Origin of the sequence: Enterobacter sp. V89_11 (genome assembly GCF_029967775.1) — a bacterium.
Lineage (GTDB): Bacteria > Pseudomonadota > Gammaproteobacteria > Enterobacterales > Enterobacteriaceae > Enterobacter > Enterobacter ludwigii.
In genome coordinates, this window is record NZ_JASCAN010000019.1 from 1 (window position 1) to 57,671 (window position 57,671).

The 57,671-nt window shown below is 55.8% G+C and carries 53 protein-coding genes and 1 riboswitch (1 of these 54 running past the window's edge); of the genes, 27 read left to right on the forward strand and 26 right to left on the reverse strand.

Annotation, left to right across the window (positions count from 1 at the left end; translation table 11 throughout):
• Positions 1 to 259: 259 nt before the first annotated feature.
• Positions 260 to 1,111 (reverse strand): glutamate racemase, encoded by an 852-nt coding sequence (gene murI / locus QLG09_RS15115; RefSeq protein WP_049022989.1) that lies wholly within the window; start codon positions 1,109 to 1,111, stop codon positions 260 to 262.
• A complete protein-coding gene (btuB, locus tag QLG09_RS15120; RefSeq protein ID WP_049022990.1) occupies positions 1,056 to 2,906 on the reverse strand; it encodes a TonB-dependent vitamin B12 receptor BtuB in 1,851 nt (616 codons plus the stop codon). The genes murI and btuB overlap by 56 nt, the downstream gene beginning before the upstream one ends.
• Before the next feature lie 65 nt (positions 2,907 to 2,971).
• A riboswitch (cobalamin riboswitch) is annotated at positions 2,972 to 3,148 on the reverse strand.
• Between the two features lie 104 nt (positions 3,149 to 3,252).
• Between btuB and trmA the strand changes: the two genes are divergently transcribed.
• Positions 3,253 to 4,353, forward strand: a complete 1,101-nt coding sequence (gene trmA, locus QLG09_RS15125; protein ID WP_049022991.1) for a tRNA (uridine(54)-C5)-methyltransferase TrmA — start codon at positions 3,253 to 3,255, stop codon at positions 4,351 to 4,353.
• 41 nt (positions 4,354 to 4,394) lie between these two features.
• Here the strand turns inward: trmA and QLG09_RS15130 are convergent, their stop codons facing one another.
• Together QLG09_RS15130 and fabR are read right to left on the reverse strand one after the other, a co-directional pair.
• Positions 4,395 to 4,754: a YijD family membrane protein gene (locus tag QLG09_RS15130; protein WP_020883939.1), complete on the reverse strand. Its 360-nt coding sequence runs from the start codon at positions 4,752 to 4,754 to the stop codon at positions 4,395 to 4,397.
• A gap of 9 nt (positions 4,755 to 4,763) precedes the next feature.
• Complete coding sequence (fabR, locus tag QLG09_RS15135) at positions 4,764 to 5,402, reverse strand: HTH-type transcriptional repressor FabR (RefSeq protein WP_008501784.1); 639 nt, start codon at positions 5,400 to 5,402, stop codon at positions 4,764 to 4,766.
• Positions 5,403 to 5,598: 196 nt separating this feature from the next.
• On the opposite strand from fabR, the gene sthA reads away from it, so the two are divergent.
• Complete coding sequence (gene sthA, locus QLG09_RS15140) at positions 5,599 to 6,999, forward strand: Si-specific NAD(P)(+) transhydrogenase (protein ID WP_014172175.1); 1,401 nt, start codon at positions 5,599 to 5,601, stop codon at positions 6,997 to 6,999.
• On the opposite strand, the gene oxyR is transcribed toward sthA, so the two are convergent.
• The 4 genes from oxyR to argC form a co-directional block, all read right to left on the reverse strand.
• Positions 6,982 to 7,899: a DNA-binding transcriptional regulator OxyR gene (gene oxyR, locus QLG09_RS15145; RefSeq protein ID WP_014172176.1), complete on the reverse strand. Its 918-nt coding sequence runs from the start codon at positions 7,897 to 7,899 to the stop codon at positions 6,982 to 6,984. The two genes, sthA and oxyR, sit on opposite strands and share 18 nt — an antisense overlap.
• Before the next feature lie 325 nt (positions 7,900 to 8,224).
• On the reverse strand, positions 8,225 to 9,598 hold the full coding sequence (argH, locus tag QLG09_RS15150) for an argininosuccinate lyase (RefSeq protein ID WP_049022992.1): 1,374 nt from the start codon (positions 9,596 to 9,598) through the stop codon (positions 8,225 to 8,227).
• 78 nt (positions 9,599 to 9,676) lie between these two features.
• Complete coding sequence (gene argB / locus QLG09_RS15155; RefSeq protein ID WP_086462987.1) at positions 9,677 to 10,453, reverse strand: acetylglutamate kinase; 777 nt, start codon at positions 10,451 to 10,453, stop codon at positions 9,677 to 9,679.
• A 6-nt stretch (positions 10,454 to 10,459) separates the two neighbouring features.
• Positions 10,460 to 11,464, reverse strand: coding sequence for an N-acetyl-gamma-glutamyl-phosphate reductase (gene argC, locus QLG09_RS15160; RefSeq protein WP_032680080.1), 1,005 nt, complete (start codon positions 11,462 to 11,464; stop codon positions 10,460 to 10,462).
• 88 nt (positions 11,465 to 11,552) lie between these two features.
• Between argC and argE the strand changes: the two genes are divergently transcribed.
• The 5 genes from argE to QLG09_RS15185 all read left to right on the forward strand — a co-directional run bounded on the left by argE (position 11,553) and on the right by QLG09_RS15185 (position 18,361).
• Positions 11,553 to 12,704, forward strand: a complete 1,152-nt coding sequence (argE, locus tag QLG09_RS15165) for an acetylornithine deacetylase (protein ID WP_020883942.1) — start codon at positions 11,553 to 11,555, stop codon at positions 12,702 to 12,704.
• A 270-nt stretch (positions 12,705 to 12,974) separates the two neighbouring features.
• Positions 12,975 to 15,626 carry a phosphoenolpyruvate carboxylase gene (gene ppc / locus QLG09_RS15170; RefSeq protein WP_047954821.1) on the forward strand — a complete coding sequence of 884 codons (2,652 nt, stop codon included), beginning with the start codon at positions 12,975 to 12,977 and terminating at the stop codon, positions 15,624 to 15,626.
• A 63-nt stretch (positions 15,627 to 15,689) separates the two neighbouring features.
• Positions 15,690 to 16,454: an AraC family transcriptional regulator gene (locus tag QLG09_RS15175; protein ID WP_049022993.1), complete on the forward strand. Its 765-nt coding sequence runs from the start codon at positions 15,690 to 15,692 to the stop codon at positions 16,452 to 16,454.
• A 128-nt stretch (positions 16,455 to 16,582) separates the two neighbouring features.
• Positions 16,583 to 17,245 (forward strand): fructose-6-phosphate aldolase, encoded by a 663-nt coding sequence (gene fsa, locus QLG09_RS15180; RefSeq protein WP_049022994.1) that lies wholly within the window; start codon positions 16,583 to 16,585, stop codon positions 17,243 to 17,245.
• Between the two features lie 12 nt (positions 17,246 to 17,257).
• Complete coding sequence (locus tag QLG09_RS15185; protein WP_049022995.1) at positions 17,258 to 18,361, forward strand: glycerol dehydrogenase; 1,104 nt, start codon at positions 17,258 to 17,260, stop codon at positions 18,359 to 18,361.
• A gap of 48 nt (positions 18,362 to 18,409) precedes the next feature.
• Here the strand turns inward: QLG09_RS15185 and katG are convergent, their stop codons facing one another.
• From katG to metB, 4 genes are all read right to left on the reverse strand, one after another.
• Positions 18,410 to 20,590, reverse strand: coding sequence for a catalase/peroxidase HPI (gene katG, locus QLG09_RS15190; RefSeq protein ID WP_282489033.1), 2,181 nt, complete (start codon positions 20,588 to 20,590; stop codon positions 18,410 to 18,412).
• Positions 20,591 to 20,799: 209 nt separating this feature from the next.
• A complete protein-coding gene (metF, locus tag QLG09_RS15195; RefSeq protein WP_014172187.1) occupies positions 20,800 to 21,690 on the reverse strand; it encodes a methylenetetrahydrofolate reductase in 891 nt (296 codons plus the stop codon).
• Between the two features lie 226 nt (positions 21,691 to 21,916).
• On the reverse strand, positions 21,917 to 24,349 hold the full coding sequence (locus QLG09_RS15200; protein WP_020883947.1) for a bifunctional aspartate kinase/homoserine dehydrogenase II: 2,433 nt from the start codon (positions 24,347 to 24,349) through the stop codon (positions 21,917 to 21,919).
• Positions 24,350 to 24,351: 2 nt separating this feature from the next.
• Complete coding sequence (gene metB / locus QLG09_RS15205; RefSeq protein WP_014172189.1) at positions 24,352 to 25,512, reverse strand: cystathionine gamma-synthase; 1,161 nt, start codon at positions 25,510 to 25,512, stop codon at positions 24,352 to 24,354.
• 276 nt (positions 25,513 to 25,788) lie between these two features.
• Between metB and metJ the strand changes: the two genes are divergently transcribed.
• Complete coding sequence (gene metJ, locus QLG09_RS15210; RefSeq protein WP_007369220.1) at positions 25,789 to 26,106, forward strand: met regulon transcriptional regulator MetJ; 318 nt, start codon at positions 25,789 to 25,791, stop codon at positions 26,104 to 26,106.
• A gap of 48 nt (positions 26,107 to 26,154) precedes the next feature.
• Here the strand turns inward: metJ and rpmE are convergent, their stop codons facing one another.
• A complete protein-coding gene (rpmE, locus tag QLG09_RS15215) occupies positions 26,155 to 26,367 on the reverse strand; it encodes a 50S ribosomal protein L31 (protein ID WP_003862040.1) in 213 nt (70 codons plus the stop codon).
• A 200-nt stretch (positions 26,368 to 26,567) separates the two neighbouring features.
• Between rpmE and priA the strand changes: the two genes are divergently transcribed.
• The 7 genes from priA to rraA all read left to right on the forward strand — a co-directional run bounded on the left by priA (position 26,568) and on the right by rraA (position 34,536).
• Complete coding sequence (priA, locus tag QLG09_RS15220; protein WP_049022996.1) at positions 26,568 to 28,763, forward strand: primosomal protein N'; 2,196 nt, start codon at positions 26,568 to 26,570, stop codon at positions 28,761 to 28,763.
• 119 nt (positions 28,764 to 28,882) lie between these two features.
• Complete coding sequence (gene cytR / locus QLG09_RS15225) at positions 28,883 to 29,908, forward strand: DNA-binding transcriptional regulator CytR (RefSeq protein ID WP_020883949.1); 1,026 nt, start codon at positions 28,883 to 28,885, stop codon at positions 29,906 to 29,908.
• A gap of 93 nt (positions 29,909 to 30,001) precedes the next feature.
• A complete protein-coding gene (ftsN, locus tag QLG09_RS15230) occupies positions 30,002 to 31,003 on the forward strand; it encodes a cell division protein FtsN (RefSeq protein WP_014172193.1) in 1,002 nt (333 codons plus the stop codon).
• A 94-nt stretch (positions 31,004 to 31,097) separates the two neighbouring features.
• On the forward strand, positions 31,098 to 31,628 hold the full coding sequence (gene hslV / locus QLG09_RS15235) for an ATP-dependent protease subunit HslV (protein WP_014172194.1): 531 nt from the start codon (positions 31,098 to 31,100) through the stop codon (positions 31,626 to 31,628).
• Between the two features lie 9 nt (positions 31,629 to 31,637).
• Positions 31,638 to 32,969, forward strand: a complete 1,332-nt coding sequence (gene hslU / locus QLG09_RS15240; RefSeq protein WP_014172195.1) for an HslU--HslV peptidase ATPase subunit — start codon at positions 31,638 to 31,640, stop codon at positions 32,967 to 32,969.
• A gap of 68 nt (positions 32,970 to 33,037) precedes the next feature.
• The gene (menA, locus tag QLG09_RS15245; RefSeq protein ID WP_014172196.1) at positions 33,038 to 33,958 is read left to right on the forward strand and encodes a 1,4-dihydroxy-2-naphthoate polyprenyltransferase; all 921 of its coding nucleotides are present in this window, start codon (positions 33,038 to 33,040) and stop codon (positions 33,956 to 33,958) included.
• A 92-nt stretch (positions 33,959 to 34,050) separates the two neighbouring features.
• Positions 34,051 to 34,536 (forward strand): ribonuclease E activity regulator RraA, encoded by a 486-nt coding sequence (gene rraA / locus QLG09_RS15250; RefSeq protein ID WP_014172197.1) that lies wholly within the window; start codon positions 34,051 to 34,053, stop codon positions 34,534 to 34,536.
• Positions 34,537 to 34,596: 60 nt separating this feature from the next.
• Here the strand turns inward: rraA and zapB are convergent, their stop codons facing one another.
• A complete protein-coding gene (gene zapB / locus QLG09_RS15255; protein WP_008501806.1) occupies positions 34,597 to 34,836 on the reverse strand; it encodes a septal ring assembly protein ZapB in 240 nt (79 codons plus the stop codon).
• A 398-nt stretch (positions 34,837 to 35,234) separates the two neighbouring features.
• Here zapB and QLG09_RS15260 point away from each other — a divergent pair, with 398 nt between their 5' ends.
• From QLG09_RS15260 to fpr, 4 genes are all read left to right on the forward strand, one after another.
• Positions 35,235 to 36,080: an MIP/aquaporin family protein gene (locus tag QLG09_RS15260; protein WP_014885705.1), complete on the forward strand. Its 846-nt coding sequence runs from the start codon at positions 35,235 to 35,237 to the stop codon at positions 36,078 to 36,080.
• A gap of 21 nt (positions 36,081 to 36,101) precedes the next feature.
• On the forward strand, positions 36,102 to 37,610 hold the full coding sequence (glpK, locus tag QLG09_RS15265) for a glycerol kinase GlpK (RefSeq protein ID WP_014172201.1): 1,509 nt from the start codon (positions 36,102 to 36,104) through the stop codon (positions 37,608 to 37,610).
• 109 nt (positions 37,611 to 37,719) lie between these two features.
• Positions 37,720 to 38,730 (forward strand): class II fructose-bisphosphatase, encoded by a 1,011-nt coding sequence (glpX, locus tag QLG09_RS15270; protein ID WP_049022998.1) that lies wholly within the window; start codon positions 37,720 to 37,722, stop codon positions 38,728 to 38,730.
• Positions 38,731 to 38,826: 96 nt separating this feature from the next.
• Positions 38,827 to 39,573 (forward strand): ferredoxin--NADP(+) reductase, encoded by a 747-nt coding sequence (gene fpr, locus QLG09_RS15275; RefSeq protein ID WP_014172203.1) that lies wholly within the window; start codon positions 38,827 to 38,829, stop codon positions 39,571 to 39,573.
• Here fpr and QLG09_RS15280 read toward each other — a convergent pair whose 3' ends face one another.
• Positions 39,574 to 39,993 carry a DUF805 domain-containing protein gene (locus QLG09_RS15280; RefSeq protein WP_025202755.1) on the reverse strand — a complete coding sequence of 140 codons (420 nt, stop codon included), beginning with the start codon at positions 39,991 to 39,993 and terminating at the stop codon, positions 39,574 to 39,576.
• Between the two features lie 112 nt (positions 39,994 to 40,105).
• Between QLG09_RS15280 and QLG09_RS15285 the strand changes: the two genes are divergently transcribed.
• Both QLG09_RS15285 and tpiA read left to right on the forward strand, forming a co-directional pair.
• On the forward strand, positions 40,106 to 40,702 hold the full coding sequence (locus tag QLG09_RS15285) for a DUF1454 family protein (protein ID WP_020883954.1): 597 nt from the start codon (positions 40,106 to 40,108) through the stop codon (positions 40,700 to 40,702).
• 111 nt (positions 40,703 to 40,813) lie between these two features.
• On the forward strand, positions 40,814 to 41,581 hold the full coding sequence (gene tpiA / locus QLG09_RS15290; protein WP_014172206.1) for a triose-phosphate isomerase: 768 nt from the start codon (positions 40,814 to 40,816) through the stop codon (positions 41,579 to 41,581).
• 33 nt (positions 41,582 to 41,614) lie between these two features.
• Here tpiA and QLG09_RS15295 read toward each other — a convergent pair whose 3' ends face one another.
• The 6 genes from QLG09_RS15295 to cpxP form a co-directional block, all read right to left on the reverse strand.
• The gene (locus QLG09_RS15295; protein ID WP_049022999.1) at positions 41,615 to 42,919 is read right to left on the reverse strand and encodes an SLC13 family permease; all 1,305 of its coding nucleotides are present in this window, start codon (positions 42,917 to 42,919) and stop codon (positions 41,615 to 41,617) included.
• Positions 42,920 to 42,992: 73 nt separating this feature from the next.
• Positions 42,993 to 43,736, reverse strand: a complete 744-nt coding sequence (locus tag QLG09_RS15300) for a CDP-diacylglycerol diphosphatase (protein ID WP_025202751.1) — start codon at positions 43,734 to 43,736, stop codon at positions 42,993 to 42,995.
• A 109-nt stretch (positions 43,737 to 43,845) separates the two neighbouring features.
• Complete coding sequence (locus QLG09_RS15305) at positions 43,846 to 44,835, reverse strand: sulfate ABC transporter substrate-binding protein (protein ID WP_032679243.1); 990 nt, start codon at positions 44,833 to 44,835, stop codon at positions 43,846 to 43,848.
• Positions 44,836 to 45,044: 209 nt separating this feature from the next.
• The gene (gene pfkA, locus QLG09_RS15310; protein WP_014172210.1) at positions 45,045 to 46,007 is read right to left on the reverse strand and encodes a 6-phosphofructokinase; all 963 of its coding nucleotides are present in this window, start codon (positions 46,005 to 46,007) and stop codon (positions 45,045 to 45,047) included.
• A 173-nt stretch (positions 46,008 to 46,180) separates the two neighbouring features.
• Positions 46,181 to 47,074 carry a CDF family cation-efflux transporter FieF gene (gene fieF / locus QLG09_RS15315; protein ID WP_020883958.1) on the reverse strand — a complete coding sequence of 298 codons (894 nt, stop codon included), beginning with the start codon at positions 47,072 to 47,074 and terminating at the stop codon, positions 46,181 to 46,183.
• Between the two features lie 153 nt (positions 47,075 to 47,227).
• Positions 47,228 to 47,734: a cell-envelope stress modulator CpxP gene (gene cpxP, locus QLG09_RS15320; RefSeq protein WP_020883960.1), complete on the reverse strand. Its 507-nt coding sequence runs from the start codon at positions 47,732 to 47,734 to the stop codon at positions 47,228 to 47,230.
• Positions 47,735 to 47,884: 150 nt separating this feature from the next.
• Between cpxP and cpxR the strand changes: the two genes are divergently transcribed.
• On the forward strand, positions 47,885 to 48,583 hold the full coding sequence (gene cpxR, locus QLG09_RS15325; RefSeq protein WP_014172213.1) for an envelope stress response regulator transcription factor CpxR: 699 nt from the start codon (positions 47,885 to 47,887) through the stop codon (positions 48,581 to 48,583).
• On the forward strand, positions 48,580 to 49,953 hold the full coding sequence (gene cpxA / locus QLG09_RS15330; RefSeq protein ID WP_010436910.1) for an envelope stress sensor histidine kinase CpxA: 1,374 nt from the start codon (positions 48,580 to 48,582) through the stop codon (positions 49,951 to 49,953). The genes cpxR and cpxA overlap by 4 nt, the downstream gene beginning before the upstream one ends.
• 54 nt (positions 49,954 to 50,007) lie before the next feature.
• Here cpxA and yiiM read toward each other — a convergent pair whose 3' ends face one another.
• The gene (gene yiiM / locus QLG09_RS15335) at positions 50,008 to 50,745 is read right to left on the reverse strand and encodes a 6-hydroxyaminopurine reductase (protein ID WP_014172214.1); all 738 of its coding nucleotides are present in this window, start codon (positions 50,743 to 50,745) and stop codon (positions 50,008 to 50,010) included.
• A 7-nt stretch (positions 50,746 to 50,752) separates the two neighbouring features.
• Positions 50,753 to 51,373, reverse strand: a complete 621-nt coding sequence (gene sodA / locus QLG09_RS15340) for a superoxide dismutase [Mn] (RefSeq protein ID WP_014833772.1) — start codon at positions 51,371 to 51,373, stop codon at positions 50,753 to 50,755.
• Positions 51,374 to 51,662: 289 nt separating this feature from the next.
• Between sodA and rhaT the strand changes: the two genes are divergently transcribed.
• Positions 51,663 to 52,697, forward strand: a complete 1,035-nt coding sequence (gene rhaT, locus QLG09_RS15345; RefSeq protein ID WP_020883962.1) for an L-rhamnose/proton symporter RhaT — start codon at positions 51,663 to 51,665, stop codon at positions 52,695 to 52,697.
• Here the strand turns inward: rhaT and rhaR are convergent, their stop codons facing one another.
• The 3 genes from rhaR to QLG09_RS22390 all read right to left on the reverse strand — a co-directional run bounded on the left by rhaR (position 52,698) and on the right by QLG09_RS22390 (position 54,621).
• Positions 52,698 to 53,546 (reverse strand): HTH-type transcriptional activator RhaR, encoded by an 849-nt coding sequence (rhaR, locus tag QLG09_RS15350; RefSeq protein ID WP_074164838.1) that lies wholly within the window; start codon positions 53,544 to 53,546, stop codon positions 52,698 to 52,700.
• A 73-nt stretch (positions 53,547 to 53,619) separates the two neighbouring features.
• Complete coding sequence (gene rhaS, locus QLG09_RS15355; RefSeq protein WP_041162912.1) at positions 53,620 to 54,456, reverse strand: HTH-type transcriptional activator RhaS; 837 nt, start codon at positions 54,454 to 54,456, stop codon at positions 53,620 to 53,622.
• A gap of 60 nt (positions 54,457 to 54,516) precedes the next feature.
• A complete protein-coding gene (locus QLG09_RS22390) occupies positions 54,517 to 54,621 on the reverse strand; it encodes an ABC transporter ATP-binding protein (protein WP_104440762.1) in 105 nt (34 codons plus the stop codon).
• A 136-nt stretch (positions 54,622 to 54,757) separates the two neighbouring features.
• Between QLG09_RS22390 and rhaB the strand changes: the two genes are divergently transcribed.
• The 3 genes from rhaB to rhaD form a co-directional block, all read left to right on the forward strand.
• A complete protein-coding gene (gene rhaB / locus QLG09_RS15360; RefSeq protein ID WP_049023000.1) occupies positions 54,758 to 56,227 on the forward strand; it encodes a rhamnulokinase in 1,470 nt (489 codons plus the stop codon).
• On the forward strand, positions 56,224 to 57,483 hold the full coding sequence (gene rhaA / locus QLG09_RS15365) for an L-rhamnose isomerase (RefSeq protein ID WP_049023001.1): 1,260 nt from the start codon (positions 56,224 to 56,226) through the stop codon (positions 57,481 to 57,483). The genes rhaB and rhaA overlap by 4 nt, the downstream gene beginning before the upstream one ends.
• 109 nt (positions 57,484 to 57,592) lie before the next feature.
• Positions 57,593 to 57,671: the 5' portion of a rhamnulose-1-phosphate aldolase gene (rhaD, locus tag QLG09_RS15370; RefSeq protein ID WP_014172220.1), read on the forward strand. Its footprint extends 752 nt past the window's final position; 79 of the gene's 831 nt are visible here — the first part of the coding sequence; its start codon is at positions 57,593 to 57,595; the stop codon falls past the right edge of the window.

Below are 57,671 nucleotides of genomic sequence, written 5' to 3' on the forward strand. Positions count from 1 at the left end.
TGATAAATTGTTAAAGAGCAGTTGCGACGCGGCTTACAGCTCACCGTCGCGAGGTCACGTATATTACGTTTTCCTCATTCAGAGTCAAGCATTTATTTTTGCTTTTCTCTGTTGGTGTTCATCTCTGAACCCCGCTAACCCGGCGGCTTGTAAGCCGTTGTTCCGTGTCAGTGGAGGCGCATTATAGGGAGTTCTCAGACGTTGACAACCCCTCTTTCAAAAAAAACGTTCAACCGTCTCTTTTTTGCTCAAAATCGTGCTACAGCGCCAGTTTTTCGAGCGTTTCAAAGCCATAACGGCGTAAAACGGGCAAAAGTTGCTCGGTCTCGTTAGTGATGGCCATACAAAAAGCGATGTTCGCATCGGCAGATTTTGCATCCGGAGCTTCATGTTCCAGCAACCAGGCCGTACGTCGGGCTATAGCCGCCCCCGAATCCACCAGCCGCGTGCCCTCAGGCAGAACTTCTAATAACTCTTCCTGTAATAGAGGGAAATGGGTGCACCCCAGCACAACGGTGTCCGGTGGCTCCGGCATCCGCAGCCACGGGCGGAGAATACGGCTCAACTCTTCGAGCGGCACTGCCTTTCCATGCAGCTTCGCTTCGGCGATCTCGACCAGTTCCGCCGAACCGAGCATCGCAATCTGGCATTCGTTGGCAAAGCGGTCGATTAACTCGCGCGTATAAGGTCGCTTCACCGTGCCTCGCGTTGCCAGTAAACCAACAATGCCATTTGCCGTCAGACGTGCGGCAGGCTTTATTGCAGGAACAACGCCTACAACCGGGAACTGGAATTTTTCGCGCAATGCAGGAAGCGATACTGTACTGGCCGTGTTACAGGCGATGACCGCCAGCGAGAGGGGATAACGCTTTTGTACCGCGGTGACGATTTCAACCACACGCTCAACAATAAAGTCTTCACTCTTTTCCCCATACGGGAAAGCGACGTTATCAAAGGCGTAAATGTAATGGAGATCCGGCAGAAGATGTCGGATCTCATCATAGACCGAAAGCCCACCGACGCCGGAATCAAATACCAGCACGGTGGGACGCGGATTAGAAGGTGTAGCTGCCAGACAAGGTGTATTCCCGTCCTGCAGTTTGGTAGCCATAAACTGTCTCGTAATCTTTATCGAACAGGTTGGCTATTTTACCACGAACTGTAAGGTGAGAGGTGACAGGATATGAAACTGCGACATCCCACAGGCTTACGCCGCCCATTTTCACACGTTCTGTAGAATAGGTATTCGGATCGACCGCAACGTCATAGCGTGTACCCAAATAACGATAGGAAACGTTCCAGTCAAGATCCCATACCTGCCAATCAAGCTGATACTTAACCTGTTGCTTAGAACGGCGAGCCAGAACTTCATTGGTTTTGGTGTTACGTGGGTCAACATAGTCATAGGAAATCTGGTGCCCTACCGGACCTGTTTCAAACTGCGCCGTGGCCTCAATGCCTTTGATACGGGCTTCGTCCACATTGTAGTAACGGTAGTTTGCGTCGTAGCCAATGAGGTTATCAATGTCGTTACGATAACCTGTTACGCGCCAGTTAACCGGCCCCGTCAAACCTTCAAAGCCCCCTTCCCACTGTTTACTCTCTTCAGGCTTAAGGTCAGGATTGCCATATTTCTCACTGTGAATCTGGCTCATTGTCGGTGCTTTATAAGCCGTGCCATATGAACCAATAATCCGGTAACCATCGATAAACTCCCACGCAGCACTGGTTTGCCACGTAGCATGATTGCCAAAATTCGAGTTATCATCGTTACGTGCCGCAGCTTCTAGCGTGATGCTATCAAATTGCTGCATCGCCGAGAGAAAGACGCCCGTATTGCGCTGCTCATAGCCGTTATCCATAGTACTAGAACCAGCCTGAGTTTTTTGTTTCTGCCAGTCCAGGCCCGCACCTATATTACCATGACCTACTTCAAGGGAATTTAACCACTGTGTGGTGTACTGCTTCACATCGTCCGTCGTTGCGGAATCTGAATAACGCCCTTTCTTCGGGTCATAGTTCTGATCTTTGCTGCGACCATAACCTATGGCCAACTGCGATTTAAATATCCCCTGACTGTAGCGCAGGCCCGTATCCCAGTTTTGACTGTAGAGTTGGCGCGTATCCGGTCGTCCATCAACGTTAAAGTTAGCATCGTAATGGTCATAGCCGTCATACGCAGTGCGATTGTCGTAACCAAAGCCGCGGAAAAAACCACTTACGCTATCGGTAATTTGCTGTTCCACAGAACCGTAAAGTGACTTACTCATAAAACCGTCACGATCCGGTTGACGCGGAGCATCTTTCGCACCGATATCGAAACCACGGGTATAAGTGTAATTACCCGCCATGGTGATTTTGGTTTTTTCCAGTACTTGCTGGAAAGAACCATCATAGGTCTGATACCCCTTAGAACCTACGCCTGCAGAAATTTCTGCACCCGGTTTATCTCGCCCTGTGATGATATTGATCACGCCACCAATCGCGTCAGAGCCATACAGCGCAGAACGCGGACCGCGAATATATTCGATGCGTTGAATCAGCGATGTTGGAATTTGGCTAAGGTCAGGAACATTGCTGATCCCTGCATTGTTTAGAGGAATACCATCAATCAATACCAGAACATGACGGGATTCCGTACCGCGAATAAATGTAGAAGAGGTTGCGCCCAAGCCGCCACTTTGCGCGATATCTACCCCGGGTAAACGCGACATCACTTCAACAACACTCTTTGCCTGCCAGCGATCAATATCCTCGCGCGTCACCACAGACGTTGGTGCAAGAACGGTATTAACAGGTTGCTCAAAACGGTTTGCTGTCACCACCAACGAGTCGTCGCTATCCTGCGCCCAGCCCGAAAATGCCGTGACGGACAACGCCGTCAACAGCGATACTTTTTTAATCATTGTTAAAGCATCCACAATATAAGAAGGATGCCGCAGGCTTCATCTATAGCACGCGATGACGAAACCAAATGCGACGTGATCCCGGCAGGTCTTCGGGCTAGGTGGCGTTTTGCGGATGAAGACTTCCCATTTTCACAGTGTCTACAATTCTCATCCCGCCAGTCTTTACCGCTGCGCGTCAGCTCCAGATTTTCACTGGATTCCCTTTTCACTCTCAGGAGACCGGAAACAGAATGCTACAATTAGACACGTATAGATGTCCAGATAGCTATTGGCCATTAAATCTGGACATCCACTGCACAATCCCTACAATCCCCGCGTAATTCTTTATCACTCAGGACGCATCATGACCCCCGAACACCTCCCAACAGAACAGTACGACGCACAGCTGGCAGAGAAAGTTGTCCGCCTGCAAAGTATGATGACGCCTTTCAACGCGCCCGTTCCTGAGGTGTTCCGCTCGCCCGTTAGCCACTACCGCATGCGTGCGGAATTCCGCATCTGGCACGAAGGTGACGACCTGTACCACATCATTTTCGATCAGCAGACGAAGTCCCGCATTCGGGTTGACAGTTTCCCGGCGGCGAGTGAACTCATCAACCAGCTCATGACGCTGATGATCGACGGCGTACGCAACAACCCTGTGCTGCGCCACAAGCTGTTCCAGATTGATTATCTGACCACACAAAGCAACCAGGCGATCGTCTCTCTGCTGTATCACAAAGCGCTGAATGATGAATGGCGCGAGCAGGCAGAAGCGCTGCGCGATGCCCTGCGCGCGCAGAACATCAACGTTCACCTGATTGGTCGTGCGACAAAAACCAAAATCATGCTGGATCAGGATTTCATCGACGAACGTCTGTCGGTGGCGGGAAAAGAGATGGTGTACCGCCAGGTTGAGAACAGCTTTACCCAGCCAAACGCAGCAATGAATGTACAGATGCTGGACTGGGCGCTGAAGGCGACTGAAGGGTCAAAGGGCGATCTGCTAGAGCTGTACTGCGGGAACGGCAACTTCTCCCTGGCGCTGGCGCGTAACTTTGAGCGCGTCCTGGCGACGGAGATTGCCAAGCCGTCCGTTGCCGCTGCACAGTACAACATTGCCGCCAATCACATCGACAATGTGCAGATCATTCGTATGTCTGCAGAAGAGTTCACGCAGGCCATGAATGGTGTACGTCAGTTTAATCGCCTGGAGGGGATCGATCTGAAGAGCTACCAGTGTGAGACGATTTTTGTCGATCCGCCGCGCAGTGGCCTGGACAGCGAAACCGAGAAGATGGTGCAGGCGTACCCGCGTATTTTGTACATTTCCTGTAACCCGGAAACGCTGTGCAAGAATCTCGAAACATTAAGCCAGACGCACAATGTTGAACGTCTGGCTCTCTTCGATCAGTTCCCGTATACGCACCATATGGAGTGCGGCGTACTTCTTACCGCGAAGTAACGTGATGGCAGGCCGGTCAACCTGCCTGCAACCCCACTCTCTTACTCCGGCAGCTCGTGCTTGCGGCTACGCATGCGCGAGCCAATCCAGAACACCAGTGCCACAGAGAGTACCGCCGGCAGGAAGTTAGAACCGATATCCGGATACTCTGCACGCACCACGGTGCTATACAGCAACACGCCAAGAATAAAGCAGGCCGCGGCCAGCCCAGGCAACCCGACCGGCATGGTGCGGTTCAGGTAACGCTGATGCAGACAGTACACCGTCAGCACCAGCGCAATAAGCGGGAAAATAGAAAATGGAACGATCGAGCTGAACACAGCCGCAAACGTGCCATTAATTGATAAGCCAGCGATCAATGCCAGCAACAGCGTACCCTTATCCTGACCTGACTGTTTCATTACTCACCTTCACTCTTCGGTTTGATGTGCCAGTTTCTCTTGTTCACGGCGATACCAGTAGTACGCGCCTTTGGAGATCATCCTGAGCTGTAATACCAGTCGCTCTTCGAGCTGCTTGCGTTGTTCGATGCTGACATCCAGCGCTTCGGCACCCGCGCTGAAAACAATCGTCACCATCGCCTCAGCCTGTGCTTCAGTGAACGCACGCGGCATATGGTTTTCGAGTTCAAGATAGTCGGCAAGTTCCGCGATAAAATGCTGAATTTCACGCGCCACAGCGGCACGGAACGCGGCTGATGTTCCGGAACGTTCCCGCAACAGCAGGCGAAACGCGTTGGGGTTATTGCCAATAAATTCCATAAAGGTCGACACAGAGGTGCGGATCACGCTCCCCCCTTTAGCGATACGCTGCCGCGCCTGGCGCATAAGCTGACGCAGCATCAGACCGCTCTCGTCGACCATGGTCAGACCCAGTTCATCCACATCACGGAAATGACGATAGAAGGACGTTGGCGCAATCCCGGCCTCGCGCGCAACTTCACGCAGGCTTAAACTGGCAAAACTACGCTCGGCACTCAGTTGACTGAATGCGGCTTCCACCAGCGAACGCCGGGTTTTCTCTTTTTGTTGTGCTCTTACGCCCATCACGATAGTTGAATCCTTCCAAAGGCCTGATGGCACTATACCAGAGAATAAAATTAATCTGTTTGCCTGGCTTTGTGAATGATTGTTTACGTACGGTTTGTGCTCCACTGCCGGAAAAAAGCACAACGATAATTGGGTTACTCGGGCAATGATGTTATGATTCTGTTGCTTTTATGTATAAGAACAGGTAAGCCTTACCATGCCACATTCCTACGATTACGACGCAATTGTGATAGGTTCCGGCCCCGGCGGCGAAGGCGCTGCTATGGGACTGGTGAAACAGGGAGCCAGAGTAGCGGTGATAGAGCGCTACCATAACGTTGGCGGCGGTTGCACCCATTGGGGCACCATCCCTTCCAAAGCCCTCCGCCATGCCGTTAGCCGCATTATTGAATTTAACCAGAACCCTCTTTACAGCGACCACTCCCGACTTCTTCGTTCCTCCTTTGCTGACATCCTGAATCATGCGGATACCGTTATTAACCAGCAGACGCGGATGCGCCAGGGGTTTTATGAGCGTAACCACTGTGAAATTTTGCAGGGCAATGCGCACTTTGTTGATGAACACACCCTGGCACTCGAATGCCACGACGGGTCAGTCGAAACCATCACGGCGGAAAAATTTGTCATCGCCTGTGGTTCACGCCCGTACCATCCGGCAGACGTGGACTTCTCCCACCCGCGCATTTACGACAGCGACTCCATCCTGAGCCTGCACCACGAACCCCGTCATGTGATTATCTATGGCGCAGGGGTGATTGGCTGCGAATATGCGTCGATCTTCCGGGGTATGGACGTGAAAGTTGATCTGATCAACACCCGCGACCGCCTGCTGGCCTTCCTCGATCAGGAAATGTCAGACTCGCTCTCTTACCACTTCTGGAACAGCGGCGTGGTAATTCGCCACAACGAAGAGTACGAGAAAATTGAAGGCTGCGACGACGGTGTGATCATGCATCTGAAATCGGGCAAGAAGCTGAAAGCAGACTGCCTGCTGTACGCCAACGGCCGTACCGGTAACACCGATTCTCTGGCTCTGGAAAATATCGGGCTCGAAACCGACAGCCGCGGTCAGCTGAAGGTGAACAGCATGTACCAGACAGCCCTGCCGCATGTGTATGCCGTCGGTGATGTTATCGGTTATCCAAGCCTGGCTTCTGCAGCATACGATCAGGGACGCATCGCGGCGCAGGCGCTGGTGAAAGGCGAAGCGACGGCACATCTGATCGAAGATATTCCGACAGGTATTTATACCATCCCGGAAATCAGCTCCGTCGGGAAAACCGAGCAGCAGCTGACGTCAATGAAGGTGCCTTACGAGGTGGGTCGCGCACAGTTTAAACATCTGGCGAGGGCGCAAATCGTGGGAATGAGCGTGGGTACGCTGAAGATCCTGTTCCATCGCGAGACGAAAGAGATCCTCGGTATTCACTGCTTTGGTGAACGCGCGGCGGAGATTATTCATATCGGCCAGGCGATCATGGAGCAAAAAGGTGGTGGTAACACCATCGAGTACTTCGTTAACACCACCTTCAACTACCCGACCATGGCGGAAGCCTATCGGGTCGCGGCACTGAACGGCTTAAACCGCCTGTTTTAACGCATTGTCAAAATGGCCATCCATCGAACCACGGATGGCCTCTGCCAGCTGCTCATAGCGGCTGCGCAGCGGTGAACCCGGACGATAAACCAGACCAATGGTACGACGTGGCTCTGGTTTAATGCATGGCAGATAAACCACGCCGTCACGTTTACGTTCGCGCGGTACGGCCAGTGCCGGCAGCAATGTGATCCCACTGCCCGCCGCCACCATATTACGCAGCGTTTCAAGGCTGGTTGCGCGGAAATGGGTATCCTCGTCAGCACCCGCTTCGAAGCAGAAGCCCATCGCCTGATCGCGCAGGCAGTGACCATCTTCCAGCATCAGCAGTTTTTCACCGGCCAGATCGGCCATCGGCACGCGATCGCGGTTCGCCCACGGGTGATCTTCATAGATCGCCAGCATCATGGGCTCATCAAACAGCGGCACTTCGATAAAAGCTTCACTCTCTTTGACCAGCGCCAGAATGGCACAGTCGAGCTTGCCGCTGTCTAACTGCGCCAGCAGCTGATGGGTTTGCGCTTCATGCAGATACATTTCGAGTTTCGGGAACGTCTGATGCAGCATTGGAATGATGTGCGGCAACAGGTACGGGCCAACGGTTGGGATCAGGCCAATATGCAACGGGCCGGACATCGCCTCCCCCTGCTGGCTTGCCATTTCCTTGAGCACTTTGACCTCGCGCAGCACGGTGCGCGCCTGATCCACCAGCAGCAGACCTGCCTGGGTGAACAGTACCTTACGACTGGTGCGCTCCAGCAGCATCACGCCCAGCTCGTCTTCCAGCTTGCGGATCTGGCCGCTCAGGGTAGGCTGGCTGACGTGGCAGGAATCTGCCGCGCGGCGAAAATGGCGGTGCTCGGCTAACGCTACCAGGTATTCAAGATCACGAATATTCATTATTCATCCTCCGTCGCCACGATAGTTCATGGCGATAGATAGCATAGCAACGAACGATTATCCCTATCAAGCATTCTGTTGAATAATACACCACATAGACGAGGCGGTACGTGTTTGACCCTTGACGTCCCCGCACCGTCAGCGAGTTTCTCTCAAAACTCGAACAACTAAAGCCAACGTGAACTTTTGCGGACCCCGTGGTCCGCTTTTTTTTGCGTAAAAAAGGCCGGGGATAAAAGCAAAATGGCAACCGAAGTTGCCATTTTTAGTGTTTACTCCCTCTCCCCGTGGGAGAGGGCGGGGTGAGGGCACCAGCCCGCACTCATCAAACCAGCCGGTTTTTCGCATCCGCAATCGCCTGCGCGACCTGCTTCGGTGACACGCCGCCTTTCGCTGCACGCTTATCCAGACAAGACTGCAACGCCAGAATCGGATACACATCATCACCGATAACCGCACTGAATTTCTGCAGGTCGGTCAGCGGCAACGCTTCCAGTGCCTTACCCTGACGAATGGCTTCAACCACCGCTTCACCGACAATATGGTGCGCTTCACGGAACGGTACACCTTTCGCCACCAGGTAATCGGCAAGCTCGGTCGAGTTTGCATAGCCCTGCTGCGCCGCTTCCTGACAACGCGGGCGTTTCACCTGAATGCCATCCAGCACCAGCGCACCCATATGCAGGCAGTCCAGCCAGGTATCGAGCGCGTCGAACAGCCCTTCTTTGTCTTCCTGCATATCTTTGTTATACGCCAGCGGCAGCCCTTTCAGGGTCATCATCATGCCGGTCAGCGCGCCCTGCACACGGCCACACTTACCGCGGATAAGCTCCAGCGCATCCGGGTTTTTCTTCTGTGGCATCAGGGAGGAGCCTGACGTCACGCGGTCAGACAGCTCAACAAACCCGGCTTCACCGGAGTTGAAGAAAATCAGGTCTTCGGCAAAGCGCGACAGATGCACCATGCCGATAGACGCATTGGAAAGCAGCTCCAGCACGTGATCACGGTCAGAGACGCTGTCCAGGCTGTTACGGGTGGCTGAAGCAAAGCCCAGCCAGCCTGCCAGCTGATCACGGTCGATTTCATAGGCCGTCCCTGCCAGCGCACCGCTGCCCAGCGGGCTCACGTCCAGACGCTTCAGGGTATCCTGCAGACGGCTTTCATCACGCGCCAGCATCTCAACGTAGGCCAGACACCAGTGGGCAAAGGTTACCGGCTGCGCGCGCTGCAGGTGGGTATAACCCGGCATCACCGCGTCCTGGTTGTTCTGCGCGGTTTCCACCAGCGCGCCTTGCAGCAGACGGTTGGCTGCCAGCAGTTCACCAACGGTATCTTTACACCACAATTTCAGATCAGTCGCGACCTGGTCGTTACGGCTACGCCCGGTATGCAGTTTTTTACCCAGCTGGCCGACTTTATCGATGAGTTTCCCTTCCACCCAGCTGTGAATATCTTCCGCATCGCTGGCGAGGATCTGCTGCGGGTCCAGACGCACCTCTTCCAGCAGGTTATTCAGCGCCTCTTCCAGCTGCAGCTGTTCGTCTGCGGTCAGGACGCCCACGGTGACCAGCGCTTTGGACCAGGCCACAGAGCCGACGATATCCTGCTCGGCCAGGCGGTAGTCGAAGCGCAAAGAGTCGTTGAACTGTTTGAACCGTTGATCCGCTGCCTGTGTAAAACGCCCACCCCAAAGTGCCATAACATGCTTCCTTAATATCTTTGAATTTCATTGCCCGGCTGCGCTGCGCTGACCGGGCCTGCAGAATCGGTAAATTGCTTACGCCAGAATACGCGTGCCAATCGGCGTGCCGTTAAACAACGCCGGGAGTTGCTCCGCGTGGCGCCAGGAGGCGATGTCCACCGGACGTCCGAGCGTACGTGCGGCATCCAGCGCCGCATTGACTTTGACGATCATGCCGTCGGTAATAATGCCCTGCTCGATAAGCTGTTCGGCTTTCGCTGCGGTCATTTCCGCAATACGCTGGCCTTTGCCGTCGAGAATACCGCTTACGTCAGAGAGCAAAATCAGGTCCGCGCCCAGCGTAGCCGCCAGAGCCGTTGCCGCCTGGTCTGCATTGACGTTCATCAGTTCGCCCTCTTCGGTCACCCCGATAGAGCTCACCACCGGCAGGAATCCTCCTTCCAGCAGCATGTTAATCAGCTTAGGCGAACCAGGCTGTGCCAGTCCAACGTGTCCGAGCTCTTCGTCGAGCTGGGTCACTTTTACGCTGTCACCATCGCCCAGACACAGGCCGACAGAGGCGATATGGTGTTTCTTCGCCCACGCCAGCAGCGTTTTGTTCGCCGTCCCCGCCAGGGCACCGGTAATAATGTCAATCTGGTCAGCAGGCGTGACGCGCAGGCCATTTTTCTTTTTCACCGGCAGGTTGAGCCCTTTCATCAGCTCATCAACCACGCAGCCGCCGCCGTGCACAATCACCAGCGGACGTTGGTGTGATTCGCGATAGTTCACCAGCGCGGTAAAAAGACGCTCCAGCGCTTCTTCGCTGTCCAGCAGTACACCACCGAGTTTGATAATTAATGGGTTCATCATCACACCTTAAATAAGAGCCTGGGTTTCCGGGAAACCGAAACGAATATTTGCACACTGCATTGCCTGTGCGGCAGCGCCTTTAAGTAAGTTATCTTCCGCAGCCACCACAATCAGGTGCTCACCCTGCACGGCAAAGCCGATGTCGCAGAATGGCAGGCCAACCACGTTTTTCAGCGCCGGCACGCCTTTGTCGTAGAGACGCACCAGCGGTTTGTCCGCATAGGCCTGCGTAAAGGCTTTGCTCACCTGTTCGTGGGTCACGCCGGGTTTCAGGCGGCAGGTGATGGTTTCGAGGATCCCTCGCGGGAAGCTGCCCAGATGCGGCGTGAAGATGACATCCGCACCCAGATGCGTCGTGATTTCAGGGTGATGGCGGTGATTGAACACGCCATACGGCTGAAGGCTCACTTCGCAGAAGCTGTTAGCGATAGCGGCTTTACGCCCCGCGCCGCTGACACCACTGGTGGCGTTGATCACCGGCCACTGGTTCAGATCCAGCAGGTCTGCGTCGATCAGCGGCTTCAGAGAAAGCTGTGCCGCCGTCGGATAACAGCCCGGCACGGCAACCAGATCCGCTTCCTTCAGTTTATCTGTGCTCCACTCCGCCAGGCCGTATACCGCTTTTTCCAGCAGTTCAGGGTGTTGATGGGTGAAACCGTAATATTTTTCGTAGAACGCGCCGTCATTCACACGGAAGGCGCCGGAGAGGTCGAACACCACACAGCCGGCCGCCAGACATTGCGGAACTAGGTCGTGGCTGACTTCGTGCGCGGTAGCTAAAAACACCACGTCGACGCCGTCGGTGAACGCGCGGATGTCAGACATTGGCTGCAGCGGCAGATCAACAATGCCTTTAAGTTGCGGATGCAAATCGGAAATTAACTTTCCTGCATCATTGCTTTGCGCTGACACGGTCAAAGCGGTTATGGTCATATGAGGATGGCGATTCACGTAGCTTACAAGCTCTGCGCCCGCATAACCGCTAGCGCCTACAATCAGCGTATTCAACATCGGGTTCCTTTATGCTCAACGTTAATGTATTTTTATTCACATTTATTGCATGAATATTGATACTATCACGACCTAAGGTGTGTCAACAATGAAAATGAACTTACCGCCATTTATCGAGATTTACCGCGCCCTGATTGCCACACCCTCCATCAGTGCGACCGAAGAAGCGCTGGATCAGAGCAATGAGTCTTTAATCAATCTGCTGGCAGGTTGGTTTAGCGATATTGGGTTTAACGTTGAGGTTCAGCCCGTTCCCGGAACACGCCATAAATTTAACCTGCTCGCCAGTACCGGACAGGGTGCCGGCGGCCTGCTGCTGGCCGGTCATACCGATACCGTTCCCTTTGACGATGGCCGCTGGACGCGCGATCCGTTCACCCTGACCGAGCATGACAACAAGCTTTACGGTCTGGGCACCGCCGACATGAAAGGCTTTTTTGCTTTTATCCTCGATGCGCTTCGTGACGTGGACGTGACAACGCTGAAGAAACCGCTCTACATTCTGGCCACTGCCGATGAAGAGACCAGCATGGCCGGCGCGCGCTACTTCTCTGAAAACACCTCGATTCGCCCGGATTGCGCCATTATTGGTGAACCAACGTCACTGCAGCCAATCCGTGCCCACAAAGGCCATATCTCCACGGCGGTGCGCGTGCTGGGCCAGTCAGGCCACTCCAGCGATCCGGCGCGCGGCGTCAACGCCATCGAACTGATGCACGACGCCATTGGCCGCATCATGCAGTTGCGCGACTCGCTGAAAGAGCGTTATCACTACGACGCATTCACCGTGCCTTATCCGACGCTGAACCTCGGCAGCCTGCACGGTGGTGATGCATCCAACCGTATCTGCGCCTGCTGCGAACTGCATATGGATATCCGTCCGCTGCCGGGCATGACGCTGAGCGATCTCGACGGCCTGTTGACCGAAGCGCTGGCGCCGGTCAGCGAGCGCTGGCCGGGCCGCCTGACGGTCTCCGAGCTTCATCCGCCGATCCCTGGCTACGAATGTCCACCGGATCATCAACTGGTTGAAGTCGTGGAAAAGCTGCTCGGTGAGAAAACCGACGTGGTGAACTATTGCACCGAAGCACCGTTTATTCAGACCCTGTGTCCTACGCTGGTGCTTGGCCCGGGTTCCATCAACCAGGCTCACCAGCCGGATGAATATCTGGAAACGCGCTTTATCAAACCGACCCGTGAACTGATTACCCAGGTCGTGCATCACTTCTGCTGGCATTAAAATGCCCCTGAGGGTTCCCTCTCCCGGTGGGAGAGGGTCAGGGTAAGGGCAACAAATCCCGCGATCTTCGTCACATTCCCATAAGCATCTCTTATCTGACGCAAAGCGAATTAAATTTCGTAAATTACCCACATTTATTCGTTTGCTGAACCGTTTTCGCAGCAATTGACGACGGGGGTTTTACGTGGCTTTATAAAGGGAGATGACAAAATATTGTCCAAAAGATTTTCGATTGGGCATAAACAAAAATGATGGGGTGACTGGGTTTTTATGAACGAACAATATTCCGCGTTGCGTAGTAATGTCAGTATGCTCGGCAAAGTGCTTGGAGATACCATCAAAGATGCGTTGGGGGAAAACATCCTCGACCGCGTTGAAACCATCCGCAAGCTGTCAAAATCTTCCCGTGCAGGTAACGAGGCCAGTCGTCAGGAGCTGCTCACCACCTTGCAGAACCTTTCTAACGATGAGCTGCTGCCCGTTGCCCGCGCCTTCAGCCAGTTTCTGAACCTGGCAAACACCGCTGAGCAATACCACAGCATTTCGCCGAATGGCGAAGCTGCCAGCAACCCGGAAGTCATTGCCCGTACGCTTCGTAAACTGAAAGACCAGCCAGACCTCAACGAAGACATCATCAAAAAAGCGGTGGAGTCCCTTTCGCTGGAGCTGGTTCTGACCGCTCACCCAACCGAAATCACTCGCCGCACCCTGATCCACAAAATGGTGGAAGTGAACAACTGCCTCAAGCAGCTGGATAACAAAGACATTGCTGACTACGAACGCAACCAGCTGATGCGCCGTCTGCGCCAGCTGATTGCCCAGTCCTGGCACACCGATGAAATTCGTAAGCATCGTCCAAGCCCGGTCGACGAAGCCAAATGGGGCTTTGCAGTGGTGGAAAATAGCCTGTGGGAAGGGGTGCCGAACTACCTGCGTGAGCTGAACGAGCAGCTGGAAGCGAATCTGGATTACCGCCTGCCGGTCGATTTTGTGCCGGTGCGCTTCACCTCCTGGATGGGCGGCGACCGTGACGGCAACCCGAACGTCACCGCGGAAATTACCCGCCACGTGCTCCTGTTGAGCCGCTGGAAAGCAACCGACCTGTTCCTGAAAGATATTCAGGTATTGATCTCCGAGCTGTCGATGGTAGAGGCCACGCCGGAACTGCGCGCGCTGGCCGGCGAAGAAGGTGCCAGCGAGCCGTATCGTTTCCTGATGAAAAAACTGCGTGGCCAGCTGATGGCGACGCAGGCCTGGCTGGAAGCGCGTCTGAAAGGCCAGCGCCTGCCAAAGCCGGAAGGCCTGCTGAGCCAGAACGAGCAGCTCTGGGAGCCGCTGTATGCCTGCTATAAATCACTGCAGGCCTGCGGAATGGGCATCATCGCGAATGGCGAACTGCTCGACACCCTGCGTCGCGTGAAGTGTTTCGGCGTGCCGCTGGTGCGTATTGACGTCCGTCAGGAAAGCACCCGTCATACCGAAGCGCTGGGCGAACTGACCCGCTATCTCGGCATCGGCGACTATGAAAGCTGGTCCGAAGCGGACAAACAAGCCTTCCTGATCCGTGAACTGAACTCCAAGCGTCCCCTGCTGCCACGTAACTGGGAACCAAGCAACGAAACCCGCGAGGTGCTCAACACCTGTAAAGCGATCGTTGATGCGCCGAAAGGATCGGTGGCTGCCTATGTGATCTCCATGGCGAAAACGCCGTCTGACGTGCTGGGCGTTCACCTTCTGCTCAAAGAAGCCGGTATCGACTATGCCCTTCCGGTTGCACCGCTGTTTGAAACCCTTGATGACCTGAACAACGCCAACGACGTCATGACGCAGCTGCTGAACATCGACTGGTACCGCGGCTTTATTCAGGGCAAACAGATGGTGATGATTGGCTATTCCGACTCCGCAAAAGACGCGGGCGTCATGGCGGCATCCTGGGCGCAGTATCAGGCACAGGACGCGTTGATCAAGACCTGTGAAAAAGCAGGCATCGAACTGACGCTGTTCCACGGACGCGGCGGCTCGATTGGCCGTGGTGGCGCGCCAGCGCATGCGGCACTGCTGTCACAACCGCCGGGAAGCCTGAAAGGCGGCCTGCGTGTGACCGAACAGGGCGAAATGATCCGCTTCAAGTATGGCCTGCCGGAAGTGACCATCAGCAGCCTGTCGCTCTACACCAGTGCGATTCTGGAAGCGAACCTGCTGCCACCGCCAGAGCCGAAAGAGTCCTGGTGCCATATCATGGACGAGCTGTCAGATATCTCCTGCGATCTGTACCGCGGTTACGTGCGTGAAAACAAAGATTTTGTGCCTTACTTCCGTTCAGCTACCCCTGAGCAGGAGCTGGGTAAACTGCCGCTGGGTTCACGTCCGGCTAAGCGCCGCCCGACCGGTGGCGTAGAGTCTCTGCGTGCCATCCCGTGGATCTTCGCCTGGACCCAGAACCGTCTGATGCTGCCCGCCTGGCTGGGCGCAGGTGCGGCGCTGCAGAAAGTGGTGGAAGATGGCAAACAGAACGAACTGGAAACCATGTGCCGCGACTGGCCGTTCTTCTCCACCCGTCTGGGTATGCTGGAGATGGTCTTCTCGAAAGCAGACCTGTGGCTGGCGGAATACTACGATCAGCGTCTGGTGAAGCCTGAGCTGTGGACGCTGGGTAAAGAGCTGCGCGAACTGCTGGAAGGCGACATCAAAGTGGTGCTGGATATTGCTAACGACTCGCACCTGATGGCGGATTTACCGTGGATTGCCGAGTCCATCCAGCTGCGTAACATCTACACCGACCCCCTGAACGTCCTGCAGGCGGAGCTGCTGCACCGTTCACGTCTGGCGGAAGAAGAAGGTAAAGAGCCGGATCCACGCGTCGAACAGGCGTTGATGGTGACGATTGCAGGCGTTGCGGCAGGTATGCGTAACACAGGCTAATCCATTGGCTTCATACAGGCCCGGCAGCGCTAACGCTGCCGGGCGATATCCGGTATTCACGCCATGCACCACGACATCAGCACCCTTCTGACCGACCTCATTAATGGCACCATAGCGCTACGTGACGTACGGTTTGTCGCCCCGCCCGACCCACACTCCCGCACATCGCCTTGCCTGGTCATTAACCTCGATAAGGCCTGCGAAGCGTGGTTTTCTTCCTCTGCGGAGGGGTTACTTCATACCGGACACGCGCTCAGCATCAGCTTCGGTAAACAGCAGCTGTCGTTTCGTCTTTATCGGGATAACGTGCTTATACAGCACCAGCAGGTTGCCCGGCGCGGCCCCCGAACCGGAGCGTTTCTCCTGCAAACGCTGGCCGAGCTGCAGATGCAGCCTGATGAACAGGAAACGGCCAGACTGGTGGTACTGAGTATGCTCAGCCACTGTCGCGATCTTCTTGGCAGCGACATTCACACTGACAGCCGCAGTCGCGCTTTGTTTGAAGCCATCCGGCGCTATCTCGATGAACATCACGCCTCACCGCTGACCCGCGATTCCGTGGCGCAGGCGTTTTATATTTCACCCAACTACCTTTCACATCTGTTTCAGAAGACCGGGAACGTGGGGTTCAATGAATACCTGACCCAAACGCGTCTGGAACACGCGCGCCAGTTGCTCAAGGGTTATGATCTAAAAATCAAAGACATTGCCGCCCGCTGCGGCTTTACAGACAGCAACTACTTCTGTCGCCTCTTTCGTAAACATACCGAACGCTCCCCTTCTGAATACCGCCGCCAGTATCACAGCCAACTGACTGCCAAAAACTAGCATTGTGATCGCCCTCTCACTTCACTAAGCACATTACATTTGTCCAGTATTTGGCAAAATTGACCTGTATCCACGGCCAGCGGCCCCACCTTATCCTTGAGTTAACCTTTCTGACTTAAGGAAAAATAATGGAACTGTATCTGGATACCGCCAACGTGGCAGAGGTTGAGCGCCTGGCGCGCATTTTTCCGATTGCCGGCGTCACCACCAACCCGAGCATTGTAGCCGCCAGCGGCGAAACCCTCTGGAACGTACTGCCGCGTCTGCAAAACGCCATCGGGCCACAGGGCACGCTGTTTGCCCAGACCATGAGCCGTGAAGCCGAAGGGATGGTGGCAGAAGCCAAACGCCTGAGTAACGCCATTCCTGACATCGTGGTGAAAATCCCGGTGACCGCAGAGGGCCTTATAGCGATAAAAATGCTGAAAAAAGAGGGCATAACCACGTTAGGCACGGCCGTTTACAGCGCCGCCCAGGGTTTACTGGCCGCGCTGGCGGGAGCGAAATATGTCGCACCGTATGTTAACCGCGTCGACGCTCAGGGCGGGGACGGCATTCGTATGGTACAGGAGCTGCAATCCCTGCTCGAACGCCACGCCCCAGAAAGCAGCGTGCTGGCCGCCAGCTTCAAAACACCACGTCAGGCGCTGGACTGCCTGCTCGCCGGATGTGAAGCAATCACGCTTCCTTTAGATGTAGCGCAACAAATGCTCGGCACCCCGGCGGTAGAGTCAGCCATAGAGAAGTTTGAGCACGACTGGAAAAACGCGTTTGGTAACCTCAACCTCTAAGGGAGATCTGTTATGGACCGTATCATTCAATCGCCGGGGAAATATATCCAGGGCGCTGATGTTCTCACCCGTCTCGGCGACTATCTGAAACCACTGGCAACACGCTGGCTGGTTGTGGGCGATAAGTTTGTGCTGGGTTTTGCACAAGAGACCTTGCTTGAGAGTTTTAAAAAAGCGGAAATTCATGCTGAAATCGCGCCCTTCGGGGGCGAATGTTCGCAAAACGAAATCGATCGCCTGAAAAAACGGGCCGACGGCGCCGACTGTATGGCGGTGCTCGGTATCGGCGGCGGGAAAACGCTGGATACCGCCAAAGCGCTGGCGCATTTTATGGACGTGCCCGTTGCCATCGCCCCGACTATCGCTTCCACCGACGCCCCGTGCAGCGCCCTTTCCGTCATTTATACCGACAGCGGTGAATTCGATCGCTACCTGATGCTGCCGCATAACCCGAACATGGTGATTGTCGACACCCGGGTGGTGGCTGGCGCTCCGCCGCGTCTGCTGGCCGCCGGGATAGGCGATGCCCTTGCCACCTGGTTTGAAGCGCGCGCCTGTTCCCGTAGCGGCGCGATCACCATGGCGGGCGGAAAATGTACCCAGGCTGCGCTAGCCCTCGCCGAGCTGTGCTACAACACGTTAATTGAAGAGGGTGAGAAAGCGATGCTCGCGGCCGGGCAGCACGTGGTCACACCGGCGCTGGAGCGCATCATTGAAGCCAATACCTATCTGAGCGGCGTTGGATTTGAAAGCGGTGGACTGGCGGCCGCACACGCCATTCACAACGGAATGACCGCCGTGCCGGAGGCACATTCGTTCTATCACGGTGAAAAAGTGGCGTTCGGGACGCTGACGCAACTGGTGCTGGAAAATGCCCCGGTAGAGGAAATTGAAACCGTCGCGGCGCTGTGTCACAGCGTAGGTTTGCCCATCACGCTGGCACAACTGAACATTAAAGAGGAGATTCCGCTTAAAATGCGGCTGATTGCCGAGGCTGCCTGCGCAGAGGGTGAAACCATTCACAACATGCCAGGCGGGGTGTCACCGGATCAGGTTTACGCGGCGCTGCTGGTGGCCGATCAGTACGGGCAACGGTTCCTGCGGGAGTGGGCGTAACTGGTATTGCCGGATGGTAAAAAATCCCCGCCGAAGCGGGGATTGTATTTACTGCAGATCAAACCGATCCAAATCCATTACCTTCGCCCAAGCGGCAACAAAGTCGCGGACGAATTTCTCATGGGCGTCGCTGCTGGCGTAAACCTCGGCCAGCGCGCGCAGCACGGCGTTCGAACCGAATACCAGATCGGCACGCGTGGCGGTGTATTTCACTTCACCGCTGGCGCGATCGCTGCCGGCAAACAGCTCGTTTGATTCATCGGTCGCTTTCCACTGGGTATTCATGTCCAGCAGGTTCACGAAGAAATCGTTGCTCAGCACGCCTTCACGATGGGTGAACACGCCGTTCTGACTGCCATCGAAGTTCGCCCCCAGTACGCGCAGACCGCCAATCAGCACCGTCAGTTCTGGTGCAGTGAGCGTCAGCTGCTGGGCCTTATCAATCAACAGAGACTCGGTAGTGGAGGCATCAACCTGTGCACGGTAGTTACGGAAGCCATCGGCAATCGGTTCGAGCAGGTTAAACATCTCGATATCCGTCTGATCCTGGCGCGCATCAACGCGGCCCGGCGTGAACGGTACATTGACGTAAACGCCGGCCTCTTTCGCCGCCTGTTCAACACCCACCACACCTGCCAGCACGATGATATCGGCCAGTGACGCTTTGTTAGTGGTACGCTGAATAGCTTCCAGGGCGGGTAACGCGCGAACCGCTGCGGCGTTAACTTCCCAGTCGCGCTGGGGTGCCAGTGCCAGACGCGCACCGTTGGCGCCGCCACGCTTATCGCCACCGCGGAAGGTCGATGCAGACGCCCAGGCAACAGAAACCAGGTCGCTCACGGACAGACCCGAGGCAATGATTTCCGCTTTCAGACTCTCAATGTCCTCTTTGGTCGGGTTGAACACCGCCTGCGGCAGTGGATCCTGCCAGATGAGATCTTCTTTCGGCACTTCCGGACCAATGTAACGCGCTTTTGGCCCCATATCACGGTGGGTCAGCTTGAACCACGCGCGCGCAAAGGCTTCGTTAAAGGCCTGCGGATCGTTCAGGAAGCGGCGGGAGATTTTCTCGAACTCGGGGTCAAAACGCAGCGTCAGATCGGTGACCAGCATCGTCGGTTTGCGCTTTTTCGACGGGTCGAACGGATCAGGCATAATGTCTGGTGCATCCACGGCTTCGAACTGAATCGCACCCGCCGGGCTGCGGGTCTGCACCCACTCGTATTTGAACAGGTTCTCGAAGAAGTAGTTACTCCACTGGGTCGGCGTTTGTGACCAGATGACTTCCAGCCCGGAGGTGATCGCATCTGCGCCAACGCCGGTACCGTGCGTACTGGTCCAGCCCAGACCCTGCGCTTCAATTGGCGCGGCTTCCGGGTCGGCACCGACATGGGTCGCTTCACCTGCACCGTGGGTTTTACCGAGGGTATGACCGCCTGCAATCAACGCAACGGTCTCTTCGTCGTTCATCCCCATGTTGCCAAAGGTGGCACGGATCGCCGCGGCCGCTGACAGTGGTTCACCGCTGGCGTTTGGCCCTTCCGGGTTAACGTAAATCAGCCCCATTTCGGTGGCTGCCAGTGGGCGCTTCGCCAGTGCTTCCGGGTCACGGTGGGTGAGCCAGGCTTTTTCATCACCCCAGTTCACGTCCATATCCGGTTCCCAGACATCTTCACGCCCGGCCCCAAAACCAAAGGTACGGAAGCCAGAGTTCTCCAGCGCCACGTTACCGGCAAGGATGAAGAGGTCAGCCCAGGAAATTTTTTGACCGTATTTTTGCTTGATAGGCCACAGGAGACGGCGCGCTTTATCCAGGCTTACGTTATCTGGCCAGGAGTTCAGGGGGGCAAAGCGCTGTTGACCGCGCCCTGCGCCACCGCGACCGTCAACGGAGCGATAGGTACCTGAGCCGTGCCAGGCCATACGGATAAACAGGCCCGCATAGCTGCCCCAGTCGGCTGGCCACCACGGCTGAGAGTCGGTCAGAAGTGCTTTGAGATCGCCCTTGAGCGCTGAGTAATCGAGTTTGCTGAATTCTTTGCGGTAGTCAAAGTCTTCACCCAGAGGGTTAGAACGGTTGGAATGTTGATTAAGAAGATCGACGCGGAGTTGTTTTGGCCACCAGTCGCGGCTGCCTGTGCCTGCCCCCGCGCTGTGATCGACGCTGCCCTGATGGAACGGGCACTTGCCGATTGATGCCGCATTATTGCTGTCGTCTGACGTGCTCATCGCTATGCTCCCTTTTACAGTGTTACCGTTACGATATACGCCCTTGTTGATAAGGTATAGTTGAGATAACCCACAGATTCGATAGTTAATTCCGTTTAATTTCCCATTGAAAGTATGTGCGTTCTGTACGTCAAAGGCAGCATTGCTGATATGGCGGGGAAATAAAACCCTTATAAATCAAAAAACCCTCCGAAGAGGGCTTCTATTTGTTATGCGCCAGGCCGTACACCCAGCGTATGGCAAATGGCGTAACTCATTTCCGCGCGGTTAAGCGTATAGAAGTGGAAATCCTTCACCCCTTCACGACTCAAGATCTTCACCATGTCCATCGCGATGTTTGCGCCCACCAGCTTGCGTGTTTCCGGGTCATCGTCCAGCCCTTCGTACATTTTAGACATCCAGTGCGGAATGCGCACATTGGTCATATCGGCAAATTTCTTCGCCTGTTTGAAGTTAGAGACCGGCAAAATTCCCGGGATAATTTCGACGTCGATGCCCGCGGACACACAGCGGTCACGAAAGCGCAGGTAGCTTTCCACATCAAAGAAGAACTGGGTAATGGCGCGGTTCGCACCGGCGTCCACTTTACGCTTCAGGTTAAGCAGATCCGCCTGGGCGCTTTTCGCTTCCGGGTGAACTTCAGGGTAAGCGGCAACGGAAATGTCGAAGTCTGCGACCTCTTTCAGCAGCGCGACCAGATCGGTGGCGTACATGTCCGGTTTACCGCTCCCCGGCGGCAGGTCACCGCGCAGGGCGACGATATGGCGAATACCGTTGTTCCAGTAGTCCTGGGCAATGGCACGCAACTCATCGCGCGTCGCGTCGATACAGGTCAGGTGCGGAGCCGCTTCCAGACCCGTACGGTCCTTAATGCCTTTAATGATGCTGTGCGTACGGTCACGCTCACCGGAGTTGGCACCGTAGGTGACGGAGACAAACTTCGGTTTCAGGCTGCTCAGGCGATCGATAGAGCTCCAGAGGGTTTGCTCCATTTCACTGGTGCGCGGCGGGAAAAATTCAAAAGAGACGTTAATCTGACCATTTACTTCGGCCAGGCTCTGATTCAGGGCTTCCCGCTGGTTGGCGTGAAAAAAGCTCATACCTTACCTCATCAATCGCGTGTCATTGTGTGTTGTGTTTCGAACTTCTATACGTTTAGACGTCCAGATGTAAAAATGACGGAAAAGCGGAGGGACGTCAACAGAAATAATCGCCAGGAATGGTGAGGAATGCTCAGGGAAGATGAAGGGAGTTCATGATGGCGGGTGAGTGCGGTCTGATGCCCTCACCCTGTCCCTCTCCCACCGGGAGAGGGAACAAGAAAGATTACAGCAGTTTAGCCAGACGGTTGATGTCAGACTGGATGGCCCCGGCGGTCACATCGCGCCCCGCACCCGGGCCACGGATCACCAGTGGGTTATCACGGTACCAGCGGCTTTCAATGGCGAAAACATTATCGCACGGCAGCAGCGCCGCCAGCGGATGTTCAGGACGAACCGCCTCGACACCCACACGTGCTTTTCCGTTCGCTTCGAAACGCGCCACGTAGCGCAGCACCAGGCCCATCTCGTTTGCCGCTTCCAGACGTTGCACCATCTGCTCGTTCAGCTCTTCGCCGTTCTCGAAGAAATGGTCGACAGAGTCGTCCTCACAGCCAGCAGGCACCAGCGACTCAACGCGGACGGCATCAGGTTCGATGTCATAACCGGCTTCACGCGCCAGGATCACCAGCTTACGCATAACGTCTTTACCGGAAAGGTCAACGCGTGGGTCAGGCTCCGTTAAGCCCTGCTGCCATGCCTGATCCACCAGGTCAGTGAACGGTACGGTGCCATCAAACTGCAGGAACAGCCAGGAGAGCGTGCCGGAGAAGATGCCACTCAGCGCCAGAATGCTGTCGCCGCTTTCAATCAAATCACGCACGGTATGGTTAACCGGCAAACCAGCGCCCACCGTGGCGTTATACAGCCAGTGACGGCCTGTCTTTTCAAACGCGTCGTGGATTTGACGGTACTTGTCCGTGCTGCTCGCCCCCGCCAGCTTATTGGCGCTAATAACATGGAAACCGTGGCTGGCGAAATCAAGATACTGATCGGCAAGCTGTTCACTGGCGGTCACGTCCAGCACCACCAGATCGTCATACGGGTGCGCGCGCATCCAGAGGAACAGTGACTCTTCATCCTGTTCAACCGCTTCATCGTTAAAGAAGGCCAGCGCCCGGCTGGCGTCCAGCCCTTCGTAGTTCAGCAGGCTGCGGCGGCTGTCCACCACGCCCGCGAGAATAAATTCAAACCCGGTACGCGCTGAGAGGGTCACCTGCTCGCGAGCGAACAGCTCCAGCCAGCGTGAGCCGATATTTCCTTTACCAAACAGCACCAGCCCGATGCGTTTCTCCGCACGGAACAGAGAGGTATGCAGCCCCTGAATCAGGCTCTCGGTAGGTCCTTTACGCAGTACGGCCACCAGGCTGATGCCCTCTTCCGACTGCCAGGTGAATTCAACCGGCTGGCCTTTCAGCTGCTGCCAGAAACGGTGGCAGTGCAGCGGGTTGCGGGTAACGCCCGCCCCCACCATCGCCACCAGCGCCAGACCCTGACGCAGGCGAAGCTCGCCCGGCAGGCCCGCTTCATCAAGAATTTTCAGGGCGCTGTCCGCCACTTCGGCGGTGTAGCAGAACTGCAGCAGCTGGCGGTCGTTATGCACGCCAACGGCGAGCGGACGCACCTGGGCGCGTTTGAGGATCAGGTCGATGTCTTTGTGTGCCAGTTTGAAATCCTGGCCCGCCGGGACCTGGAACTCAATCAGGCAGATGTCGTCATGGCTGGTCACAATTCGCGCCCCCGTACCGGACGCCAGGACGCGTTCGATGCGGGTAGAGCCTTGATCCGGGGTGTAACTACAGCGCAGCTGCAGGTCGATGTCGCTCCCGGAAACCGGCTGTAGCGTACGCGCATGCAGAACCGGTGCCGCCAGGCGTGCCAGCTCGCTGGCCTCGTCCAGACGCAGCAGCGGCAGCAGGCAGGCATCTTTCACTTTACGCGGGTCAGCACTGTAGACACCGGCCACGTCGCTCCAGATGGTGACGCGGGAAACGCCTGCCAGCGCACCAATTTGCGTCGCTGAGTAGTCAGAGCCGTTACGTCCCAGCAGCACGGTTTCACCGGCACTGCTGCGGCTGATAAAGCCGGTCACCACAATACGTTTGCCCGGATGCTGAACCAGCAGCTGTTGCAGCAGCGGATATGACAAGCCTTCATCCACCTGCGGCTGAGCGGCGCGTTCGGCGCGCAGGAAGTCACGCGCGTCAAGCCAGGCCGCATCCACGCCCAGGTGTTGCAGCACGGCCGCCATCAGGCGTGCAGACCACACTTCACCGTGGCCGACCACCTCGGCATACACCGCGTCGGTAATACCGCTGTCCAGCAGGGCAGCCAGACGCTCAAGGTCATGCGTAAAGGCGCTAATCAATCCGTCCGCGACGTCCGCTGGCAGTAAGCCGGCAATCAGCTCACTCTGGTAACGACGTAAGGACTGTTGCACCTGATGCGCAGAGAGGCGATCGGTCTGACTCAGTTTGAGCCAGCTAATCAACTGGTTGGTGGTGCTGCCAGCCGCGGAGACAACCATCATGTCCCCCGGCTGCGAATACTCTGTCATGATCCCTGCGACACGCAGGTAACACTTCACATCAGCAAGACTACTACCACCAAACTTGTGCAGTTGACGACCCTTCGCCCCTGCCTGCGCTATCACACTCATGATTACCCCTTGGCTGCGACCCGGAAGCCATTTTCCAGATCGGCAATTAAATCTTCAGAATCTTCAATACCGGTCGAGATACGCAGCAGCGTCTCAGAAATACCGGCGGCGGCACGTGCTTCTGGTGCCATACCTGCGTGCGTCATGGTTGCGGCGTGGGAGATCAAGCTTTCAACCCCACCTAATGATTCCGCCAGCGTAAACAATGACAGCCCGCTCAGGAAGCGACGCAGCGTTTGCTCGTCACCGTCCAGTTCAAAACTTAACATCGCGCCAAATCCCTTTTGTTGACGCGCGGCAATCTCGTGCCCCTGGTTTTCCGGCAGCGACGGGTGATAGAGCTTTTTCACCAGCGGCTGGGTCTTCAGGAAATCAACAATCGCCTGAGCATTGCGCTGCGCCACTTCCATGCGCGGCGACAGCGTGCGGATACCGCGCAACAACAGGTAGCTGTCGAAAGCGCTCGCAGTGACGCCAATGTTATTGGCCCACCATGCCAGTTCGGTGACAACGTCGGGATCTTTTGCAATCACCACGCCCGCTACCACATCAGAATGACCGTTCAGATATTTAGTGCATGAATGCAATACCAGATCGGCACCCAGCGCAAGCGGGTTCTGAAGGGCCGGACTGAGGAAGGTATTATCCACTACACTTATCGCTCCCGCATCCCTTGCGCGCTGACAAATTTTCGCAATATCGACGACGCGCAACAATGGATTGCTTGGACTTTCCACCAGCACCAGCTTCGGTTTCTCTGCCAGCGCCTGTTTCAGCGCCTGTTCGTCGTTTTGATCGACAAACAGCACGCGGTAGCACCCGCGTTTTGCGAGGCTGTCAAACAGACGATAGCTACCACCGTAACAGTCGTGCGGTGCCACCAGCAGGTCGCCCGGCTTCAGAAATACCGTCGTCACCAGGTGAATCGCAGACATCCCGGTGTTGGTTAACACGGCGCCTGCACCGCCTTCCAGCTCCGCCAGCGTGCGCTGGGTCACGTCACGCGTCGGGTTGCCGCGACGGGAGTAGTCATGCGCACGGGGTTCATTAAAACCGGTAAAATTGTAAGTACTGGAAAGATGAATTGGCGGGACAACACAGCCGTACTGCTCGTCATCATTTAATCCGCTACGCACTGCGATGGTGGCCTGTTTACGCGTCATGGTGAAGGCTTCCTGGCTAAAAGAGGTGAAAAGTCAGGCACCAGAGTAAACACTGAAAGTATGGACGTCAATACATCTGGACATCTAAACTTCTTTGCGTATAGATTGAGCAATGCGCAAATAGCCGTTAAAATTATATGCTTTAGTGCACGCTACAGCGGCAATATCCGTGCCACGGTATCGTCTCTACGGTAAACTACGCTGGATTACGGTCAAAACTGGCGATGACGGGTTTTGCACCTTTAGATTAATGACTGAGAGGATTAAAGGTATCTCATGGCTGAATGGAGCGGCGAATATATCAGCCCATACGCTGAGCACGGTAAGAAGAGTGAGCAAGTAAAGAAAATTACGGTTTCCATTCCTCTGAAGGTGTTGAAGATCCTCACCGATGAACGTACGCGTCGTCAGGTGAACAACCTGCGCCACGCGACCAACAGCGAACTGCTGTGCGAAGCGTTTCTGCATGCGTTTACCGGTCAACCGTTGCCAAACGATGAAGATCTGCGCAAAGAGCGTAGTGATGAAATTCCGGAAGAGGCGAAGGTGATCATGCGTGAACTGGGTATCGACCCGGATACGTGGGAATACTGAGAAGCGGATACAAAAAAGGCACCTTGCGGTGCCTTTTTTTCGGGAAACTTACTTAGCGCCCGGGATGCTGAAACGCTTGTTGAAGCGGTCAACACGGCCACCGGTTGCAACATCACGCTGCTTACCAGTGTAGAACGGGTGGCATTTGCCGCACACGTCCAGGTTCAGATCGTGACCCACGGTAGAGCGGATCTGGATAGAGTTACCGCAAGAACAGTTTGCAGTAATCATTTCGTATTTCGGGTGAATATCTTTTTTCATGGGAGAACCTCAGTTAAGGCCGCGTCGCTCTTCCAGCCCTAACGCCAGACACCACGCGATGTTGAATGTAAGTTCTTTGGCGTAAAGTACACCAAAGGCGGCGAATCATACAGAATTTGACCAACGTATGCAAACTGATCCGCACGCCGCTTTCACTAATGTGTATACTAACGCGCCACTTTTCAAGTCAGGAAGATTCGATGCCCGTCGCTCACGTTGCCCTGCCCGTTCCGCTTCCCCGCACCTTTGACTATCTGCTGCCTGACAGCATGAGCGCCAAAGCGGGCTGTCGCGTGACCGTGCCATTTGGCAAACAGCAGCGCATTGGGATTGTTGTGTCGGTAAGCGATAAGAGCGAATTGCCGCTCAATGAGCTGAAAGCCGTCGCAGAGGTACTGGACAGCGAGCCCGTTTTCTCCACCAGCATCTGGCGGCTCCTGCTGTGGGCGGCAGATTACTACCATCACCCTATCGGCGATGTCCTGTTCCACGCCCTGCCTATTATGCTTCGTCAGGGTAAAAGTGCCAGCCACGCTCCCCTCTGGTACTGGTTTGCCACTGAGGAGGGTCAGGCGGTCGATATCAATAGCCTGAAACGCTCGCAGAAACAGCAGCAGGCGCTGGCGGCCCTGCGTCAGGGGAAAATCTGGCGACATCAGGTTGACGAGCTTGAGGTGAGTGAAACGGCGCTGCAGGCCCTGCGCAAAAAAGGGCTGAGCGAACTGGCAAGCGAGGCGCCTGCCCTTTATGACTGGCGGGACAGTTTCTCCGTTTCAGGGGATCGTCTGCGACTCAACACCGAGCAGGCCACCGCCGTAGGGGCCATTCACAGCGCCTCCGATCATTTCTCCGCCTGGCTACTGGCAGGGGTTACCGGCTCCGGCAAAACAGAAGTGTATCTCAGCGTACTGGAAAACGTGCTTGCGCAGGGTAAACAGGCGCTGGTGATGGTTCCGGAAATCGGCCTCACGCCACAAACCATCGCCCGTTTTCGCGAGCGGTTTAATGCGCCGGTTGAAGTGTTACATTCGGGCCTGAACGACAGCGAGCGCCTCAGCGCCTGGCTGAAAGCCAAAAACGGCGAAGCGGCGATTGTGATTGGCACCCGGTCCTCGCTGTTTACGCCGTTTAAAAACCTCGGCGTTATCGTCATCGATGAAGAGCATGACAGCTCCTATAAGCAACAGGAAGGCTGGCGCTATCACGCCCGCGATCTGGCCGTTTATCGCGCCCACAGCGAGCAAATCCCGATTATTCTTGGCTCCGCGACGCCCGCCCTCGAAACGCTGCATAACGTTCGCCAGCGTAAATACCACATGCTGCGCCTGACGCGGCGCGCAGGGAACGCGCGCCCTGCCATTCAGCATGTGCTGGATCTAAAAGGCCAGCAGGTGCAGGCGGGGTTAGCGCCTGCGCTTATCACCCGGATGCGCCAGCATTTGCAGGCCGGTAATCAGGTCATTTTATTCCTTAACCGCCGCGGGTTTGCCCCGGCGCTGTTGTGTCACGACTGCGGCTGGATTGCCGAATGCCCGCGCTGCGACCACTACTACACGTTCCATCAGGCCCAGCGCCATTTGCGCTGCCACCACTGCGACAGCCAGCGGCCGGTACCACGCCAGTGTCCGTCATGTGGCTCAACGCATATCGTGCCGGTCGGCCTGGGGACGGAGCAACTGGAAGAGGCCCTTAAGCCTTTCTTCCCTGACGTTCCTCTTTCCCGCATCGACCGTGACACCACCAGCCGCAAAGGGGCGCTGGAACAGCAGCTGGCGGAAGTGCATCGCGGTGGCGCACGCATTCTGATTGGCACGCAGATGCTGGCCAAAGGGCACCACTTCCCGGACGTAACGCTGGTCGCCCTGCTGGACGTAGACGGCGCGCTGTTTTCGGCCGATTTCCGCTCAGCAGAACGTTTTGCCCAGCTTTATACCCAGGTTGCCGGACGTGCCGGTCGCGCAGGCAAACAGGGTGAGGTGGTTTTACAGACCCACCATCCTGAACATCCGTTACTGCAAACCCTGCTGCATAAAGGCTATGACGCGTTTGCGGAGCAGGCGCTGGCAGAACGCCAGACGATGCAGCTTCCGCCGTGGACCAGCCACGTCATCATTCGCGCAGAAGATCACAACAACCAGCAGGCACCGCTTTTCCTGCAGCAGCTGAGAAACCTCCTGCAGGCCAGTCCGCTGGTGGATAACTCGCTGTGGATACTGGGGCCGGTGCCGGCGCTGGCACCAAAGCGTGGTGGACGTTTTCGCTGGCAGATTTTGCTCCAGCACCCTTCGCGCATCCGCCTGCAACATATCGTCAGCGGCGCGCTGGTACTGATCAATACCCTACCGGAAGCGCGCAAAGTGAAGTGGGTGCTGGACGTTGATCCTATCGAAGGCTGAAGACGGATCGAAAAATTTAACGCTCCTCACACTTTTTATGAAAATTCTGTAACCGATTCCATTAACTATCTGTAAAAATGGTGGCGTCAGAAGTTCGGTGTTCAGGCGAGGAGAAGACGTTGAAGTCCAGGAAAGAGGTTGCCACGGCGACCATGAAAGACGTTGCCCAGAAAGCACAAGTCTCTACGGCAACCGTGTCCCGCGCATTAATGAACCCGGATAAAGTCTCCCAGGCGACCCGTAACCGGGTAGAGCAGGCTGCGCTGGAAGTGGGCTATTTCCCGCAGGCGATGGGACGAAACGTTAAACGCAATGAGTCGCGCACCATCCTGGTGATTGTGCCGGACATCTGCGATCCCTTCTTCAGCGAGATTATTCGCGGTATCGAAGTGACGGCGGCAGAACAAGGTTATCTGGTGCTGATTGGCGACTGTGCTCACCAGAACCAGCAGGAAAAAACCTTTATCGACCTCATTATCACCAAGCAGATCGACGGCATGTTGCTGCTTGGGTCTCGCCTGCCGTTTGATGCCAGCATTGAAGAGCAGCGCAATTTACCGCCGATGGTGATGGCCAACGAGTTTGCACCCGAGCTGGAGCTGCCGACGGTACATATTGATAACCTGACCGCCGCGTTCAACGCCGTCAACTATCTTCAGGAGCTGGGGCACAAGCGTATTGGCTGCATTGCCGGGCCGGAAGAGATGCCATTGTGCCACTACCGCCTGCAGGGCTACGTTCAGGCGCTGCGCCGTACCGGCGTCACCGTCGACCCGCACTACATTGCTCGCGGGGATTTCACCTTTGAAGCTGGTGGACAGGCGCTGGAGAAGCTGCTGGATCTGCCCGAGCCGCCGACCGCGGTGTTCTGTCACAGCGATGTGATGGCACTGGGGGCATTATCGTATGCGAAGCGCCGCGGCCTGCGCATACCGAAAGATTTGTCGATCATCGGATTCGATAATATTTCGCTGTCAGAATTTTGCGATCCTCCACTCTCGACCGTGGCGCAGCCGCGCTATGATATTGGGCGTGAAGCGATGCTTCTTCTGCTGGATCAGCTGCATGGTCAAACAGTTAACAGCGGCTCGCGGTTGCTGGACTGTGAATTGATTGTGCGCGGTTCTACCCAGGCATTGACTTAAAGTAAATGTCTTTCAGACACCCTTATCTGGTCAAAGCCCCGCCGCTTAAGTAACATGGCGGGCTGACGAACGAATAAATACAGCGAAACGATAGTGGCACAACGAGATTATGTACGTCGCGGCCAGCCGGCACCTTCGCGACGCAAAAAGAGTAGCTCAAGGAAAAAGCAACGTAACCTGCCTGCTGTCTCGCCAGCGATGGTCGCTATTGCTGCGGCTGTAGTCGTGGCCTTTATTGGTGGTCTGTACTTTATCACGCACCATAAAAAAGAAGAGTCCGAGGCGCTTCAGGCCAGCAAGGTTGCCGGAAACGGCCTTCCGCCGAAGCCTGAAGAGCGCTGGCGCTATATCAAAGAGCTGGAAAGCCGTCAGCCTGGCGTACGTGCGCCGACCGAACCTTCAGCGGGTGGTGAAGTGCAAAATGCCAGCCAGTTGACGGATGAACAGCGTCAGTTGCTGGCACAAATGCAGGCCGATATGCGCCAGCAGCCTACGCAGCTGAACGAAGTACCGTGGAACGAGCAGACGCCGGAACAGCGTCAGCAAACGCTGCAGCGTCGTCAGGCACAGCAGCAGCTCCAACAGCAACAGCAGCAACAACAGCAGTGGGCGCAAACCCAGCCAGTGCAGCAGCCTAAAACGCAGCCGCGGGTGACGGAACAGCCGTATCAGCAGCAAACGCGAACGGCGCAGTCCCAGCCAGTGCAGCAACCGCCGAAGGCCCAGCCGCAGAAACAGGCGGCTCAGCCGTATCAGGATCTGCTGCAGACGCCGGCGCATACCACTGCGCAGCAGCCGAAAACGCAGCAGGCCGCACCGGTAACCAAAGAGACCGATGCGCCGAAACAGACTGCTGAGAAAAAAGACGAACGCCGCTGGATGGTGCAATGTGGTTCATTCAAAGGTGCTGAGCAGGCGGAAACGGTGCGCGCACAGCTGGCTTTTGAAGGGTTTGATTCACGCATTACCACCAATAACGGCTGGAATCGCGTGGTGATTGGCCCGGTCAAAGGCAAAGAAAATGCCGACGGAACCATTTCCCGTTTGAAAGTGGCGGGACACACAAACTGCATTCGACTCGCTACCGGGGGTTGAAACCCCCAAATTCCCCCCCATCTATCATTCTATTCAGCCCTGAGCACAGGCTCAGGGCTTCTGTTTCCCGATTCTGTAACCAGGGGGTCTGCTCGTGACAACAATAGTAAGTGTACGCCGTAACGGCCACGTGGTAATCGCCGGTGATGGCCAGGCCACGCTGGGTAATACCGTAATGAAAGGCAACGTGAAGAAAGTTCGTCGTTTATACAACGACAAAGTGATCGCCGGTTTTGCAGGCGGTACGGCTGACGCCTTCACGCTGTTCGAACTGTTTGAACGCAAACTGGAAATGCACCAGGGTCACCTGGTGAAAGCCGCCGTTGAGCTGGCGAAAGACTGGCGTACCGATCGCATGCTGCGCAAACTTGAAGCGCTGCTGGCGGTGGCCGATGAAACCGCTTCGCTTATCATCACCGGTAACGGTGACGTCATTCAGCCTGAAAACGACCTGATTGCTATTGGCTCTGGTGGCCCGTACGCCCAGGCTGCAGCCCGTGCGCTGTTGGAAAATACCGACATGAACGCGCGCGATATCGCGGTGAAGGCGTTGGATATTGCAGGTGATATCTGCATCTATACCAACCACAACCACACCATCGAAGAATTACCGTCTAAAGCGTAAGGATCTCCCATGTCTGAAATGACCCCACGCGAAATTGTCAGCGAACTGGACAAACATATTATCGGCCAGGACAACGCCAAGCGTTCCGTGGCTATTGCCCTGCGTAACCGCTGGCGCCGCATGCAGCTCGAAGAAGAGCTGCGCCATGAAGTGACGCCAAAAAACATTCTGATGATCGGCCCGACCGGTGTCGGTAAAACCGAAATCGCCCGTCGTCTGGCGAAACTGGCTAACGCCCCGTTCATCAAAGTCGAAGCCACCAAGTTCACCGAAGTGGGCTATGTGGGTAAAGAAGTGGACTCCATCATTCGCGATCTGACCGACTCGGCGATCAAAATGGTGCGCGTCCAGGCGATTGAGAAAAACCGCTACCGCGCCGAAGAGATGGCGGAAGAGCGCATTCTTGACGTCCTGATCCCACCGGCGAAAAACAACTGGGGCCAGGCTGAACAGCAGGCTGAGCCGTCAGCGGCGCGTCAGGCGTTCCGCAAAAAACTGCGTGAAGGCGAGCTGGACGACAAAGAGATTGAGATCGATCTTGCTGCTGCCCCTATGGGTGTGGAAATCATGGCACCGCCCGGCATGGAAGAGATGACCAGCCAGCTGCAGTCTATGTTCCAGAACCTGGGCGGCCAGAAGCAGAAAGCGCGTAAGCTGAAAATCAAAGACGCCATGAAGCTGCTGATCGAAGAAGAAGCGGCGAAACTGGTGAACCCGGAAGAGCTGAAGCAGGATGCTATCGACGCGGTTGAGCAGCACGGTATCGTGTTTATCGACGAAATCGACAAAATCTGTAAGCGTGGCGAATCCTCAGGCCCGGATGTCTCCCGTGAAGGCGTTCAGCGCGACCTGCTGCCGCTGGTTGAAGGCTGCACCGTCTCCACCAAACACGGTATGGTCAAAACGGACCACATCCTGTTTATTGCCTCTGGCGCATTCCAGGTGGCGAAACCGTCTGACCTGATCCCGGAGCTGCAGGGTCGTCTGCCAATTCGCGTGGAGCTGCAGGCGCTGACCACTGAAGATTTCGAACGCATCCTGACCGAGCCAAATGCCTCTGTGACCGTACAGTACAAAGCGCTGATGGCAACCGAAGGTGTGAACATCGAGTTCACTGAAGACGGTATCAAACGCATCGCCCAGGCCGCCTGGCAGGTCAACGAAACCACCGAGAACATCGGTGCCCGTCGTCTGCACACCGTGCTGGAGCGCCTGATGGAAGATATCTCTTATGATGCGAGCGACCTGAACGGTCAAAGCATTACCATTGACGCAGAATATGTGGGTAAACACCTGGATGCGTTAGTGGCAGATGAAGATCTGAGCCGTTTTATCCTATAATCGCGGTTACTGCATTCTCATCACGTTTAATGGGGGCTAAAGCCCCCATTTTTATTGGCTAAATTACTATGACTGACATCAGCCGTACTCAGGCGTGGCTCGAAAGTCTGCGCCCTAAAACTCTTCCTCTGGCCTTTGCCGCCATTATCGTCGGTACGGCGCTTGCCTGGTGGCAAGGCTATTTCGATCCGCTGGTTGCCGGGCTGGCACTGATTACCGCCGGTCTGCTGCAAATTCTCTCCAATCTCGCCAACGACTATGGCGATGCGGTTAAAGGCAGCGACAAACCCGACCGTATCGGGCCACTGCGCGGTATGCAGAAAGGGGTCATTACCCAGGCACAGATGAAACGCGCGCTGATCATTACCGTGGCGCTGATTTGTCTTTCCGGCCTGGCGCTGGTAACGGTCGCGTCTAAAACCCCCAGCGATTTCATTGGGTTCCTGGTACTGGGTCTGCTCGCCATTATTGCCGCCATTACCTATACCGTCGGTACCCGCCCTTATGGGTATATTGGGCTGGGTGATATCTCCGTGCTGGTGTTCTTCGGCTGGCTGAGCGTGATGGGGAGCGGGTACTTACAGGCACATACCCTGATCCCGGCCCTGTTCCTGCCGGCAACCGCCTGCGGCATGCTGGCGACGGCGGTGCTTAACATCAACAACCTGCGCGATATCGACAGCGACCGTGAGAACGGCAAAAACACGCTGGCCGTGCGTCTGGGGCCCGTTAATGCACGCCGTTATCATGCGTGTCTGCTGCTGGGCGCTCTGCTGTGCCTGGCGCTGTTTAACGTTATCTCGCTGCACAGCATATGGGGCTGGCTGTTTGTACTCGCCGCACCGCTGCTGATTAAGCAGGCGCGATTCGTCATGCGTGAACTCAGCCCTGCGGCCATGCCGCCAATGCTGGAGCGTACGGTAAAAGGGGCACTGCTGACTAACCTGTTGTTCGTCATCGGGATTGTCTTAAGTCAGACGCTGGGTTAACTGACAAATATCAATTAACAATTGATGATTTTGCCAACAACGCATTTAGCACGATATACTGAACACATTCGCAGCAACTGAGCGTTAAACCTATGAAATACGATACCTCCGAGCTTTGTGACATCTACCAGGAAGATGTCAACGTCGTTGAACCGCTGTTCTCCAACTTTGGTGGGCGGTCGTCGTTTGGCGGACAAATCGTCACGGTGAAATGTTTCGAGGATAACGGGTTGCTCTATGATCTGCTCGAACAGAACGGCCGTGGCCGCGTTCTGCTGGTTGATGGCGGGGGCTCCGTACGCCGTGCCCTCATTGATGCTGAGCTCGCCCGTCTTGCCGTACAGAACGAGTGGGAAGGCATTGTGGTGTATGGCTCAGTGCGCCAGGTGGACGATCTCGAAGACCTGGACATTGGCATTCAGGCTATCGCGGCCATTCCGGTGGGTGCTGCGGGTGAAGGTATCGGCGAAAGCGACGTGCGCGTCAATTTCGGCGGCGTGACCTTCTTCTCCGGTGACCATCTCTATGCCGATAACACCGGGATTATCCTTTCCGAAGATCCGCTGGATATCGAGTAATAAAAAAAGCCGGGTGGCGGCGACGCCTTACCCGGCCTGTTCTGCATTTCCCGAAAGAAATTACACTTCTTCCATACGCCCCAGCAGCGCCTGCAGACGATCCTGCCAGCCATTCTGCTGTTCACGCAGCTGGTTGTTTTCGCGCTCCAGTTCTTCACGGCTGTGCTGGGCGTTCTGAACTTCCTGCGCCAGGCTGTTGTTCTTCTCTTTCAGCTCTTCAATTTCCATCTGCAGCAGCGTGATGGTGTCAATCGCCTGCTGTACTTTCGATTCCAGTTTCTCAAACACTTCTAAAGACATGATCCTACCTCTCCTGAATTGCAAGGCGACGCTTTAACGTAAACGCGCACAACAGATATGCCGATTGTATGAAGCCCCGTCGCCCCTGTCCAGCGGCAGACCGCGCAGATCGTGGTTTGCAACACTTTTCGGCCTCGTCCTGGTGCGTTCGCGGCATATACCCCTAAATTGTTAACTCATTCGTTAATGAAATGATTCAGCTCACATTTTGCTATTGGTGTAAAAATGCGCTTTATGGCGCGAAAACGCTCATTTTATTGACGCAGACCACACATTTTGATTTCGATATTTCTCGTTTTTGCTCGTTAACGATAAATTAACACTATGTCTACAGGGCATCGTGGCTGTCACGGGCGGTCATGCTAACAATAAACATCAATTTCTTCAGGATTCCGATTATGAGTCAGACATCAACCTTAAAAGGCCAGTGCATTGCCGAGTTCCTTGGTACCGGGTTGTTGATATTCTTCGGAGTGGGCTGTGTTGCTGCACTGAAAGTGGCGGGTGCCAGTTTCGGTCAGTGGGAAATCAGTATTATCTGGGGTCTGGGCGTGGCGATGGCCATCTACCTGACCGCAGGGGTTTCCGGCGCACATCTTAACCCGGCGGTGACCATCGCGCTGTGGCTGTTCGCGTGCTTCGACGGACGCAAAGTTGTTCCCTTCATCCTTTCTCAGTTTGCCGGCGCGTTTTGCGCAGCGGCGTTAGTTTACGGGCTTTATTACAATCTTTTCATCGACTTCGAACAGACACATCATATGGTGCGTGGCAGTGTCGAAAGTCTGGATCTGGCAGGCATCTTCTCAACCTATCCCAACCCGCATATCAATTTTGTGCAGGCGTTCGCAGTTGAAATGGTGATTACCGCTATTCTGATGGGCGTTATCCTGGCGCTGACCGACGACGGAAACGGCATTCCGCGCGGCCCGCTAGCACCGCTGCTGATTGGCCTGCTGATTGCGGTGATCGGTGCATCCATGGGCCCGCTGACCGGGTTTGCGATGAACCCGGCGCGTGATATCGGACCTAAAGCTTTTGCCTTTATCGCAGGATGGGGCGACGTGGCCTTCACCGGCGGTAAAGATATCCCTTACTTCCTGGTACCGCTGTTTGCACCGGTTGTCGGGGCTGCGCTGGGTGCATTTAGCTACCGCAAATTAATTGGTCGCCATTTACCGTGCGACACCTGTGTGGAAGAGGAGAAGGAAACGACTTCTACCGCACAACAAAAAGCTTCGCTGTAATCTGACTACGGGACACATACCATGACCGAAAAAAAATATATCGTTGCGCTCGACCAGGGCACTACCAGCTCCCGCGCTGTCGTAATGGATCATGACGCGAATATCGTCAGCGTGTCACAGCGCGAATTTGAGCAAATCTATCCTCGCCCAGGCTGGGTCGAACACGATCCTATGGAGATCTGGGCTTCACAAAGCTCCACTTTGGTAGAAGTGCTGGCGAAAGCCGATATCAGTTCCGACGAGATTGCCGCTATCGGTATTACCAACCAGCGTGAAACCACTATCGTCTGGGAGCGCGAAACCGGTAAGCCTATTTACAATGCCATCGTCTGGCAGTGCCGCCGTACGTCAGAAATCTGCGAACAGCTGAAGCGCGACGGTATGGAAGACTATGTACGTAGCGCAACCGGTCTGGTCGTTGACCCGTATTTCTCCGGTACCAAAGTGAAATGGATCCTCGACCACGTTGAGGGTTCACGTGAACGTGCAAAACGCGGTGAGCTGCTGTTCGGTACCGTCGACACCTGGCTTATCTGGAAGATGACCCAGGGGCGTGTCCACGTCACTGATTACACCAACGCCTCGCGCACCATGCTGTTCAACATCAATACCCTGGAGTGGGATGACAAGATGCTGGACGCGCTGGATATCCCGCGCGCGATGTTGCCAGAAGTCCGCAAATCTTCTGAAGTTTACGGTCAGACCAATATCGGCGGCAAAGGCGGCACGCGTATTCCGATTGCCGGTATTGCCGGTGACCAGCAGGCGGCGCTGTTTGGCCAGCTGTGCGTTAAGGAAGGGATGGCGAAAAATACCTACGGTACCGGCTGCTTTATGCTGATGAACACCGGTGAGAAAGCGGTGAAATCAGAAAACGGCTTGCTGACCACCATCGCCTGCGGCCCACGCGGTGAAGTGAACTATGCGCTGGAAGGTGCGGTGTTCATGGCAGGTGCGTCTATTCAGTGGCTGCGTGACGAGATGAAACTCATCAGCGATGCGTTTGACTCCGAATATTTCGCAACCAAAGTGAAGGACACCAACGGCGTGTATGTGGTTCCGGCCTTTACCGGTCTGGGCGCCCCCTACTGGGACCCGTATGCACGCGGCGCGATTTTCGGGCTGACCCGTGGGGTAAACTCGAACCACATTATCCGCGCGACGCTGGAATCCATCGCTTATCAGACGCGCGACGTACTGGAAGCAATGCAGGCTGACTCCGGCATTCGTCTGCACGCCCTGCGCGTGGACGGCGGCGCCGTTGCCAACAACTTCCTGATGCAGTTCCAGTCCGACATTCTGGGCACCCGCGTAGAGCGCCCGGAAGTACGTGAAGTCACCGCGCTGGGTGCGGCGTACCTTGCAGGTCTGGCTGTCGGCTTCTGGCAGAATCTGGATGAACTGCAGGAAAAAGCGGTTATCGAACGCGAATTCCGCCCTGGCATCGAAACCACTGAGCGTAACTATCGCTACAGCGGCTGGAAGAAAGCGGTGAAACGCGCCCTGGCGTGGGAAGAGCACGAGCAGTAATTTCTCCCCTCACCCTTCCCCTCTCCCCGCCGGGGAGAGGGGACCGACCGCACCCACTCCCACTCTGTGATAAACTTCGTGCAATTCCTTTTGATTGCACGAGTACCTCATGAAACGTGAACTGGCTATCGAATTTTCCCGCGTCACCGAAGCTGCCGCACTGGCGGGCTATAAATGGCTCGGCCGTGGCGACAAAAATACCGCAGACGGTGCGGCTGTCCATGCCATGCGCATTGTGCTTAACCAGGTCAATATCGATGGCACCATCGTCATTGGCGAAGGCGAGATCGACGAAGCGCCAATGCTCTATATCGGTGAGAAAGTGGGCACCGGCAAAGGTGATGCCGTGGATATCGCCGTCGACCCGATTGAGGGTACCCGCATGACGGCAATGGGCCAGGCCAACGCGCTGGCCGTGCTGGCGGTAGGGGACAAAGGCTGTTTCCTCAACGCACCGGATATGTACATGGAAAAGCTGATTGTCGGCCCCGGTGCCAAAGGGGCTATCGACCTGAGCCTGCCGCTGGAAGAGAATCTGCGTAACGTTGCCAGGGTGCTGGAAAAACCGCTTAGCGCGCTCACCGTGACCATTCTGGCGAAACCGCGCCACGATGCCACCATTGCCCAGATGCAACAGCTCGGTGTTCGCGTCTTTGCCATCCCGGATGGCGACGTGGCAGCGTCTATCCTGACCTGCATGCCAGACAGCGAAGTGGATGTGCTTTACGGCATTGGCGGCGCGCCGGAAGGTGTGGTCTCCGCCGCGGTGATCCGCGCTCTGGATGGCGACATGCAGGCCCGTCTGTTGCCCCGTCACGAAGTCAAAGGCGACAGCGAAGAGAATCGCCGTATTGGGGAAGAAGAGCTGGCACGCTGCGAAGCGATGGGTATTGAAGCCAACAAGGTGCTTGCGCTGGATGACATGGCGCGCAGCGACAACGTTGTCTTCTCCGCAACCGGCATCACCAAAGGTGACCTGCTGGATGGCATCACCCGTAAGGGCAATATGGCCACCACCGAAACCCTGCTGATCCGCGGTAAATCGCGCACCATTCGCCGCATTCAGTCTGTTCACTATCTGGATCGTAAAGACCCTGACGTGCAGGCGCACATTCTGTAAAACCGTTTGATCGATAGAGCTTTCCGGCCCAAATGGGCTGGAAATCTTCACCACAAGTCCGGAAGATAGAACAGAGAAAAAGCACAGGAGAAGATCATGGCGGACTGGGTAACAGGTAAAGTCACAAAGATACAGTTCTGGACCGATGCGCTATTTAGTCTCACCCTGCATGCTCCCGTCCATCCGTTTACGGCCGGGCAATTTGCGAAGCTGGGGCTGGATGTTGACGGCGAGCGCGTGCAGCGCGCCTATTCCTACGTTAATGCCCCCGATAACCCGGATCTCGAGTTCTATCTGGTCACCGTCCCGGACGGCAAACTCAGCCCACGCCTTGCCGCGCTTAAGCCCGGTGACGATGTGCAAATTGTCAGTGAAGCGGCCGGTTTCTTCGTACTGGACGAAATCCCGGACTGCGACACCCTCTGGATGCTGGCAACCGGCACGGCCATTGGCCCCTATCTCTCTATTTTGCAGTACGGCAAAGACCTTGAGCGCTTTAAAAACATCGTGCTGGTTCACGCCGCGCGCTATGCCGCAGACTTGAGCTATCTTCCGCAGATGCAGGCGCTGGAAAAGCAGTACGGCGGGAAACTGAAAATTCAGACCGTGGTCAGCCGCGAAACCGCAGCAGGTTCACTGACGGGCCGCGTGCCGGCATTGATTGAGAGTGGTGCACTGGAAGACGCAATTGGCTTGCCGATGAGCGCTGAAACCAGCCACGTCATGCTGTGTGGCAACCCGCAGATGGTTCGCGACACGCAGCAGCTTCTGAAGGATACCCGGCAGATGACGAAACATCTTCGCCGCCGGCCGGGCCATATGACTGCCGAACACTACTGGTGATCAGCGGTATTTCACCTCAAGGGTGTCTTTGCCGTATTTGTTTTCGCTCTGGGTGCCGATAAACGCGCCCAGATCGACCACCATCATGACAAAAATAATGGTTGGTAGCAGTCTGCCCACCACCCAGGGAAGGATGGACGGAAGTATCGACCAGTTCCCGGCCACCAGCATCCACGCCAGAATAATCAGAAAAGCCCACGCGCCGGAACGGCCGCGATCGTGCAGACGTTTCACCACCACGGCCGCGGTTGGCCACAGTAAACAGACCAGCGCAAACGCCGCCGTTTGTGTGCTGAGCCATGCGTTGAAGGCCACGAAAAACAGAAGCAGCATGGCAACGATCCACGTCGCCATCCAGATCCAGAAGTCACGGCGTCCAATACGCCCTTTGAATGAAAACAACCACTGCTGTATGGTCATGTAAGGTTCCTTATTATCATATAGCGCGCATTTTACCCTGGAGTTGTGACCTTTTGACAAGCCGACCAGATATCGATTTAATCATGAACACTTACGGCCAGGGGCAATGTTGATGAAAAGTTCGGCACGTTCTCTTTTCCTGTGTTTAGCGATGCTCATCGCGGGTGTCCCCCTGCACGCCGCCGAAACCACTGCCCCGACGACAGCCCCCTATCTGCTGGCAGGTGCGCCCTCGTTCGATCAGTCAATCAGCCAGTTTCGTGAAACCTTCAATAAAACCAACCCCACGCTACCGCTGGATGAATTCCGCGCCATTGACAGCTCCCGGGATACGCCAACCCTGACCCGGGCTGCGAGCAAGATTAACGAGAATTTATATGCCTCCACTGCGCTGGAGCGCGGCACGCTAAAAATCAAAAGCATGCAGATAACCTGGCTGCCGATTCAGGGGCCAGAGCAGAAAGCCGCTAAGGCAAAAGCGCTCGAGTACATGAGCGCGATACTGCAGGCTTTTACGCCCGCGCTGACCAAAAAGCAAAGCCAGCAAAAGCTGCAAAAACTCCTCACTGCCGGTAAAAATAAGCGTTACTACGCCGATACCGAAGGGGCCATACGCTATGTGGTGGCAGATAACGGCGAAAAAGGACTGACCTTCGCTGTTGAACCGATTAAGCTGGCACTATCAGACACACTCGGAGGGGCGAATTAATGACAAAAAGCAAAGCCTTTCGAGGGAAAATCTCTATACTGATTCACAGACCATGCTGCCCGACAGGGCGGCCATATTCCTTAATTCGCTAATTTAGCGTGGAGAATTGAAATGCGACATCCTTTAGTGATGGGTAACTGGAAACTGAACGGCAGCCGCCACATGGTAAACGAACTGGTTGCGAACCTGCGTAAAGAGCTGGCGGGCGTGACGGGCTGCGCGGTTGCTATCGCTCCGCCGGATATGTACCTGGATCTGGCTAAACATGCCGCTGACGGCAGCCACATCATTCTGGGCGCACAGAACGTTGACGTTAACCTGTCAGGCGCATTCACCGGTGAAACCTCTGCTGAAATGCTGAAAGATATCGGCGCGAAATACATCATCATCGGCCACTCTGAGCGTCGCACTTACCACAAAGAATCCGACGAATTTATCGCGAAGAAATTCGCGGTGCTGAAAGAGCAGGGTCTGATCCCGGTTCTGTGCATCGGTGAAACCGAAGCCGAAAACGAAGCAGGCAAAACGGAAGAAGTGTGTGCTCGTCAGATCGACGCCGTGCTGAAAACGCAGGGTGCTGCAGCATTCGAAGGCGCGGTTATCGCGTACGAACCCGTCTGGGCGATCGGTACCGGCAAATCAGCGACCCCTGCGCAGGCACAGGCGGTTCACAAATTTATCCGTGACCACATTGCTAAAGCGGACGCGAAAGTGGCTGAGCAGGTAATTATTCAGTACGGCGGTTCCGTTAACGCATCCAACGCTGCTGAGCTGTTCACCCAGCCAGACATCGATGGCGCGCTGGTTGGCGGTGCATCCCTGAAAGCTGACGCTTTCGCGGTGATCGTTAAAGCAGCAGAAGCGGCTAAACAGGCGTAAAAACCGACTTCCCTCCCCCACCGGGGAGGGAAATTACACTTTCCCCAGCACGCTAAACCACAGATAATCCAGCGGCAGCAGCACCAGATACGTTGCAATCGCCAGCGCCAGACAGAGCAATATCCCCGCCTTTGCAGGCACCTTCCCTAAACCCATTGCCACCACAATCGGCGACGCCTGATACGGCAGCAGCGGCGTGGAATACCCCAGTACCTGAATCATGATCACCGACAACAGCGGGAAACCGGTGGCGTCCGAAAAACTCTGTGCCAGCGTGGTGTACAACGCCGGTACACCGTTCGCGGTCATAATGAAGTTGAGCGCCGTGGTAATACCGGTAAGCGCCAGGAAGCTGGTGAACGGTCTGCTGGCATCAAGCGGCATAATCCGCAATAACGCCTCCCCCACCGCGGAACCGATACCCGTTTGGGTCACTACAATCGCCAGCCCGAGAATCCCCGCCACGTAAATGCAGGTGCGCATGTTCACTCCCGCAGAAAACTCTTCACCGGTGATAAACCCAACGCGTGGCAGCATGACGATGACCGACGCCGCAAGGCCCGTCCACGCCGGTCCAATGCCATGCCAGCTCTCTGTCACCCACATCCCCAGCACCACCGCCAGCAGCCAGGCGAGACGTTTTTCATCCCGCCCCATCGGTTCAGACGGCGTAAGATCGGTTGCCGGTTTCGGGCTGCCGGGGAACAACCAGCAGATCAGGCCGATCAGAATGCCCCCTTTCAGGATCCCGAGGACGGGTGTATGCAGCAGCAGATACGGGACATAGTTCAGATGGATCCCGTACGAGCCCTCCGCGGCGCCACTCATCACCAGATTCGGCACGTTGGCAGGCAGGATGGTCGCCGAGAGCTGGAAGGTTCCGAACCCGACGGCCAGCGCCAGGCCATACCACGCGCGGGAACCGTCGGGGATGGCGGCCCTTTTGGCCATGGCGGCGACAATCGGCATCAGCAGCGCGATACGGCCCATATTCGACGGCATCACAAACGCCAGCGCGTAGCTTAGCCCCACCACGCTTGCCACCATCAATACCCACGAATCCGTGAGTTTTGCCGACAGCGCCCGTGCGGCCCTGTCCGCCAGACCGGTTTTACGGATTGCCACCCCCAGCACGAAGCCGCTAAACACTAACCAGAATGCAGACGAGGCAAAACCACCAAAAATCACCTCCGCCGGGGCGATTCTGGCGGCCATCGCCGCCGTGAAAAACAGCAGCGCGGTGATAAATTCCGGCAATAGCGACGTCGCCCACAGCACGATGGTGACGCCGACTATCAATGAGGGCACAAACAGAGGATGCGTTAACCAGAGCGACATTCCTGTCTCCTGTCGTTTTTTTCAGCAAGTCTACGGCGACAGGCAGGACGAGTAAACGCTATTTATGGTGAGGTCACTTCAGGATATCGCATTGATGATCCTGCAATTCCTCAGCCGATGCGCGATTCAGGGTCAGCAAGTTACGTTCGGTCGCCAGTAAGACAAACGATCCATCCGACTGCTGCGCCATGGCCAGCGCGAAGCGCCCCATATGGTCACGCGCTTCCGGCAGCTCTTCAGCCAGCATCATAAACGGACTGCGCTGTACCAGCTCATTTTCCGTCACGCGACGGGCGAGGTACTCATGCCCTTCCAGCCCGCCCGGGAACGGTAACCACTGGGTACTGATTTGCCCCTGTGCGGCATTAAGCTTCTCGCGCACGTCCGGGCGCAGGCAGGAGATATGGATATGAAAATGGTTCTGCGTACGGCCTGTCGGGGAGTTAATAGTGAGCGAAATTGCGCTGTCCGGCACCTCGGCCCCGCGCTTCATGCTCATAAAGTTGCGTGACTGCCAGGCCAGCCAGAAGAAGTTGGGCGTATTCGGCTCGGTCAACAGCGGGCTTTCGGTTCCTTTGATACGGTAAGTCGGCATCAGGAGATACTGCAGCGGCCCGTTGCGGTCTTTAAACACCACATAACCCGCATCAGGCTTCACCTGCGCGCACGGGGCCGGGTTACGGTGCTGGAGTTGATTCGGCAGACACTGGTCGAGAACGATATGACGCAACGCATTCGGATTACCCGCTTTCATCCAGTACCAGCCACCCGCGGCAAGAATGATGACAACCAGAATCAGTAATAGTATTTTTTTCACAATGCGTTCCCTGTTTTCGATAGTGGCGAAAGAGTAACGCAAAATGATGACCAAATAAAAAACCCGGCGGATTTCTCGCGCCGGGTCACCGTGTCTGTCCTGCTAACGTTTAGCGCTTGCTGATCTGATCGAAAGTTCCGCCGTTAGAGAAGTGCTCTTTCTGCGCTTTCGCCCAGCCGCCGAACTCTTCATCAATGGTGAAAAGCTTCAGTTTCGGGAAGACGCTTTCATATTTCTTCGCCACTGCCGGATCGCGTGGACGATAGTAGTTTTTCGCCGCAATTTCCTGGCCTTCTGGCGAGTAGAGATACTTCAGGTACGCTTCCGCCACCGTTTTGGTCTCTTTCTTCTCAACCACTTTATCAACCACAGAAACGGTAGGTTCGGCGAGGATAGATTCGCCTGGCGTAACGATCTCGAACTTGTCTTTACCCAGTTCGTGGGTGGCGAGCAGGGCTTCGTTTTCCCATGCGATCAGCACGTCGCCAATCCCACGCTCAACGAAGGTGTTCGTGGCACCACGTGCGCCCGAGTCCAGCACTTCAACGTTTTTATACAGCGCTTTCACGAACGCCTGGGCTTTCGCCTGGTCACCGTTGTTGTGATGCAGCGCGTAGCCCCAGGCCGCCAGGTAGTTCCAGCGTGCGCCACCCGAGCTTTTCGGGTTCGGGGTGATAATGGAAACGCCTGGCTTAACCAAATCGTTCCAGTCATGAATTTGTTTTGGGTTGCCCTTACGCACCAGGAAAACAATGGTCGAGGTGTAAGGCGCAGAGTTGTCCGGCAGGCGTTTGATCCAGTTTTTATCGATACGCCCACGCTCGGCGATGGCGTCGACGTCATAGGCCAGCGCCAGGGTAACCACGTCGGCTTCAATCCCGTTGATGACTGAAGTCGCCTGCTTACCGGAGCCACCATGAGACTGACGCACCACCACGTTGTCGCCGGTTTCCTGTTTCCAGTGTGCCGCGAAGGCTTTGTTGTACTGCTCGTACAGCTCACGCGTCGGGTCGTATGACACGTTCAGTAACTGGATGTCCTTAGCCAGAACGCTGGTCGATGCCAGCAATAATGTTAACCCCACGCCCCATTTATTCATCGCCCGGATCTCTTGTGTAGTGTTTTGATGCTTGCAGCGTGCCAGAAAGCTAACCAATGATTAAAGAATAAAAAAAGATTAGCTATAACGTAGAGGAATAAAAAACGAGCAGGCATAAAAAAACCGGGCGGCGATATCGCCTTACCCGGTCTTTATGCGCGTGGACTGCGGACCCGGTTAACTCAGCGCGACCGGGGGAAAGTCACCGCTCAGTACAGTTTTTTTGCGCAGTCCAGCCAGTCACCCTTGAACGGACGCTTCATGTTTTCAATGGCGTCGATGATGTCATGGTGAACCAGTTTTTCGTTCTGAATACCGACGCAACGACCGCCATGACCCTGCAGCAGCAGTTCAATGGCGTATGCACCCATACGTGATGCCAGGATGCGGTCGTATGGACCCGGGGAACCCCCACGCTGGATGTGGCCCAGAACGGTAGCGCGCGTTTCACGTTTGGTTTCGGTTTCGATGTACTTCGCCAGCTCGTCAACGTCACAGATATGCTCGGTGATGGCTACGATGGCGTGTTTCTTGCCTTTTGCGATACCCGCTTTGATTTCAGCCACCAGATCTTCACGGCTGAATTCCACTTCCGGAACCACCACGAACTCACAACCGCCGGCGATGGCCGCAGCCAGCGTCAGGTCACCACAGTAACGGCCCATCACTTCCACGATGGAGATACGCTGGTGGGAAGAAGAGGTGTCGCGCAGGCGGTCAATCGCTTCAACAACGGTGCCCAGTGCGGTGAAATAACCGATGGTGTAGTCAGTGCCTTTGATGTCGTTGTCGATCGTACCCGGCAGCCCGATGCACGGGAAGCCCATTTCAGTCAGACGTTTTGCACCCATGTACGAGCCGTCACCACCAATAACAACCAGTGCGTCGAGGCCACGTTTTTTCATGTTCTCAATAGCCACTTCACGGACGTGTTCATCACGGAATTCCGGGAAGCGCGCAGAACCGAGGAAGGTACCGCCACGGTTGATCATGTCGGACACGCTGTAACGGTCGAGCTGAACCATGCGATCTTCATACAGGCCCAGATAACCATCATAGATACCAAAAACTTCCAGGCCTTCCGTCAGCGCTGAACGGACAACCCCACGAATTGCCGCGTTCATGCCCGGCGCATCACCGCCGCTTGTCAACACACCGATTTTCTTAATCATGACTACCTCTGAACTTAGGAATGCAAAATTGAAATCTGTTGCCGGAAGAATTTATCGACCAACGAATACTGCAAATAGTATATCAATCACTTCCAGCTGAATTGATTCAGGTCAGACCAAATGGCGGTAATTTATACACAAAATGCTGGCCTGGCTCACTTTTTTACAACCAATTACGAAAGCTCAACATGTCCGGGTACAACCGAGCAGGGATCCTGGTGAATAATGACGTCTGAACCAGGAAAACGCTGCAAAATCGCCTGCTCGACCTGCTCAGCAATAACGTGAGCCTGAACCAGTGGCAGGTTGTCTTCCATTTCAATATGAATCTGAATAAAGCGGGTCGGCCCTGACTGCCGCGTTCGAAGATCGTGTGCACCTCTGACACCAGGCCAGGAGGTCACGATAGAAAAAATTTCATTACGTTCTGAGTCCGGGAGGGCGCGGTCCAGAAGCGATTGCACCGCTTCATACCCCATCCGTAAGGCGCTATATAAAATATAGATGCCAATCCCTAACGCAAACAACGCATCGGCCCGATGCCAGCCATACCAGGCCAGACCGAGCGCAATAAGAATAGCGCCATTCATCATAACATCAGATTGATAATGAAGCATATCCGCCCGTACAGCCTGGCTTTGCGTTTTGCGAACAACCCAGCGCTGGAACGTTACCAGAACAAGTGTGCATATAAGTGCCACAATCGTCACGACCACGCCCACGCCGGGATCGTTCATCGGTGACGGCGAGACGAGATGCTGAATACCGGTTAAAAACAGAAACAGCGCGGAGCCGGAAATAAACATGCTTTGCGCCAGCGCGGCCAGCGACTCGGCTTTCCCGTGCCCAAACGTGTGTTCTTCATCTGCCGGTTGCAGCGAGTAGCGCACAACCAGCAGGTTAGTCAGCGAGGCGGCAATATCCATCAACGAGTCCACCAGCGCCGCGAGAATACTGACTGAGCCGGTATACCACCACGCAAAAATTTTAATCACTAACAGGCTTGAAGCCACGATGGTCGCTGCAATCGCTGCCCGACTTACCAGTCTTCCATAGGATTGATTCATAAACGCTCCTGTCATGTCATGCCGCTAGTATAACGGAAGCATGGGGAGTCAAAGGATGAATAAACGGTTAACAAAGCAGAATGAAGGGCAAAAAAAACCCCCACATCATGTGGGGGAAGACAGGGATGGTGTCTATGGCAAGGAAAACAGGGTTTACTGGTTACTACGGGTACTGCTATTGCTACTGAAAAACGTTGTTTCTGAGCTTCGCTGCATCCGTGCAACCTCACGCAACTGGTCCATTCGCTGCTGATGTCTTGTGTTCAAAACCGCTTGCTGCTCGGGCGTTAGCAGGTGGAACATCTGGTTGCGGACCTTCGCCATCTCTACCTGGCGGGCAACCTGCTCCTGTGCCATTTTTTCGGCCTGAGCGCGTACAGCGCTTTCGTCAAATTTTTCTGCGGTGACAAGGCGGTGCATTGTCTCCATTTCGCTAACATTAACAGGGGGCTGGTCGTGTCGTGCCCTCTGCATCAGATCTCGCATCTGTTGACGCTGATGTTCGGTTAAACTTATGCCATCAAACATATGGCTTTGGCTGCTGTGCTGCGTTGCCCCCTCCGTTGAGGGCCCGTTATCGCCGGGGATAGCTACAGCGGCCTGGCTTAATGTACTGAACGCCAGCGTTGAGGCCATGACGGCAGCGGTAACTTTGCGCATCACTTGCTCCCAAAATCTTTCGTGTCGCGATTCAACGAGAGACAGTCTACGATTCAGGCTGCAAACATGCGTCAGGGGGTGTAAAACAACGTAAAGTCATGGATTAGATAGCCTTGATGTCGTAATTTCTGCCTCGGAGGTATTTAAACAATGAATAAAATCCTGTTAGTTGATGATGACCGAGAGCTCACATCCCTTTTAAAGGAGTTGCTCGACATGGAAGGTTTCAACGTTCTGGTTGCCCATGATGGCGAGCAGGCGCTGAGTCTCCTTGACGACAGCATCGATTTACTTTTGCTCGACGTGATGATGCCGAAGAAAAACGGCATTGATACGTTGAAAGAGCTTCGCCAGACACACCAGACGCCCGTAATTATGCTGACCGCTCGCGGCAGCGAACTTGACCGTGTACTTGGCCTAGAGCTGGGCGCGGATGACTATTTACCAAAGCCGTTTAACGACCGTGAACTGGTTGCCCGTATTCGCGCTATCCTGCGTCGCTCTCACTGGAGCGAACAGCAGCAGAACAGCGACAACAGTTCACCGACGCTGGAAGTCGACTCCCTGAGCCTGAATCCGGGCCGTCAGGAAGCGAGTTTTGACGGTGAAACGCTGGAACTGACAGGCACCGAGTTCACCCTGCTGTATCTGCTGGCCCAGCACCTCGGCCAGGTGGTATCGCGTGAACATTTGAGCCAGGAAGTGCTCGGCAAACGCCTCACCCCGTTTGATCGCGCCATCGATATGCATATCTCGAACCTGCGCCGCAAGCTGCCGGAACGCAAGGACGGGCACCCGTGGTTTAAAACCCTGCGTGGTCGCGGTTATCTGATGGTTTCCGCTTCATGATAGGAAGCTTAACAGCCCGCATCTTCGCCATTTTCTGGCTGACGCTGGCACTGGTTTTAATGCTCGTTTTGATGTTGCCAAAACTCGACTCACGCCAGATGACGGAGCTTCTCGACAGCGAGCAACGTCAGGGCGTGATGATCGAGCAGCACGTGGAAGCCGAGCTGGCAAACGACCCGCCGAACGATTTAATGTGGTGGCGCAGGCTGTTTCGCGCTATCGACAAATGGGCACCGCCAGGCCAGCGCCTGTTGCTGGTGACCAGCGAAGGGCGCGTGATTGGCGCCGATCGCAATGAAATGCAGATCATCCGTAACTTCATTGGTCAGGCGGATAACGCCGACCATCCTCAGAAGAAAAAATACGGTCGGGTTGAGATGGTAGGCCCCTTCTCCGTCAGAGATGGCGAGGATAATTACCAGCTTTACCTGATCCGCCCGGCGAGCAACTCCCAGTCCGATTTCATCAACCTGCTGTTTGACCGTCCGCTTCTGCTGCTGATTGTCACCATGCTGGTCAGCTCACCGCTGCTGCTGTGGCTGGCGTGGAGTCTGGCGAAACCGGCGCGTAAGCTGAAAAACGCGGCGGACGAAGTGGCGCAGGGTAACCTGCGACAACACCCTGAACTGGAAGCCGGTCCGCAGGAGTTCCTTGCCGCCGGGACCAGTTTTAACCAGATGGTGAGCGCCCTCGACCGCATGATGACGGCACAGCAACGCCTGCTGTCGGATATCTCGCACGAGCTGCGCACGCCGCTCACGCGCTTACAGCTCGGCACCGCGCTGCTGCGTCGCCGCAGCGGTGAGAGCAAAGAGCTGGAACGTATTGAAACGGAAGCGCATCGTCTGGACAGCATGATTAACGACCTGCTGGTCATGTCGCGCAATCAGCAGAAAAATGCGCTGGTGAGCGAAACGGTGAAAGCCAACCACCTGTGGCATGAGGTGCTGGATAACGCGGCGTTCGAAGCGGAGCAGATGGGGAAATCCTTTACCGTCAACTTCCCGCCGGGGCCATGGCCGCTGTACGGTAACCCCAACACGCTGGAAAGCGCGCTGGAGAACATCGTACGTAACGCCCTGCGCTATTCGCACACGAAGATTGAGGTAGCCTTCTCGGTGGATAAAGACGGGATCACCATCATCGTTGATGACGATGGTCCTGGGGTAAGCCCGGAAGACCGCGAACAGATTTTCCGTCCGTTCTACCGTACCGACGAGGCGCGTGACCGTGAATCTGGCGGCACAGGGTTGGGTCTGGCGATTGTTGAAACCGCCATGCAGCAGCATCGCGGCTGGGTGAAGGCCGATGACAGCCCGCTGGGTGGGTTACGGTTAACGCTGTGGCTGCCGTTGTATAAACGTTCGTAGTCGTTTAGCCGGGCAGCGGTATCGCTGACCCGGCTTGCCTCTCCTGCAGGGAAACTATTTCCCCCACAATCTCCGCGAATTATCTTCGATCTTGCTACTTAAACGGCGTTTCTGCATCGTTCGGGTCCAGCTCGTGGACAGCCCCGCAGCGGACAAAAGCCGATGGTACTGGTCGTCATCAAACGGCATATGCCAGGCAATCGCGCAGGCGTCATATACCGAGACATCACTCAGGCGCGATGCCAGCACCAGCGGCGCATCTGCCGATACCTGACCTGCCAGCACCACCCGATATAACCAGCCCGTTTTACCCGCGCTCTGCAGCCGGGCAGACATGTCACTGATACCGAAATGATAGTTTAGTTTGAAGCACGGCGAGCGCGGCTGCGTCACCTGAATCAGGGCATCGCCCCAGCGGTAGATATCGCCGATAAAGACGTTTTTCTCGGTCAGCCCTTCCGTTGAGAGATTCTCACCAAACGCTGGCGCGACAAACATATCCGCCTGTTCGGGAAACTCGGTTATCCAGTGCTGATAATGTTCCCGCGGATAGTGGCACAGCGCGCGGTCAGGCCCGCCATGGATTTTCTTTTCGGCCTGCTCATCGCCCACCAGCCCGAGGTCGGTTAACGTCAACTCGCCGTCGACCTGAACTTTCGCGATGGCGCTCGGGCGGCTGCCGTCGTACTCCCTTACCTTGCCTGTAAAGACATTCACCGGAAAATGCATCGCTGCTCCTTTCTGCAGATACAAAAAAAGCGAGTCATCAGACTCGCTTCTCACAGGCGTCAATGCAACCTTATTTTTTCGCGGCGAAACGCGCTGCTGCTTCGTCCCAGTTCACCACGTCCCAGAAGGCTTTGATGTAGTCCGGGCGACGGTTCTGGAATTTCAGGTAGTAAGCGTGTTCCCACACGTCCAGACCCAGGATAGGGAAACCGGATGCGCCAGAGATTGCTTCACCCATCAGCGGGGAGTCCTGGTTAGCCGTTGAAACAACCGCCAGTTTGTCACCTTTCAGAACCAGCCACGCCCAGCCAGAGCCGAAACGGGTCGCAGCGGCTTTTTCGAATTCCGCTTTGAAGTTGTCTACAGAACCGAAATCGCGCTCGATAGCCGCTTTCAGGTCGCCCTGCAGGGTGGTACCGGTTTTCAGGCCTTTCCAGAACAGGCTGTGGTTAGCGTGACCACCTGCGTTGTTACGCAGAACGGTTTTCTTGTCAGCTGGCAGCTGGTCCAGTTTGGTGATCAGCTCTTCAACAGGCAGGCTAGCGAACTCTGGCAGGCTTTCCAGCGCGGCGTTCGCGTTGTTCACATAGGTCTGGTGGTGTTTAGTGTGATGGATTTCCATCGTCTGCTTGTCGAAATGCGGTTCCAGTGCGTCGTAGGCATACGGCAGGGATGGCAGTGTATAACTCATAATCCTCTCCATTATTGTCGGGCGGCACAGCTGTTAATGCCGCGTAAGCAGTTGGTTCATTATAGTTAATTAAATGATATTGAAAATGATTATCAATGCCGTAGTTTTTATAAGGTTATTCGGTTTTCGATTATTGCTGAAATTGTGAGTCTGCTCACCCGGTTAACGCGTTGATTGCCATTCAAAACCAAAGTGCGGCAACCTTCCGAAGGTTACCCGACTGCTTAATTTTTACACTCATCGAGTCGGTGGGAAGCCACCGGCATATAAAAACGATGAGGATGTAAACATGAATCATGCGATTACGATGGGTATTTTCTGGCATCTGATAGGCGCGGCCAGTGCAGCCTGTTTCTATGCCCCGTTTAAACAGGTCAAACAGTGGTCATGGGAAACCATGTGGTCCGTCGGCGGTGTGGTCTCGTGGATAATTCTTCCCTGGACCATCAGCGCCATGCTGCTCCCGGATTTCTGGGGCTACTTCTCCTCCTTTAACGCCTCCACCCTGCTGCCGGTCTTTCTCTTTGGCGCCATGTGGGGCGTCGGTAACATTAACTATGGCCTCACCATGCGCTACCTCGGCATGTCGATGGGCATTGGCATCGCGATTGGTATTACGCTGATTGTCGGCACTCTGATGACGCCAATCCTCAACGGCAACGTTGACGTGCTGATCAACACCAAAGGCGGCCAGATGACGCTGCTGGGCGTGCTGGTGGCCGTCATTGGCGTGGGCATTGTCACCCGCGCAGGGCAGCTGAAAGAGCGCAAAATGGGCATCAGAGCCGAAGAGTTCAACCTGAAGAAAGGCCTGCTGCTGGCGGTGATGTGCGGGATCTTCTCCGCAGGCATGTCATTCGCGATGAACGCCGCCAAACCGATGCATGAAGCTGCTGCCGCACTGGGCGTCGACCCGCTGTACGTGGCACTGCCAAGCTACGTGGTGATCATGGGTGGCGGAGCGGTGGTTAACCTCGGTTTCTGTTTTTTCCGTCTGGCAAACGTGAAGACCTTGTCACTGAAAGCCGACTTCTCGCTGGCTAAACAGATGATTATCGGGAACGTGCTGCTCTCGGCGCTCGGTGGGCTGATGTGGTATCTCCAGTTCTTCTTCTACGCGTGGGGTCACGCCAGTATTCCGGCGCAGTATGACTATATGAGCTGGATGCTGCACATGAGCTTCTACGTGCTGTGCGGTGGGCTGGTGGGTCTGCTTCTGAAAGAGTGGAACAACGCCGGGCGTCGCCCGGTGGGCGTGCTGAGTCTGGGGTGCGTGGTGATCATTATTGCAGCCAACATTGTGGGCCTCGGCATGGCGAACTGATTACGCCGCGTTACGACTGCGATGACGCCACTGAACCGGCGTCATCCCCACCTCGCGGTTAAAGACCACCGAAAAATAGTTACTGTCCTCAAAGCCGCAGCGCATCGCCACATCGCTAACCATCAGTTCCGTATGCTGAAGCAGGTACTGGGCATGGCAGATGCGCAGCTGGCGCAGATAGTGGTTCACCGTCATCCCGGTCTGGGTGCGGAATTGCTGGCGCAACGCGCGCTCGCTGCACTGCGCCTGCTCGCAGAATTTCTCCAGCACAAAGCTTTTGTTAAGGCTGCCCGCCAGGGTGGTAATGAGCTTATCGAGCAGGGCTTCCTGCGCGGTAGCCGACGGGTTATCAATGGCGTAGCGATGGCGCGTCAACGTCATGACCAGCTGGGCGAAAAGCAGTTCTGCCATCTGGTGAGCCTCAGGATCGCTTTTCTGGCTCTCCTGCTCCAGCTGAGAAATCACCTGTCGCACCTGCGTCATGCCGTTACTGCTCAGTCGCCAGTGCGCCGCGCACTTCGTATCATTAAAACCCGGAATGTAAGCCGCCCAGTCGACGTTGAGTTTCAGCCTGTCGGGGCAGTAAATCACGTTCTGCAGGACCAGGTCGTTGACCGAAGCGTAGGCGTGTTTGTCTTCAGCACGGATGTAAAACAGATCCCCACGCGTAATGCGGTAGGGCCGATCGTTGAGGATATGCAAGCCATTGCCCCGCCACACCAGCACCAGCTCGCAGAACTCATGAGTGTGCTCGGCAAAGACGTTTTGCGGATAGCGATCCGCCACCGCGACGGCCTGGCCGGCGGAGGCAAAAAAATCCACTTTGCGAAGCATTATCTGAGCAACCACGACACCACCTCGACAGCAAATAACCTGACATTATTAGCGTTTTTGCCCACGGGAAACGGTGACAACCCTCGCGTTACTGCAGTGACGCGTCCTTTCCCTGGCGAATATCGCGCGGTGACCAGCTAAATTCCCGGCGAAACAGGGTCGAAAAGTGGTTACTGTCGCCGAAACCGCAACGATAGGCGATATCCGTGACGCTCTCATCGGTATGACGCAGCAGATGGCGCGCTTTAATCAGGCGCAGACGGTTCAGATAGCGCTGGGGCGTCAGCCCGGTTTGCTGCTTCAGCTGACGATGCAAGGTCCGAAGCGACAGCGAAAAATCATCCGCCAGCGTTTCCCAGCAGACATCCTCGGCGAAATGGTCCTCCAGCCAGGCCATCAGTTGAGTCAAACGCGCATCGTTATTCTCCAGCCCGGCCACCATGCTACTGCGGCGCAGCAGCACCAGCAGCTGCATAAACAACAGCTCACGCGTGGCGATGACGTGGGTCTCCTGTCCCTCGTCGCGCTGTTCCATCTGGCTCACCAGCTGGCGCACCTGCTGCAGCGTGGACTGATTCACCCGCCAGTGCGAAGGATAGATGCCGTCCTTCTCCTGCGGCAGGAGATGGTTCAGCCCGGACAGGAACTGGAACGCATCGGGCGAACGGTAGAGCACGTTAGTCAGGCACAGGTTGTCGGTATGTTCATATAAGTGCCGGTCATGATCGCGCACAAAGCAGACCGTCCCACCACTGATGGTATACGGCTGGCCGTTAAACACATGGATCCCCGTTCCGTGTTCAACAATCACAATTTCGTGAAAATCATGATGATGCTCAGGAAACGCCACCTGAGGGAGTCGCGGTTCAATCGCGACAGACGACCCACCCGAAGGAAAAAAATCCACGCTGTGCAGTACGGTCATAACGGCCCCCACCAATGAGAAATGTTCTCAAAATAGTAATTAAGGCCCCGCCCCCTCACCTTAAATTTTCGACCGTAAACCTCGCAAAAACTGTCCGTTTTTCAAGAAACAGGCTGAAAGATCAGGAAATGCGGTAAGCGTCACACTGCCTGCAAACCCCGTCACGCCTGGAAACTGTGAACTCCCTCACGTTCATCTTTGCTTTCTTGCCAGCCCCGGAAAACCGCTGTCACTGGCGAGAAGGTGGTGATGGGTTCCTTTTTTTACACTCACCGCTAATGACTTTAAGAAGGACACAACCATGACTTTTCGCCATTGCGTGGCTGTAGATCTCGGTGCATCCAGCGGCCGTGTAATGCTGGCCACTTATGACGGCAAGCGGCAGACGCTTTCGCTTCGCGAGATGCACCGCTTTGTTAACTGCCTGCAAAAGCAGGACGGCTGTGAGGTGTGGGATATCGACAGCCTTGAGGCAGCGATCCGCACCGGACTGCAGAAGGTCTGCGATGCGGGGATCCGTATCGACAGTATCGGCATCGATACCTGGGGCGTCGATTATGTACTGCTGGACAGCAACGGTGAACGCGTTGGTTTGCCGATAGCCTATCGCGACAGCCGCACCGACGGCCTGATGGCGCGTGCGATTGCCGGGCTTGGCAAAGAGAATATTTATGGCCGCAGCGGCATTCAGTTCCTGCCATTCAATACGCTCTATCAACTGCGCGCGCTGGTCGAACAGCAGCCGGCGCTGGTTCCCCGCGTGGCGCATGCACTGCTGATCCCGGACTACTTCAGCTACCGCCTGACCGGCAACATGAACTGGGAATACACCAACGCCACCACCACGCAACTGGTGAACATCAACTCCGATAACTGGGATGAACACCTGCTGGCCTGGACCGGGGCTTCACCCTCCTGGTTCGACACGCCGACGCATCCTGGCAATGTGATCGGGCAATGGATGTGCCCGCAGGGTAATGCGATCCCGGTGGTGGCGGTTGCGAGTCACGATACCGCCAGCGCCGTCATTGCGTCACCGCTTGCCGGTAACGACGCGGCCTACCTCTCTTCCGGGACCTGGTCGCTGATGGGCTTTGAGAGCAAAACCCCCTACACCAGCGATGCCGCGCTGGCCGCGAACATCACCAACGAAGGCGGTGCCGAGGGGCGCTACCGCGTGCTGAAGAACATCATGGGTCTGTGGCTGCTCCAGCGCGTGCTTAAAGAGCAGAACATTACCGACCTGCCCGCGCTTATTGCCGACACCGAAAGACTGAAAGCCTGCAGTTTCCTGATCAATCCCAATGATGACCGCTTTATCAACCCGGCGGACATGAGCGCCGAAATCCAGGCCGCCTGCGTCGACGCCGGGCAGCCCGTGCCATCGAAACCGGCAGAACTGGCACGCTGTATTTTCGACAGCCTCGCCCTGCTGTATGCCGAGATCCTGAGCGAGCTGGCCGACCTTCGCGGCCGGCCGTTCACTCAGCTGCATATTGTCGGCGGCGGCTGCCAGAACCAGCTTCTGAACCAGCTCTGCGCCGATGCCTGCGGGATCACCGTGGTGGCAGGCCCGATTGAAGCGTCGACGCTCGGCAATATTGGCATTCAGCTCATGACCCTGGACGAACTCGCCAGCGTGGACGATTTCCGCATGGTGGTCTCGGCGAACGCCACGCTGACCACGTTCATCCCCAATCCCTGCCATGAAATTGCCCGCTATCGGGCACAGTTTCAGCAAAACCGACTGACTAAGGAGCTTTGCGCATGACCACTCAACTTGAACAAGCCTGGGACCTGGCTAAACAGCGTTACGCCGCCGTCGGCGTGGATGTCGATGAGGCGCTGCGCCAGCTCGATCGTCTTCCGGTCTCCATGCACTGCTGGCAGGGCGACGACGTTGCCGGTTTTGAAAACCCGGGCGGCTCGCTGACGGGGGGCATTCAGGCCACCGGCAACTATCCGGGCAAAGCGCGTAACGCCACCGAGCTGCGCGCCGACCTGGAGCTGGCGCTGAGCCTGATCCCGGGGCCTAAGCGGCTGAACCTGCATGCTATCTATCTGGAATCTGACACGCCGGTCGCGCGTAACGAGATCAAACCTGCGCACTTTAAAAACTGGGTAGCGTGGGCGAAAGCCAACCAGCTGGGCCTGGATTTCAACCCATCCTGCTTCTCGCACCCGCTGAGCGCCGACGGTTTTACCCTTGCCCACGCGAACGACGATATCCGCCAGTTCTGGATTGACCACGTAAAAGCCAGCCGCCGCGTCTCCGCGTACTTTGGCGAGCAGCTCGGCACGCCGTCGGTGATGAACATCTGGATCCCGGACGGCATGAAAGACATCACCGTTGACCGTCTGGCCCCGCGTCAACGCCTGCTGGCGGCGCTGGATGAAGCCATCAGCGAAAAACTGAACCCGGCGCACCACATCGACGCCGTAGAGAGCAAGCTGTTCGGTATTGGTGCGGAAAGCTACACCGTTGGCTCGAACGAGTTTTACATGGGTTACGCCACCAGCCGCCAGACCGGGCTGTGCCTGGATGCCGGCCACTTCCACCCGACGGAGGTGATCTCCGACAAAATCTCCGCCGCCATGCTCTACGTACCCCGCCTGCTGCTACACGTGAGCCGTCCCGTACGCTGGGACAGCGACCACGTGGTACTGCTGGATGACGAAACCCAGGCCATTGCCAGCGAAATCATTCGCCACGATCTGTTTGACCGCGTGCACATTGGCCTCGACTTCTTTGATGCCTCCATCAACCGCATCGCGGCCTGGGTGATTGGCACCCGCAACATGAAGAAAGCCCTGCTGCGTGCGCTGCTGGAGCCCACCAGCGCCCTGAAGCAGCTGGAAGAGAACGGCGATTACACCGCACGCCTGGTGCTGCTGGAAGAGCAGAAAACCCTGCCGTGGCAGGCGGTGTGGGAGATGTACTGCCAGCGTAACGACACCCCAGCGGGCAGTCAGTGGCTGGATAACGTGCGGATGTATGAGAAAGACGTGCTGAGTCAGCGCGGATAAATATGCCCTCACCCTCTTCCTGTGGAAGAGGCCACTTTTACCCCCTCTCCCTGTGGGAGAGGGCCGGGGTGAGGGAAACGCTCACCACGATCACGGGAAATGAAACACTATGCAGACCATCACTAACGCCTGGTTCGTCCAGGGCATGATTAAAGCCACCTCCGACGCCTGGCTGAAAGGCTGGGACG

Excerpts from the sequence above, each read along its gene's own strand:
- glpK (WP_014172201.1), top strand. The coding sequence starts at position 36,102 with ATGACCGAAAAAAAATATATCGTTGCGCTCGACCAGGGCACTACCAGC.
- QLG09_RS15280 (WP_025202755.1), bottom strand. The coding sequence starts at position 39,993 with ATGACCATACAGCAGTGGTTGTTTTCATTCAAAGGGCGTATTGGACGC.
- cpxP (WP_020883960.1), bottom strand. The coding sequence starts at position 47,734 with ATGCGCAAAGTTACCGCTGCCGTCATGGCCTCAACGCTGGCGTTCAGT.
- glpX (WP_049022998.1), top strand. The coding sequence starts at position 37,720 with ATGAAACGTGAACTGGCTATCGAATTTTCCCGCGTCACCGAAGCTGCC.
- QLG09_RS15185 (WP_049022995.1), top strand. The coding sequence starts at position 17,258 with ATGGACCGTATCATTCAATCGCCGGGGAAATATATCCAGGGCGCTGAT.
- QLG09_RS15305 (WP_032679243.1), bottom strand. The coding sequence starts at position 44,835 with ATGAATAAATGGGGCGTGGGGTTAACATTATTGCTGGCATCGACCAGC.
- sodA (WP_014833772.1), bottom strand. The coding sequence starts at position 51,373 with ATGAGTTATACACTGCCATCCCTGCCGTATGCCTACGACGCACTGGAA.
- tpiA (WP_014172206.1), top strand. The coding sequence starts at position 40,814 with ATGCGACATCCTTTAGTGATGGGTAACTGGAAACTGAACGGCAGCCGC.
- rhaB (WP_049023000.1), top strand. The coding sequence starts at position 54,758 with ATGACTTTTCGCCATTGCGTGGCTGTAGATCTCGGTGCATCCAGCGGC.
- rhaS (WP_041162912.1), bottom strand. The coding sequence starts at position 54,456 with ATGACCGTACTGCACAGCGTGGATTTTTTTCCTTCGGGTGGGTCGTCT.
- rpmE (WP_003862040.1), bottom strand. The coding sequence starts at position 26,367 with ATGAAAAAAGATATTCACCCGAAATACGAAATGATTACTGCAAACTGT.
- argE (WP_020883942.1), top strand. The coding sequence starts at position 11,553 with ATGAAAATGAACTTACCGCCATTTATCGAGATTTACCGCGCCCTGATT.
- metB (WP_014172189.1), bottom strand. The coding sequence starts at position 25,512 with ATGACGCGTAAACAGGCCACCATCGCAGTGCGTAGCGGATTAAATGAT.
- argB (WP_086462987.1), bottom strand. The coding sequence starts at position 10,453 with ATGATGAACCCATTAATTATCAAACTCGGTGGTGTACTGCTGGACAGC.
- fieF (WP_020883958.1), bottom strand. The coding sequence starts at position 47,074 with ATGAATCAATCCTATGGAAGACTGGTAAGTCGGGCAGCGATTGCAGCG.
- QLG09_RS15200 (WP_020883947.1), bottom strand. The coding sequence starts at position 24,349 with ATGAGTGTGATAGCGCAGGCAGGGGCGAAGGGTCGTCAACTGCACAAG.
- QLG09_RS15260 (WP_014885705.1), top strand. The coding sequence starts at position 35,235 with ATGAGTCAGACATCAACCTTAAAAGGCCAGTGCATTGCCGAGTTCCTT.
- argC (WP_032680080.1), bottom strand. The coding sequence starts at position 11,464 with ATGTTGAATACGCTGATTGTAGGCGCTAGCGGTTATGCGGGCGCAGAG.
- fsa (WP_049022994.1), top strand. The coding sequence starts at position 16,583 with ATGGAACTGTATCTGGATACCGCCAACGTGGCAGAGGTTGAGCGCCTG.
- rraA (WP_014172197.1), top strand. The coding sequence starts at position 34,051 with ATGAAATACGATACCTCCGAGCTTTGTGACATCTACCAGGAAGATGTC.
- argH (WP_049022992.1), bottom strand. The coding sequence starts at position 9,598 with ATGGCACTTTGGGGTGGGCGTTTTACACAGGCAGCGGATCAACGGTTC.
- metF (WP_014172187.1), bottom strand. The coding sequence starts at position 21,690 with ATGAGCTTTTTTCACGCCAACCAGCGGGAAGCCCTGAATCAGAGCCTG.
- murI (WP_049022989.1), bottom strand. The coding sequence starts at position 1,111 with ATGGCTACCAAACTGCAGGACGGGAATACACCTTGTCTGGCAGCTACA.
- zapB (WP_008501806.1), bottom strand. The coding sequence starts at position 34,836 with ATGTCTTTAGAAGTGTTTGAGAAACTGGAATCGAAAGTACAGCAGGCG.
- hslU (WP_014172195.1), top strand. The coding sequence starts at position 31,638 with ATGTCTGAAATGACCCCACGCGAAATTGTCAGCGAACTGGACAAACAT.
- metJ (WP_007369220.1), top strand. The coding sequence starts at position 25,789 with ATGGCTGAATGGAGCGGCGAATATATCAGCCCATACGCTGAGCACGGT.
- pfkA (WP_014172210.1), bottom strand. The coding sequence starts at position 46,007 with ATGATTAAGAAAATCGGTGTGTTGACAAGCGGCGGTGATGCGCCGGGC.
- QLG09_RS15285 (WP_020883954.1), top strand. The coding sequence starts at position 40,106 with ATGAAAAGTTCGGCACGTTCTCTTTTCCTGTGTTTAGCGATGCTCATC.
- katG (WP_282489033.1), bottom strand. The coding sequence starts at position 20,590 with ATGAGCACGTCAGACGACAGCAATAATGCGGCATCAATCGGCAAGTGC.
- oxyR (WP_014172176.1), bottom strand. The coding sequence starts at position 7,899 with ATGAATATTCGTGATCTTGAATACCTGGTAGCGTTAGCCGAGCACCGC.
- rhaT (WP_020883962.1), top strand. The coding sequence starts at position 51,663 with ATGAATCATGCGATTACGATGGGTATTTTCTGGCATCTGATAGGCGCG.
- QLG09_RS15295 (WP_049022999.1), bottom strand. The coding sequence starts at position 42,919 with ATGTCGCTCTGGTTAACGCATCCTCTGTTTGTGCCCTCATTGATAGTC.
- QLG09_RS15175 (WP_049022993.1), top strand. The coding sequence starts at position 15,690 with ATGCACCACGACATCAGCACCCTTCTGACCGACCTCATTAATGGCACC.
- QLG09_RS15130 (WP_020883939.1), bottom strand. The coding sequence starts at position 4,754 with ATGAAACAGTCAGGTCAGGATAAGGGTACGCTGTTGCTGGCATTGATC.
- priA (WP_049022996.1), top strand. The coding sequence starts at position 26,568 with ATGCCCGTCGCTCACGTTGCCCTGCCCGTTCCGCTTCCCCGCACCTTT.
- ppc (WP_047954821.1), top strand. The coding sequence starts at position 12,975 with ATGAACGAACAATATTCCGCGTTGCGTAGTAATGTCAGTATGCTCGGC.
- cpxA (WP_010436910.1), top strand. The coding sequence starts at position 48,580 with ATGATAGGAAGCTTAACAGCCCGCATCTTCGCCATTTTCTGGCTGACG.
- cpxR (WP_014172213.1), top strand. The coding sequence starts at position 47,885 with ATGAATAAAATCCTGTTAGTTGATGATGACCGAGAGCTCACATCCCTT.
- fpr (WP_014172203.1), top strand. The coding sequence starts at position 38,827 with ATGGCGGACTGGGTAACAGGTAAAGTCACAAAGATACAGTTCTGGACC.
- menA (WP_014172196.1), top strand. The coding sequence starts at position 33,038 with ATGACTGACATCAGCCGTACTCAGGCGTGGCTCGAAAGTCTGCGCCCT.
- rhaA (WP_049023001.1), top strand. The coding sequence starts at position 56,224 with ATGACCACTCAACTTGAACAAGCCTGGGACCTGGCTAAACAGCGTTAC.
- trmA (WP_049022991.1), top strand. The coding sequence starts at position 3,253 with ATGACCCCCGAACACCTCCCAACAGAACAGTACGACGCACAGCTGGCA.
- btuB (WP_049022990.1), bottom strand. The coding sequence starts at position 2,906 with ATGATTAAAAAAGTATCGCTGTTGACGGCGTTGTCCGTCACGGCATTT.
- sthA (WP_014172175.1), top strand. The coding sequence starts at position 5,599 with ATGCCACATTCCTACGATTACGACGCAATTGTGATAGGTTCCGGCCCC.